This is a genomic window from Collinsella sp. CM84Y_54, assembly GCF_036317945.1.
Lineage (GTDB): Bacteria > Actinomycetota > Coriobacteriia > Coriobacteriales > Coriobacteriaceae > Collinsella.
In genome coordinates, this window is sequence record NZ_JAWQCX010000001.1 from 402,234 (window position 1) to 459,904 (window position 57,671).

Here is a 57,671-nt window from a genome sequence, read left to right on the forward strand (position 1 = left end):
GCATGCGGCTTGAATCTGGTCGTTGGTGAGTGTGCCGTTGAGGGGCTCGTAGGCGTCGTTGCCGATCTTGGTAATGTCAACGGTTTCGGCCAGCGTTGCGAGCTCAAGTTCGGCATATTTGATCACGTGCTTGCGGCTGAGCTTTTCGTTGGAGCGGGCCTTCTCCACAGTGAACTTGCCAGCTTGCTCGTCATAGGAGCTCGAGGCCTCAAAGGTGCCGGAACGACCTTCGTTAAAGGCATCGATGGCGGCGCCCAGGTCCTCTTCGAACTGCTTTTGATCAAAGGCATTTGAGAGCATGGACAGGTCGACGTCTTGATCGAGGTTGACCTCATTGTTGGCGACGGTGGTCTTGGCTTTGCCGCTTAACGACTCGACAAGGCGGGCCGGCCACATAAAGGCTTCATTATGGCTGATAATCTCTTTTGCGGCAGTTTCGCCGTCGACGATGGGCTCATCGGATTTGGGCTGGTAGGTCCAGCTAAAGTCGTCGCCCGACACGGTGAGCTTGTAGTGCTTCCATGCCGAGTTAACCTTAGTGGCGGCTGACGAAGCGTTTGAGAACGAGATGTCCACGCCGGCAATCGTGGTGTTGGGGTATGCGACCTGCGAGAACGCCACGACGCCTACGATGTAGACAATGGCGACGAGGCCCAAGACCACAAAGAGGGTCGTCTTTCCGCCGAGCTTATTGCTGCCGCCCGATTTTTGGGTGTTGTTGCGATTGGCGCGTGAGTGCGAGGTCGCCTGCCTGCGCGTGTTGCTGTTTACATCGTGCGGTTGGCGTCGTTGATGCTGCTGATGCTGCTGACCCGGGCGCTGGGAGGCGTTTGACGCACCGCGCTGCCTGCTGTGGTTCGGTGCAATCGGATGCGGCGACTGGACACCACCTGCATGCCTGCTGGGCTGTTGCGGATCGGGAATCAGTTGGCTGCGGTCGATTTGCGACATCGTATATATTTCCTTCGAGTTTCGCCTTGCGGCTCATCGTGTTTTGTCTGGGCTTGAATTATAGCGATTACGCAGTTGCTTGTGTTACGAAAACGGTGGCGATAAGGAACAGGTGGGACATATGTCCCACCTATCGTTCGCTTTTGCTCGCTATCCGCATATTCCGCATTTTTCGCACGCCGAGAGTGCTGCCGGAGCCTGTGCGATGCCGCCCTTGGCCGTCTCGCGCAACGTGGCAGGCAGAGCGTGGCCCACCGAGAGCATTACGTGTGCCATCTGGTCAAACGGTACCAGGCTCTTGATGCCGGCGAGGGCGAGTTGCGCCGAGCTAAAGGCCGCGGCCACGCCGATGGCGTTGCGGTTTTGGCAGGGAACCTCGACAAGGCCGCCGACGGGGTCGCAAACGAGGCCCAGCAGGTTGCTCAGCGCGATGGAGCTGGCATCGAGCGCCTGCTCCGGCGTGCCTCCCAGCATCTGGACCAGTGCGGCGGCGGCCATGGCGGCAGCGCTTCCAACCTCGGCCTGGCATCCTCCCTCGGCACCGGCGACGCAGGCGCTCGTGGTGAGGTTGAGGCCGATGGCGGCGGCGCAGTAGAGGGCATCCATGACCTGTTCGTCGTCGAGCTGGAGATGATCGGCGAGCGCCAGCACGCAGCCGGGGACGACGCCCGCGGAGCCGGCCGTGGGGGCGGCGACGATCACACCCATGGTAGCGGAGCGCTCGAGCACGGCCATCGCGCGGGCCACGGCATCGGTCTGAACGGGGCCCATCAGGCTTGCGCTCAAATCATTGCGGCGGGTGGCATCGACAAGTTTTGCCTCGCCGCCGATAAGCCCGCCGAGCGATCGCTGCGGATTGGCGATGGGGGCCGTGGTCTCCTCGCGCATGACATCGAGCACGCGGCGCATGGCTGCGATAGCATGGGCCTCGCCGGTTAGGCGCGCCTCGCGCACGGCCATAACGGCGCCAATATTCAGGCCGAGCTCACCGCACGCATCGAGTAGCTGCTCGCCGTCGTCAAAGATCTCCTTGGCCGAGACGCCGGGGGATAGCGACGAGGCCGAGCCCGGGAGCTCGATAAACGTGGCGTAATCGACATTGTCGAGTTTGCGCAGCATGGGGACGACGGTATCGTCGGGAGCGTCGTCGGTCTCAAAGACGGAATAAGCCTGGCCTCCCACCTCGGTGCGGTAGGTGCGGCAGAAGGCGATGTTGACGTGTGCGTAGGCAAGCAGGTTCGTGAGCGCGGCGAGCACGCCGGGGACGTCCTGGTGTGCCACGAAGAGCGTGGAATACATGCCCGAGATGTCGACTCCGACGCCGTTGATGCGGCTGATGCGCATCTTGCCGCCGCCAAGGCTTTCGCCGCGGACCTGTGCCGTGGCTCCCGTGTCATCGATCATGTCGATGTCGACGGTGTTGGGGTGGATGGAGGCGTCGTCGCCCTTGATGTCAAAGTGATAGTCGAGGCCCTGCTCGCGCGCGAGGTCAAAGGCCTGTTTGATGTTCTCGTCGTCGGTATCGAGGCCCAAGATGCCCGCTACGAGCGCGCGATCGGTGCCGTGGCCGCGGTAGGTGTGGGCAAAGGAGTTCCACAGGCCAAAGGTGACCTTGATGATGCAGCCTTCCAACAGGCTGGCGGCAACCTGGGCGCACCGCAGGGCGCCGGCGGTGTGTGACGAACTGGGGCCGACCATGACGGGGCCCAAGATCTCGAATGCCGAGGTCGTAGCTAGTGTTTGCGGCTTGCCTGCCATGGCTGCTCCTTCTATATCTCGTCGTCCCGAGGGGCGGGGCATACTTTGTCCCGCCGTTCCGAGGGCTTTAGTATTTGGTCGCCTGCTCGGACAGTCCTGACTCGCACGGAGAGCACATTAAGTGCCCTCCGGCTCGTGCGGAACTCGCGACCGACCAAATACTAAAGCCCTCGGAACTTAGGATACATGGTAGACGCGCGCGTGCTGCAAAATTCATTAGCTGGAGACCTATCCTGTGTCCCATCTCGACTCATCTTCACTACCGGTTAATAAAAAAGAGGTACCGGTTGTTCCGGTACCTCTTTTTGGTGCGTTTCTATTTGGCTGCGGCTTTTGTCGCTGGCTTACAGACCACAGGCTGCTTTGAGTTCTTCGACTCGGTCGGTCTTCTCCCAGGTGAAGTCGGGGTCTTCCCGGCCGAAGTGACCGTAGGCTGCCGTCTTTTCGTAGATGGGGCGACGCAGGTCCAGGTCGCGGATGATGGCGCCCGGGCGCAGGTCGAAGGTCTTCTCCACGGCCTCGACGATCTTGTCCTCGGCAACATGCGCGGTGCCGAAGGTGTCGACCATGATAGACAGCGGCTTGGACACGCCGATGGCGTAGGCCAGCTCGACCTCGCAGCGGTCGGCCAGGCCGGCTGCCACCACGTTCTTGGCGACCCAGCGCGCGGCGTATGCGGCGGAGCGGTCGACCTTGGTGCAGTCCTTGCCGCTAAAGGCGCCGCCGCCGTGACGGCCGTAGCCGCCGTAGGTGTCGACGATGATCTTGCGGCCGGTGAGGCCCGTGTCGCCCATGGGGCCGCCCACGACAAAGCGACCGGTTGGGTTCACATAGATGTCGGCGTTGTCCCACGGCATGTTCTCGGCAGCCATGACGGGGGCGATGACGTGCTCGATGAGGTCGTCCTTGATCTTGCCCATGTCCTCGATCTCGGCGGCGTGCTGCGTGGAGATGACGATGGTCGTGACCTCGACGGGCTTGCCGTCCTCGTAGCGCACCGTGACCTGGGTCTTGCCGTCGGGGCGCAGGTAGGACAGGGTGCTGTCGTGGCGCACGGCGGCCAGGCGCTCGGCCAGGCGGCTCGCCAGGTAGTGCGGCATGGGCATGAGGGTCTTGGTCTCGTTGGAGGCATAGCCAAACATCATGCCCTGGTCGCCGGCGCCGATCAGGTCGATCGGGTCGGTGGTGGCGCCGGTCTGGGTCTCGAAGGACTCGTCGACGCCCTGAGCGATATCGGGCGACTGCTCGTGGATGAGGCTCATAACGCCGCAGGTATCGCAGTCAAAGCCAAACTTGGCACGGTTGTAGCCAATGCGGCGGATAACGCCGCGGGCAATTTCCTGCACGTCGACGTAGGCCTGGGTGCGGATCTCGCCGGCAACGATGACGGTGCCGGTGGTCACGAGGGTCTCGCAGGCGCAACGGACGTTTTCCACGTTGGCGGGCACGCCGTTGGGCGCAATATAGCCCTGCTCCTGCAGCTCTATTTCTTTAGCGAGGATTGCGTCGAGGACGGCGTCGCTGATCTGGTCGGCGATCTTATCGGGATGACCTTCCGTCACCGACTCCGACGTAAACACAAAGGACCCGTGTTGGGGTGGGATGGAACGAAGTTCTTCTGACATGATTGTCCTTTCAAAAACGCGTCCCGGCGACCGTTGCCATTCCGCCGGGCTCTGTATGCAAGGGCACATCATAGCGCGTAAATCCAACATTCACACCCTTTCCGCACCTACTCATTGGGGACAGACATAAACGACCGGCCATAAACTAAGAACGTCCCCAGCGACTGGTCATTTAAGTCTATTCCCAATGAATGGGTCGGTGCCCTTTGTGCGGAGGTGGGCATTGTTGCTTTATACTGGTGCGGTTAGACATCCATCCTGTAATCGAGGAGATTTCCATGGCATCAGACGTTCGCGTCCGCTTTGCACCCTCACCCACGGGTAAGCTGCACATCGGCGGCGCCCGCACCGCTATCTATAACTGGGCTTTCGCCCGCGCAAACGGCGGCACGTTCATCCTGCGCATCGACGACACCGACCCCACCCGTTCCACCGACGAGAACACGCAGATCATCCTGCGCGCTATGCGTTGGCTGGGCTTGGACTGGGACGAGGGTCCCGAGGTGGGCGGCGACTATGGCCCCTACGCACAGACCGAGCGTCTGGACCTGTACAAGCAGGCCGCTCAGAAGCTCTGGGACGAGGGCAAGGCCTATCCCTGCTTCTGCACCAAGGAGCAGCTCGACGCCGATCGCAAGGCCGCCCAGGAGCGCAAGGACCCCTTCCAGGGCTATCAGCGCCGCTGCCGCGATCTTGATCCCGAGGAGGCACGCCGCCGCATCGAGGCCGGCGAGTCCTACGTCCTGCGCATCAAGGTGCCCGAGGACCGCGGCGACGTCGTCATCCACGACGCCGTCCACGGCGAGGTGACCTTCGACGCCAAGGAGCTCGATGACTTCGTCATCTTCCGCTCCGATGGCACGCCCACGTATAACTTCGCGACCGTCGTCGACGACGCCATGATGAAGATCACCCACGTCATCCGCGGCGACGACCATCTGTCCAACACCCCGCGCCAGGTCATGGTCTACGAGGCCCTCGGCGCGCCTGTGCCCACGTTCGCCCACATCTCCATGATTCTGGGCGCCGACGGCAAAAAGCTCTCCAAGCGCCACGGCGCCACCTCGGTGGAGGAGTACCGCGACGCCGGTTATCTGTCCGACGCCTTTGTCAACTATCTGGCGCTGCTTGGCTGGTCGCTCGACGGCGAGACCACGATCATCCCGCGCGATGTCCTGGCCAGCAAGTTCTCGCTCGACCGCATCTCCAAGAACCCGGCGACCTTCGACCCCAAGAAGCTCGACTGGGTCAATGCCGAGTACATCAACGGCATGTCCGATGCTCAGTTTGCCGACGAGATCATGGTCCCCGAGCTGCACGAGGCGGGTCTCATCGAGGGTAATGTCGAGTACGGTGAGGATTGGATCGATGCGCTTGCCGCCATCGTCAAGCCGCGCACCAAGATGCCGGCCGACGCCGTGACCGTCGCCGCTCCCATCTTTGCCACGGCCGAGACGCTCGAGTATGACGAGAAGTCTGTCAACAAGGGCCTGGCCAAGGAAGGCATGGGTGCCATTCTGGACGCCGCCAAGGCCGCGCTCGAGGGCGTGGACGAGTGGACGGCTGCCAACATCGACGCCGCGCTTGAGCCGCTGCCCGAGCAGATGGACCTCAAGAAGCGCGTGGTGTTCCAAGCTGTGCGCGTCGCCGTCTGCGGCAACATGGTGAGCCCCCCGCTGGGCGAGACCATGGCGCTCGTCGGCCGCGACGACTGCCTGGCGCGCATCGACCGCGCCCGCACGATGGCGCTGTAGCAGCTGCGTAAACGCATGTATCCGAGCCCCGTTCACCCCGAGCGGGGCTCTTGTTTCTGTAGACGTATGGGATAGGAGGTGCTGGGGCCATGGCCGAGCAACTTTCGCTGTTTGGTTCACCGGAACCTAAGGAAGCTCCGAAGTCCGCGGCTCCTGTCGCCGCTCCGGCGCGGCCCGAGCCCGCACCCGAGCCCGTCGCCGCCTATGCGAGCGTTGTCCTCGACATCCCGACCCGTGCGCTGTCCGAACCGTTTGCCTACGGCATTCCGCAGTCACTCGCCAACGATGTCCAGATCGGCTCCACCGTCCTAGTTCATTTTGGCAACCGTGCGGCCGCTGGATACATCGTCGACATCGCGCCCGAGCTGGCCAACCTGCAAGGCAACGACGCTCTCGATCCCGCGCGCATCAGGCCTATCGAGGCTATCCTCAGCAAGCCGCTCTTTACCGCCGAGGCTGCCCGTATTGCGCGCTGGATGAGCCGCGAGTACGTCGCAACGCTTTCTGAGTGCCTGCGCCTTTTCTTGCCCCCGGGTGGAAGCCCGCGCGTGGTCAAGGGCGAGGACGGCATGTGGACCGTTGAGCGCCCCGCCGTTAAACCCATCCAAAACCGCTGGGTCATGCTCACGCCCGAGGGTTTCGACTACACGCCGCCCAAGACCGCGGTCCGTCAGCGTCAGCTCATCGAGGCACTCCAATGCGGCCCGGTCACGACGCGCGACCTTAACCTGCTCTTCAACAGTATGTCGGCGACCATTAAAGCGCTCGAAAAACGAGGCGTCGTGGTGGTGGAAGAGCGCCGTGCGTGGCGTGGCTGCAGCGAGCAGACCACGCTGTCCTCGGCGAGCGGTAAGGCGCCGGTCGCGCTTACGAACGGCCAGCAGCAGGCGCTCGCGCAGATTGAGCGCGCACGCCTGGACGCTCACGGTGATGTGGTGCTCGTCGATGGCGTTACCGGTTCCGGCAAAACCGAGGTCTACCTCTCGGCGATTGAGCGCGTGCTGGCAGCCGGCCGTTCGGCCTGCGTGCTCGTGCCCGAGATCTCGCTGACGGCCCAGACTGTCGGGCGCTTTCGCTCGCGCTTTGGCGAGACGGTCGCTGTGTTCCATTCGCGTCTTTCGGCCGGCGAGCGTCTGGACCAGTGGGATATGGTCGCCAGCGGTGCGGCCCGCGTGGTCGTGGGCGCCCGCTCGGCGCTCTTTTGCCCGCTCAGCGACTTGGGCCTCATCATTATCGACGAGGAGCACGAGACCAGCTACAAGCAGGGTTCCAGCCCGCGCTACCATGCGCGCGAGGTGGCTGCCGAGATGGCGCGCCGCTATCGGTGCCCACTCGTGCTGAGCTCCGCCACGCCTTCTGCCGAGGCTCTCGATCGCTGCCGCCGTGGCACGTATAACGGTGCCACCTGGACGCGCGTCGAGATGCCCGAGCGCCCGGGACACGCCGTGTTGCCCACAGTCCGCATTGCCGACCTGCGCCGCGAGTTCGCACACGGCAGTCGCTCGATGTTTTCAAAACCGTTGATGGAAGGCTTGGAGCGCGTTGTAGAGCGGCGCGAGAAGGCTGTGCTGTTGCATAACCGCCGCGGCTTTGCGCCGTTTTTGATGTGCCGCGAGTGCGGTTGCGTCCCCACCTGTAACCACTGCTCCACCGCGCTTACGTATCACGAGCGCACGCACACGCTGCAGTGCCACACTTGCGGATCGTCCTGGCGCGTGCAGCCCTATCCGGCGCCCACGAGTCGCTGCCCCAAGTGCGGCAGCCGCTACCTGGCAAAAATGGGGCTGGGCACACAGCAGATCGAGGACGCACTGCACCAGATGCTGCCCGACGACGTCGCCATCATTCGCATGGACGCCGATTCCACGCGCGGCAAGGACGCGCACAAAAAGCTGCTCGAGCAGTTCGATGCCGCCGATTGCGCGGTGCTGCTGGGCACCCAGATGATCGCCAAAGGCCTCGACTTTCCCGAGGTCACGCTCGTGGGCGTGGTCAATGCCGACTTCGCCCTCAAGCTGCCCGATTTTAGAGCGGGGGAGCGCGCTTACGATTTGCTGGAGCAGGTCGCCGGCCGCGCCGGCCGCGGCGATCGCCCCGGCGAGGTCATTATCCAGACCTATCTGCCCGAGGACCCGGTCATTCGCGCCGTCGCCGAGCACGATCGTTCAATCTTTACCGACTACGACCTGGAACAGCGTCGCGACGCCCTGTATCCGCCGTTCGTGCGCCTGGCCAACATCTTGGTATGGTCGACGAACGTGGATGACGCGCGGGACTACATCGGTCGCATCGCGAAGCTCCTCAAGCGTCGCTGGCATGCCGCCGCGCCCGACTTTTTGCGGGCGGGGAGTGCCGTGCCTCAGGTGCTTGGTCCGGCTTCGTGTGTAATCGAGAGAGCCAAGGACCGTTACCGCTTCCATCTGCTTGTTAAGTCGCCGGTAGGGTACCATGTCTCTGATGATATCGACACCTGCCTCAAAGAGGTGGGCTCCGTGCGCGGCGTGAGCGTGAGCGTTGACGTCGATGCCTATGATTTGATGTAACAACCCGAAAGGATGGCCATGGAAGCCAACGGAATCGTACTGTCGCCCGACCCTCGTCTGCGCCAGGAGTGCGCCGTCATCGAGGAGATCACCCCGGCGATCGAGGCACTCGCCGAGAAGATGAAGAAGATGATGTTCGAGAACGGCGGCTGCGGCCTGGCTGCCCCACAGATTGGCGAGCTCATCCAGCTCGTCACCATCGACTGCGACTACAGCGACAAGAACGACTACGACCCCTACGTGCTCATCAACCCCGTGATCGTGGAACAGAGCGACCATCTGGTGCCGTTTAGCGAGGGCTGCCTTTCCATCCCCGGCATTAGCTGCGAGATCGAGCGTCCCGATCATGTCGTCGTCGAGGCGTATGACCTGGATGCCAACCTGATTCGCTACGAGGCGTCGGGCGATCTGTTCTGCGTGTGCCTGCAGCACGAGATCGATCACCTGCACGGCAACACCATGTTCGAGCGACTGAAGCCGATGCAGAGGCTCAAGGCCGTCAAGGAGTACCAGGACGCCCTGGCCCGCGGCGCTCGACCGGGCGAGACGGAGTAGGTCCCACCGTCCCCTTCCGCCGCAGGGCTTAGGTTTTGCTCCATGCTCAAACAGTCCTGCTCGCACGAAGAGCACATTAAGTGCTCTTCGGCTCGTGCGGAACTGCGCGTGGAGCAATAACCTAAGCCCTGCGGCGGAAGGGGACTGCGTTTTCGTGCTCCTTTCCGCCCGGGTGCCGTTGGGCCAGGGAGGGGCGTCTTCGCTGATAATTGCTTTGTTGGAAGAGCTGCTTTTATGCGGCTCTTTCTTTGTTTTTGGGTATATTTGTTTCTGTTGAATTGTTATTGCGGCCGGGTGCGCTTGCGACCTGGAACGCTTTTTTGTAGCCGTCTCGGCTCGTTATTGAGAGGAGACTATCTTTTATGCGTATTGTGTTTATGGGTACGCCTGACTTTGCTGTGCCTTCGCTGGCTTCGCTTGTTGAGGCTGGGAACGAGATTGCGCTTGTTGTTACTCGTCCCGATGCTGTTCGTGGGCGTGGTAAAAAGTTGGAGCCGTCTCCTGTTAAGGCTAAGGCGCTTGAGCTGGGGTTGCCGGTCGTTGAAGCAAATCGTATGACGCCTGAGGTTGTTGAGACGCTCCAGGCTGCCCAGGCTGACATTTTCTGTGTGGCTGCCTATGGTTGCATTTTGCCTGATGAGGTGCTGCATATGGCGCCGCTTGGTATTGTGAATGTTCATGCTTCGCTGCTGCCGTGTTGGCGTGGCGCTGCTCCCATTCAGCGTGCCATTCTTGCTGGTGATGAGGTTGCCGGCGTTTCCATTATGCGCATTGGGCATGGCGTGGATACGGGCGCTTATTGCGCGCAGGTGTCTACGTCGGTTGCCGGTAAGCATGCCGAGGCACTGACGATGGAGCTTGGCGAGCTGGGTGGTAAGCTGCTGGCCGATACGTTGCCCTCGCTTGCCGATGATACAGCGGTGTGGACCGAGCAGGATGAGTCGCTCGTCACGCATGCTGCCAAGATTTCTAAGCAGGAGATGCGTCTGGATCCGCAGATGGGGGCGCTCGATTGCGTGCGCCACGTGCTGGCTTCGTCCGACACCGCACCTGCTCGCTGCGTGATTGCCGGCAAGTCCGTGCGTGTGCTCGATGCTGCGCCCGCCGACGTTTCGCTTGCCACCGGCAGCGTTCTTGTTCAGTCTAAGCGTGTCTACCTTGGGCTTTCCGATGGTGCGGTCGAGCTGCTTGAGGTTAAGCCCGATGGCAAGCGTGCCATGGCTGCATCTGCCTGGGCTGCCGGCCTGCAGGGTGCCGATCTGACGTGGGGTGTTTTGTCATGAGCAAGCTTTCTCCCGCGCGCAAGCTTGCGCTCGATGTGTTGATGGAGGCCGACCGTCGCGGCATGTATGCGCGCGACGTGTTGTCTTCCCGTGCTTCCGCCAAGGCCATTGACCAGCGTGATTCCGCGTTTGCCGCTCGCTTGGCGCTCGGTGTTGCCGCGACGCAGGGCATTTTGGACGAGCTGCTCGATCAGTTCCTCGATAAGCCCAAAAAGGTCGCGCCGCGCGTTCGCATGGCGCTTCGCATCTCGGCCTTCGAGATGCTCTATCTGCATACGCCGGGCCGCGTTGCCGTGAGTCAGGGTGTTGAGCTGGTGCGTAGCGGTGCTAAGTCGGCTGCCGGTCTTGCGAATGCCGTGCTGCATAAGGTCGCGGACAACGTCGAGGACTTTGCCGCCGCCGCGGGTGCTGATGAGTCCGAGCGCCGTTTGGTACGCCTGTCTCGCCTGATGGGCATGCCGCGCTGGCTGTGCGCCCGCATTATGGCATCGTTCGATACGCCCGAGGGCGCGCTCAACTTTGCCGGCAATCTGGCACCCGCGCCGCTCGCTCTGCACGAAAATGCCTTTGCAACCAAACCTGATCCGTACCTATCGCAGCTTGTTGCGCCCGTGTTCCCGGGTTGCCATGCGCCGGTCGATGCGCAGACCACGGTTGCATCGGGCGTGTTTGAGCGCGCGGCTGCCGTGGCCTCGGACCTTAACGCCCAGCTCATCGCTACCGCGGCGACCCGTCCCGGGCGTTGCCTGGAGATTGGTGCCGGTCGCGGCACCAAGACCTATGTGATGATGTGCCAGGCCAAGCGTGCCGGCTACGATCGTCAGCACACCGCGCTCGATCTGCACGACCGCAAGTGCGATCAAAATCTCGCGCGTCTGCATAAGGCCGGTATCCAAGGTGTTCGCACGGTCTCGGGCGATGCCTGCGAGCTCGACGAGGTGCTGACGTCGTTTGACGCCCTGCTCGGCAAACCTGTCTTGTTCGATACGGTGTTTATCGATGCCCCATGCTCGGGTACCGGCACCATGCGCCGTCATCCCGAGATTCCGTGGCGCCTGACAGAAAAGGATGTGACGGTTGAGCTGCCTAAACTGCAGCTGACGATGCTTAAGGAAGCCGCCGCGCGCGTGGCTGCCGGCGGTGAGCTTATCTATGCCACCTGCTCGGTCTTTGATGAAGAGAACACGCAGGTCGTGGATGCTTTTTTGGCTTCGCCAGAGGGCGCCAGCTTTACTGTGGCACCGCTCTCCGAAGCGCAGATTCTGCAGCTCCCCGAGTTCGAACAAGCCAAGAAGCTCGTCTCCGTGCGCCTAAACGACCGTGGACTTTTCCAAAGCGTCCCCGTAAACGCCGACTCCTACGACGGCCACTTCTGCGCCAGACTAGTCCGCAAATAACTTCAAAGTTGCGGTGAAATAGGGATTGAAAAGCGCCTTCTGCCCATCAAACAGTCCTTATTTCACCGCAACTCAGAAGGTCATGCGAGCGGAGACCGCAATAGCGGTTAAGAGTGGTAAAAATATCCCCGTCTCATACTTGCTGTTATCAAAAGTAGGGCGGATTACGGGGCTAGATTGGTGATACCCGACCACAGCAAATATGGCCTAAATAAAACCGCAGGTAGATGGCTTGTTGAAATTTGCTATTTACCGGAATGGATAGAGGTTGTCAACTCAGCCCCGTAATCCGGCAGAGTTTTGAAATGATACAAACTTAGCATCAGCCCGAAATCTAATCTATAGAAAAGTTGCGGTGAAATAGGGATTGAATAGCGGCTTCTAGCCGCCAAACAGTCCTTATTTCACCGCAACTCATCAGGAAACTTGGGTGTCGGGACCGCTTGTCGCTAGTGGCTATGCGGGCAGTTGGCGCAACAGCCGCTGGTGGCGCTGGTGCTGGAGCCGCCACTGCGCTGGTCGGTGTTGTAGAAACCGCTGCCGTCGAACTTAATGCCGCTGGCCGAGAATGTTTTGGATGCCGGGGCACCGCAGCTGGGGCATACGACCTCGGGCGTCTCGGACATGGGGTGCTCAACCTCAAACACGTTGCCGCAACTCGTGCACTTGTAATCGTAGCGCGCCATAATACTTCCTTTTCAGCACAAAGCGGGCAGATCGCTCTGCCCGCAAAAATTCAAACAGCTGTAACTGTACCCTATATCGTGGGTTTTATCACGCTTCGCCCCAGAATCTGTGGGTGCTGCGCAGGAGCTTCGCAGTTTTCTCTTCGGCCGCCGCAATGTCGGCCTCTTGCGCCTGCCATGTCCAGTTGCCCGTGGCCACGCCCGGCACGTTCATACGTGCATCGTCGCCCAGGCCCAGTATGTCCTGCAGCGGCATCATAACGAGCGGCGCATCGCTTGCCAGGGCGTTGCCCATGAGCTCGCTTGCCAATGCAGTTCCGCTCGGCTTGTCGCCGCCCGCAAAGGAGCGCGTGCACCAACCGGCAAGCGTCGAGGTGTCGTGCGTCGAGGTGTACAGGATCTTGCCCGGTGTGGGATGAATTCCGCAGCGAACGTCGTAGTCGCTAAACTCCAGTACGTCCATGCCGGGGAAGCCGCAGGTCGAAGCCATCGCGCGAACGCCAGGCGTCAGATAGCCCAGATCCTCGGCGATAAAGTTAAGCGGACCCAGCTCGTCGTAGGCGGTCTGGAACAGGTCCTTGCCCGGGCCAGCCAGCCAGCGGCCGTCGGCACAGGTCTTGCCGGCGGGGATGCTAAAGTAGCTGTGAAAGCCCAGGAAGTGGTCCAGGCGCACGCGGTCGTAGAGTGAAAACGCACGACGCAGGCGATTCATCCACCAGCTATAGCCGTTCTTCTTCATGTGATCCCAGCGGAAGGTAGGGTTTCCCCACACCTGGCCCTCGGGCGCAAAGTTGTCGGGCGGCGCGCCCGAAATCTCAATCGCCTTGCCGGTATCGGACAGCCAGAAGTTCTCGGGCTCGCTCCACGCATCGGCCGAATCGTCCGAGACATACATGGGGATATCGCCGATGACCTCGATGCCCTTCTTGTGCGCATAGTTCATGAGCTCGCACCAGGCAAGGTCAAAGCGATACTGCATGTACGCCTGCAGCTCAGCCTCGTCGTGGAAGCGCTTGTCATCGATCAGGTGCTCGTTGTAGCGCGCGACATCCGCCGGCCAATCGTGGCGCGACTCGCCCTCAAAGTACTTCTTAACGGCCATGTAGACGCAGTACTTCTCGAGCCAGCCGGCATTGCGATGTTTAAACGCGGTGTAGAGCGGGTCGGCATCCTCGCCGCCGCGGGCCTTCCAGGTGACGAAGTCGGCAGCCAGCTCCTCGTGGCTCTCAGGCAGCAGGTCGATATTGCCTGCAAAGGCAGAGGGGCCGGCATAGGGGGAGCGGAAGAAGTCCGTGGGATTGACGGGTAGGACCTGCCAGTAACGCATGCCCATGGCGGCCAGATGGTCGATAAAGCGACGCGTGGGCGCACCGATTGTGCCGGGTTTGCCGTCATCGGTCGGCACCGAGGTGATGTGGCACACGACGCCTGTGCCGTGATCGAGCGGCTCCTGCAGGCGCTTCTCGGCATGGTGATAGATGATCGAAGAGCCCAACGGGTACAGGTCGAGCGTGACGGTACCGTTGTGGATCTCGCACTCGTGGCCGCTGATCACGTCGCTTGCACATTCGCCGAGCGCTGGGATCGTCACGCAGTGCGAATTGCGCAGACTGCGGTTGATGATAACCGTCGCGGCCTCGCCGTCTTTGCCCGTGCGGGTGTAAGCCAAGACTTCGTCGTTGAGAGCAAAGGCCTTGATCTCGCCATCGACCATAAAGGGCAGCGCGCGGCGCACGGCAGACGCGTTCTTAACAATGGCCAGCGTGTCGAAGTCGTGGAGTTGGTCCTTGGTCGGCAGGGTACGGCGGTTGCCCGGATCGGTGAGGCCCTCCAAGCCGTACTCATCGCCGTAATAGATTGAGGGTACGCCCGGGAAGGTCATCTGCATGAGCGTCGCCAACCAAAAACGGCTCTTGGCCAGGCCCATCGAGTTATCGTCCAGGCGCCATTTGCTGCGCTCGCTCTCGGGCAGCTGTGACTCGTCGGGGCCACCGCCGAGCACCGAGATAATGCGCGGACGGTCGTGGCTCGAAAGCAGATTGAGCGCGCAGGCCAGTGCCTCGCGCGGGTAGTTCTCGCGCAGGGTTTCGATATCCTCGGCTGCCTGGTAGGCGTTCTTGTAGCCCATCAAAAAGCCGATAACCATGTCGCGGAAGGGGTAGTCCATGGCGGAGTCGAGCTCCGAGCCTTGCAGATAGCGACGCAGGTGGCCATAGCTGATCTTGTTGGAGGCGTCTTCCCAGACCTCGCCGAGCAGCAGCGCGTCGGGCTTCTCGGCGAGCACGGCCTTTTTGATTTCGGCAAGGAAGTCGTCGGAAAGCTCGTCGGCCACGTCCAGGCGCCAACCATGGGCACCGGCGCGCAGCCATTTGCGGATCACGCCGTCCTTGCTCAGGAGCCGCTCGCGCACCAGTTCGGAGCTCTCGTTGATGGCGGGCATGTTGCCCACGCCCCACCAGCAGTCATACGAACCGTCCTCATGGAAGTAAAACGCATCGCGCCACGGCGAGTCCTCGCTCTGCCAGGCACCCACGCCGGGGTAGTTGCCGTAGCGGTTGAAATAGATCGAGTCGTCACCCGTGTGGTTGAAGACGCCGTCCAGGATGATGGAGATGCCCAGCTTCTCGGCTGCCTGACACAGCTCGGTAAAGTCCTGCTCGGTGCCCAGGATCGGGTCGATCTTGGTGTAGTCGGCCGTGTCGTAGCGGTGGTTGCTCGCGGCTTCAAAGATGGGATTGAGGTAGATGGCCGTAAAGCCCAGCTCGGCGATGCGGGGCAGGTCTTCCTGGATGCCCTTGAGCGAGCCGCCGTAGAAGTCCCAGGTCTTGATGGAGCCGTCCTCGGCGCGCTCGTACACGGGCGGCTCGTTCCAGTCCTCGACCATCCGGCGCTGAATGCCCTTGCGCGGTTTTTCGAGTTGGGCCATTGTGCGCTCGCGCCAATGCTCGTCACGGGCGTAGCGGTCGGGGAAGATTTGGTAGACCATGCCGCGCTCGTACCAGGTGGGGCGGTTCTCGCGGTGCTTGTAGACGGTAATCTGGAAGGACGGCACCTCGGCATAGTCGTAAGTTACGCCCTCGCCGCCGGTGCGGCCCTGGGGCGCGCCCAGGCGAACCTCGGGCTGGCCCTCGATATTGCATATAAAGCTGTACCACACAAGACACGGTTCAGTGCATTTGAGCTCGCCGGTAAAAATGCCATCGCCTTCGTGCTCCATCGGAATCAGGGTCTCGCCGACTTCATCGACCCAGGTACGCAGGGTGAGTGTTGCCTGGTTGGGATCGGCATCCTCCAAAATAACCGAGAGTGCAACGGTAGTTCCTGTGGTCACAGCGCCAAACGGAGTGCGAAACTGCGGTAGGCGGCTGTTGTGAATCAATCTCATAGTACGGTCCAGTTCTATACAGTCATGGCTAGCAGGCCATGGGCTTAACGCACAATATTTAAGTATATCGTTGTACTTTAGTTGTATAAACTACAGCCGCTCACTATCGGCGAACGGTTGTCCTAGAAAATCGTTTTACCTCATCTATAGAACAAGGGGTGTCGCACTGAACGACACCCCTTGTTTATTGAGGATTAGATTGTGGATCGTCCGGATTAGCGGCGCTTGCGGGTGGCCGTTGCCTTGCGGACGGAGGTCTTCTTGGTCGGGGCCTTTTCCGCTGCTGGAGCGGCGGGGGAGGCCGGGGTCTCCTTTGCAGGCTCGGGCTTAGCCTCTGCCTTCGGGGCGGCCTTGACCTCAGCGGCCTTCGGCACCGGCTTGGCCTTTACCTCGGCCTTGGGCTCCTCTTTGGCAGTGGCGGTCTTAGTCTCTGCCTTGGGAGTTGCGGCCTTTGCCGTGGTCTTCTTGGCTGACGTCGCGCGCTTGCGCGTGGTGGTCTTTGCGGCGGGCTTGGCCTCGATGGTTGCCTCCGCCTTGGACTCGGCAGGCGTCTCCTCGGCCTTGGCGGCCGGCTTTGCGGCTGCCTTGGTCGTGGCTGCTTTCGTGGTCGTCTTCGCGGCGGCCTTCGTAGCGGCAGCCTTGGTCGTCGTCGACTTTGCGGCCGTTGCTTTCTTGGCGGTCGCGGTCGACTTCTTGGCAGTGGTCTTGGCCGATGCCTTGACGGCGGCCTCAGCCTTTATCTCGGGAGCAGCCTCGGCCTCGGCGGCCTTCTTGGCAGCGGCGGTCGTGCGCTTGCGCGTCGTCGTTGCCTTGGTGGCAGTCGTCTTTGCTGCGGCGGTCTTGGTGGCAGCGGCCTTGGTTGTCGTAGCCTTCTTGGCCGTCGTCTTGCGCGTCGTGGTCTTCTTGGCGGCAGGCTTTGCAGCCGGCTTAGCCTCAGCCTTCACCTCGGCCTTGGGCTCCTCGGCGGCAGCGGGCTCCTTAACGGGCGCCGCAGGCTCGGCCTCAGCGGCAACCGGCTTCTCCACAGCCGCAGCAGCCTTCACAGCCGCCGGGCGCTCAATCTCCGGGTGCATAAAGAAGTACAGGTCAAGATACTTGTCGGCCGAGCGCGTCCAGCTAAAGTCCTGGCTCATGGCCTGCGTGACCAGCTGGTTCCATGCCTCGCGGTTATCCCAGAACAGGCGTGCCGCGCGGAACACGGCGTCGCCCATCTCGTCGCCGTTAAAGTTGCTAAACGAGAAGCCCGTGCCCTCGCCGGTAAACTCGTTATACGGGATCACCGTGTCCTTCAGGCCACCGGTCTCGCGCACGATGGGCAGGGTGCCGTAGCGCATGGCGATGATCTGCGACAGGCCGCAGGGCTCAAACTTCGAAGGCATCAGGAACATATCGGCGGCGGCGTACATGCGCTGCGACAGCGCCGGGTCAAACTCGATGCGCGCGGCCATGGTGCCGGGGTACTTGTCTTGGAAATAGCGCAGGCCGTCCTCGTAGTCGCGGTCGCCGGTACCCAGCACGGCTACCTGAACGCCGCCGGCGAGGATGCGGTCGAGCGCGTACATGACCAGGTCCATGCCCTTCTGGCGCGTCAGGCGCGTGACCATCACCATAAGCGGGCGGTCGTCGCGAACCTCGAGCCCCAGCTCTTCCTGCAGCTTGGCCTTGCACACGGCCTTGCCGGAACGGTCGTCAACCGTGTAGTTGGCGGCAATGCGCTTGTCGGTTGCCGGGTCAAAGGCCGCCACGTCAATGCCGTTGAGGATGCCCTGCAGCGCGTAGGAGCGCTCGCGCAGTACGCCGTCCAGGCCCTCGCCAAACTCGGGCGTCTGGATCTCGCCCGCGTAGGTGGGGCTCACCGTGGTGATGGCATCGGCATAGTGCAGCGCGCCCAGCATGTAGTTGATGCTGCAGGCGTCGCAGCGTAGCTGCGTAGCAGCCGCCGGAATATGCGCCACACCCAGGATGTCCTCCATCACGGTGTCGCTAAACTGGCCCTGGAACGCCACGTTGTGGATCGAAAACACGGTCTTGACACGGTCGTACAGCGGCAGGCCCTGGTAGAACTCGCGCAGGAACACGGGCGCCAGTGCCGTCTGCCAGTCATTGCAGTGCAGGATGTCGCACTCAAAGCCCTCGGGCAGGTGCTGCAGGCTCTCGGTAATGGCCTTGGAGAAGAACGCGAAGCGCTCGCCGTCGTCAAAGAAGCCGTACGGATAGTCGCGCGCAAAGTAGCGCTCGTTGTCAACAAACATATAGGTGACGCCGTCGTGCTCGAGCTTCTCGAGACCGCAGTACTCATTGCGCCAGCCCAGGCTCACGTAAAAGTCGGAAAAGTGCTCCATCTGTGCCTTGTACTCGTCCTTGATGGTGGCGTACTTGGGCACCATCACGATGACCTCGGCGCCGGCGCGTACAAGCGCCGCAGGCAGCGAGCCCGCCACGTCGCCCAGGCCACCGGTCTTTACAAACGGTGCGCACTCGGCCGAGGCAAACACGATCTGCATCTTTTTGCTGGAATCTGCCATATTGTCTCCCATGTTGCAATTCGAGAATAGCCGCCTGGCGCTAACCGGGCGGCTATTCTACCTGTTACGAGCGATGTTGCGATGCCAACGTTAACGTACGATGGTGGTATCGGAAGTTAACGGAGCTTTTCCCAGCACCAGGATGTTCTCGGGCGTGCCGCGAAGCTCGGTGTTGGTGGGAACCACGTTGTTCTTGTCCAGAATGGCGTTCTCAACGCGGGCGCCGCTCTTGATGATGCAGCTCTGGTTGATGATCGAGTTGGTCACCGAAGCGCCTTCCTCGACCACAACGCCGCGCGACAGGATCGAGTTGCGCACGGTGCCCTTGATGATGCAGCCGGCCGAGATGATCGAGTTGCACGCGTGGCTGCCGGTCGCATAGCGCGAAGGCGGCACGTCGTGAGCCTTGGTCAGGATCGGGCGCTCGGGATCGAAGAGATGGTCGGCCACGGTCTGGTCGAGCAGGTCCATGCTGCGGCGATACAGCGACTTCTCGCTAAACACGCCTACGACCTCGCCCTTGTACTCGTAGCTGCACACGTCGATGTTGCCAAAGTCGCCCTGGAGTGCCTCGAGCAGGTCCAGATAGTCGGCGGCCTGGTAGTGGTCGATGATCTCGAGCAGCGTCTCTCGGTTGACGATGCAGCAGTCCATAGAGGCGTTGTCGCCGTACGCGACGCCAGCGCTCACGCCCGTCAGGCGGCCGTTCTCGTTAATCTCGAGCTTGGTCTCGTCATCGACGTTGCGCGTGGCCTTGCAGTACACCACGGTCATCTGGGCACCGGAGTTCTCGTGCGCGTCGATGATGGTGTTGAGGTCCATGTTAAAGATGATGTTGGTGCCCATCATCACAACATAGGGCTTGTCCGAGCGCTGGAACAGCGTCTTGTTGGAGATAATGTCGCGCAGCAGGAAGCGCATGCCGCCCTTGGTGGTGCCATACGCGTTGCCGGGCACCATGAACAGGCCGCCCTTCTTGCGGTCCAGGCCCCAGTCCTTACCCGAGCCCACGTGGTCGATCAGCGAGCGGTAGTTGCCCGGCATGACGACGCCGACGGTCTTAATGCCGGCATTCATCATGTTGGACAGCGGGAAGTCGATCAGGCGGTAGCGGCCCAAAAACGGAACGGACGCGATGGGGCGGTCCTTGAGCAGCACGCTGCCGTAGGTCGAAGAGTAGTTAGCGGTGATATAACCGATGGCCTTGCGATTGATCATCGGATCATTCCCCCTTCCCGATAACGACGTCATTTCCAACGACGGCCGTATCCTTGGTGGTATCGACAGAGCCGAGCTTCACGCCCTCTTCGACCGTGGAGTTCTCGCCCAAAATAGCTCGGCAGATGTGCGCGCCGCTCTTAACGTGCGCACCCGGCAGCAGCACGGAGTCCTCGACCACGGCGCGCTCCTCGATGATGACATCGGTCGAAAGGATCGAGTGGCGAGCGGTGCCGTAGATCTTGCAGCCGTTGGAGACCAGGCAGTCGTCCAGGCGGCCGTCCGGACCAATGTAGTGCGGCGGACGCGTGGTGATGTTGGACATGATGGGGAAATGCTTGTCGAACAAATCGAACTCGGGGTTATTGCCCAGCAGGTCCATCGAGGTCTCGTGGAAGCTGGCGATGGTGCCGACGTCCTTCCAAAAGCCGTGGAACTCGTAGCTGTACAGGCGCTTGCCCTCGCCGAGCAGCTTGGGGATGATGTCCTTGCCAAAGTCGTGGCTCGAGCGCTGGTCCAGAGCGTCCTCCTCGAGCGCCTCGATCAGCACGTCGGCCGAGAAGATGTAGATGCCCATGGACGCGAGGTTCGAATCGGGCTTATCGGGCTTCTCGGTGAACTTGGTGATGCGGCCGTCCTCGGGGTCGGTGGTCAGGATGCCAAAGCGGCTGGCCTCCTCCCACGGCACGGGCATAACGCTCACCGTGAGGTCGGCGTTGTTCTCAATGTGCGTCTTGAGCATCTTGCGGTAGTCCATGCGATACAGGTGATCGCCCGAAAGAATCAGGACGTACTTGGGGTCGTTGGCCTTGATGTAGTCCAGGTTCTGCGTAATGGCGTCGGCCGTGCCCGCATACCATGCGCCGCCGGTCTGCGTCTCGTACGGCGGCAGGATCGAAACGCCGCCGTCGCGGCTGTCCAGATCCCAAGCCTCGCCGGAGCCCACGTAGGCATGCAGCAGGTAGGGGCGATACTGCGTCAGAACGCCCACCGTGTCGATGCCCGAGTTGGAGCAGTTGGAGAGGGAAAAGTCGATAATGCGGAACTTGCCACCAAAGCTAACCGCCGGCTTAGCGATCTTTTGGGTGAGTGCCCCCAATCGGCTGCCCTGTCCTCCTGCGAGGAGCATCGCGATGCATTCTTTCTTACTCATCGATTTCTCCTTCTGTCATCGATGTTCCTAAACCCATTAGCGACGGGCGCGGCGCAACGTCACGCCCGTCGAGTAATGCCGTGCTGGCATAGGGGAGCTCGCGGCCTTTACGCGTGCCAGATCTCGTCGCGGTACTCGCGAATGGTGCGGTCGCTCGAGAACCAGCCGCTCGAGGCGGTGTTGAGCAGAGCCTTGCGGTTCCAGGTCTCCTGGTCGCCATAGCTGCCGGTGAGCTTCTCCCACGCATCCACGTAGCTGCGGAAGTCTGCCATGACCAGGTCGGGGTCGTTGTTGTTCATGAGCTCGTTGTAGATGCTCTCAAAGTTGCCCGAGAGGCCGGCAAACGTGTTGTCCTTGAGCTCGTCCATCACGCGGCCCAGACGCTCGCGGTCGCCGTTGAGGGTATCCCACGCAAAGTAGCTGTTCGATGCCCAGAGCTGCTCGACTTCGGGAGCGGTCAGGCCAAAGATGGCCTCGTTCTCGCGGCCGGCCAGGTCGGCGATCTCGATGTTGGCGCCGTCGAGGGTGCCCAGCGTAATGGCGCCGTTCATCATGAGCTTCATGTTGGACGTGCCCGAGGCCTCCTTGCCGGCCGTGGAGATCTGCTCCGAGATCTCGGCGGCGGGGTAGATGAGCTGGGCGTTGCTCACGCGGAAGTTGGGAATAAAGCAGACCTTCATGACCTCGTTGACGCGGGCATCGTTGTTGATGACGTCGGCCACGGAGTTAATGAGGCGGATGGTCTCCTTGGCAAAGGTGTAGCTCGAGGCAGCCTTGCCGCTAAAGATGAAGGTCGTCGGCGTCACGTGGAAGTTGGGATCGGCGATGCGACGATTGTAGATGTCCATCACCTTCATGATGTTCATGAGCTGACGCTTGTAGGCATGGAAGCGCTTAACCTGAACATCGAAGACGGTGTTGGGGTCAATGACCAGACCGGTCTCGGCCTTAACGTAGGCGGCCAGGCGCTCCTTGTTGGCGCGCTTGGAGGCACCCACGGCCTTGAGGAACTCGGTGTCGTTCTGGAAGCTTTTAAGCTTTTCCAGCTCAAAGGCGTCCTTGAGCCAGCCATCGCCAATGGCATCGGTGACGAGCTTGGCGTAGGTGGGGTTGGCCTCGGCAAAGAAGCGACGGTGCGAGATGCCGTTGGTCTTGTTGTTGAACTTTTCGGGCGTCAGGGCATAGAAGTCCTTGAGCACGATGTTCTTGATGATGTCGGAGTGGATCTTGGCCACGCCGTTGACGCTGTGGCTGCAGATCACGGACAGGTTGGCCATGCGAATCTCGCCGTCCCACAGAATGGCGGTCTGGCGCAGACGCTCCTGCCAGCCCTCCTGCGTGGTGTCAAACGACTCGTGCCAACGACGGCTGATCTCGTCGATGATCTGGTACACGCGGGGGAGGAGCTTGGAGAACGTGCCGATGGGCCACTTCTCCAGAGCCTCGGGCAGGATGGTGTGGTTGGTGTAGCTCACGACCTGCGTCACGATGTTCCAGGCGTCGTCCCACTCGAGCTTCTTCTCGTCGATGAGGATGCGCATGAGCTCGGGGCCGCACATGGCGGGGTGCGTGTCGTTGGTATGGATGGCAACAAACTGCGGCAGCAGCTCCCAGTTCTCGCCGTGCTCCTTCTCAAAGGTGTCGAGCAGGCTGTAGATGCCGGCCGAGACAAACAGGTACTCCTGCTTCAGGCGCAGCAGACGGCCGTGCTCACCGGCGTCGTTGGGGTAGAGGATGGCGCTTATGGCCTCGGCCTCGGCGCGCTCGGCGTCGGCCTGGGCGTAGTCGCCGCGGTTGAAGGCCTCCAGATCGAAGTGCTCCTCGACCGGCTCGGCGGCCCAGACGCGCAGCTTGTTGACGGTCTCGCCGGCATAGCCCACGACGGGGATGTCGTAAGGGACGGCCAGGATGTCCTGTGTGTCCACCGTGCGGTAGAACGTGCGGCCGTTCTCCTCAAAGCCCTCAACATGGCCACCAAACTTAATGGTCACGGCCTTGTCCTGACGGCGGACCTCCCAGGGATAGCCGTGGGTGAGCCACTCGTCGGTAGCCTCGACCTGGCTGCCGTTGACGATCTCCTGCTTAAACAGGCCGTAGCGGTAGCGCATGCCGTTGCCGTAGCCGGCAATGCCCTCGGCTGCCATGGAATCCAGGAAGCATGCGGCCAGACGGCCCAGGCCACCGTTGCCCAGAGCCGGATCGGGCTCCTGGTTCTCGATGACGGAAAGGTCGAAGCCCATGTCGTCGAGCGCCTCGGCGACCATGTCGCGCACGCCAAAGTTGAGCAGGTAGTTGTCGAGCAAACGGCCGATCAAAAACTCGATCGAGAAGTAGTACACGCGCTTTTTGCCCTCGGCGGTGGCGCGGGCGTCGCTCTTGGTGGCAACGGTGCGGGCCTTCTCGGCCACGAGCTTGGCCAGGGCGTTAAAGCGATCGAGGTCGCTGGCGGCCTCGACGCTCTTGCCGCTGATGCTCATGACGGCATCGCGATAGAGCTCGGTAAACTCCTGCTTGTTGTCGAAGATCTTATTCATACGTTCCTTTCCCCCGGGGATGTTTCTCCCGGAACGGTTATGACTTGTATCCTACGCCTCGGCGAGGCGGGTAATTACAGCTGTAACGGCTTTGTTACGCATCCTTGTCAGACGACTTAACAGAAGCTGCCTTGGCCTTGGTAGCGGCCTTTTTGGCGGCCGGCTTCTTGTTCGCGGTAGCCTTAGCAGCGGGCTTTGCCGCGGTCTTGGTCTTGGCCTTGGTCGTCGTAGCCTTTGCCTTAGCCGGAGCCTTCTTGGCGGCCGCAGGCTTGGGCTTCACCGAGGACGTGCGCTTCTTGGGCGCAGCCTTGGGCTCCTCAACCACCGGCGGCTTGTAGCTGCTGGGGCCGCGGCGCTTAAGCACCACACCTGCCAGGCCGGGCACCTTGATCTCAATAGAGTCCATCTGCCCGTTCCAGGGATAGGGCTCGCTTGAGCAGGTGTAGGGCTCCTCGCCGGCATAGCCGCTGCCGCCAAACTCGGGACGGTCGGAATCGAAGATGACCTCCCAGTCGCCCTCGCGCGGCACGCCCACGCGGAAGCTCTCGTAGCTCGCCGGGTCAAAATTGATCAGGATCACCAGGTCGTCATCGACGTCCTCGCCCTGGCGCACAAAGCTCACGATGGACTGCTTGGAGTTGTCCGCATCGATCCAGGTAAAGCCGTCGTCGGTGTATCCGCGCTCGTACAGGGCGGGCTCGGCAGTGTACAGGTGGTTGAGCGCCTTGATAAACGCCTGATGATGCTTGTGAGTCTCATACTCCTCGGTCAGGAACCACTGGATGGACTCGTAGTAGCGCCACTCGATAAACTGGCCGATCTCGTTGCCCATAAAGTTGAGCTTGGCACCGGGGTGCGTCATCTGGTAGAAGGCCAGCGTGCGCAGGCCGGCAAACTGGCGCCACCAGTCGCCCGGCATGCGGCCGATCAGCGAGCACTTGCCGTGCACGACCTCGTCGTGGCTCAGCGGGCAGATAAAGTTCTCGGTAAAGGCGTACATAATGGAGAACGTGAGCAGGCCGTGGTTGCCGGGGCGCCACGGAAAATCGGTCTGCATGTAGTGCAGGGTGTCGTTCATCCAGCCCATATCCCACTTGTAGTGGAAACCCAGGCCGCCGTCCTGCGGCGGATAGGTCACGAGCGGCCACGCGGTGGACTCCTCGGCCATCATCATCACGTCGGGGTAGTGCGCCTCTACAGCGCAGTTGACCTGGCGGATAAACGCGCTGGCGTCAAGGTCCTCCTCGGTACCGTACTTGTTGAACTTCTTTTGGCCCGGATCGTCGATGCCAAAGTTGAGGTACAGCATGCTGGACACGCCGTCCATCCGAATGCCGTCCACGTGGAAGTTCTCGAGCCAATACAGCACGTTGGAGACCAAGAAGGAGCGGACCTCGCCGCGGGCGAAGTCAAACTTGTGCGTGCCCCAGTTGGGGTGAATCTCGTGCTCAAAAAGCATATGGCCGTTAAAGGTGGCAAGGCCGTGGGAGTCGGCGCAAAAACCGCCGGGTACCCAGTCCATGATCACACCGATGCCCGCCTCGTGGCACGCATCGATAAAGTGCATGAGCTGCTGCGGGTTGCCGTAGCGCGACGTGGCGGCGTAGTAGCCGGTCGTCTGGTAGCCCCAGGAGCCATCGAAAGGGTGCTCCATGAGCGGCATGACCTCGATATGCGTGTAGCCCATGTCGCGCACGTAGTCCACAAGCTCCACCGACAGGTCGTCGTAGGTGTAAAACTCACCGCGCTGCGCGGGGAAGGGGTCCATGGGGCCGGGGTAGTTGCCGTACTCGTCCGGCTCGCCCTGCGGCGCGTCGCCGTGGCGCTTCCACGAGCCAATATGCACCTCATAGATGTTAAGGGGCTGCGACATGTGGTTATGGCTAGCGCGGCGCTTGAGCCACGCGGCGTCGTTCCACTTGTAGCCATCGAGGGTCCACAGCACGCTGGCGGTTCCCGGAGGGCACTCGGCCTTAAAGGCATACGGATCGGCCTTGTAGAGCTTTTCGCCCTCGTTGGTCTCGATAAGGTACTTATAGAGCTGGCCGTGCTCGGCGCCAGGAATAAAGCCTTCCCAGATAGCACTCGTATGCATGGGCACCAGCGGGTTGGCTTGCTCATCCCAGTTGTTAAATTCGCCAATGACGTGGACGCTCTTTACGTCGGGCGCCCAAACGCAAAAGCGCCAGCCGCGCGTACGGTTCTGCGTGTCGGGGTGAGCGCCCATCTTTTCCCAGCTGCGCTCCCACGTGCCGATGCTAAATAGGTAGACATCGTCCTTGGTGAGCTCCGGTGCATGCGGGGCGGCTTTACGGGTAGCGGGCTTTTTGGTTGCTGGCTTTAGCTTTGTATCGCTCACGTTTGATCCCATCATGACGCGGCAGCGTGTTGCCTTGGTGACTAGATGCGAAAGGTCCAAGGCTGCACGAATCGAAGGGACGGCGATAGTTCTATGATTCGTTCCACCTCGCGTGCACGGTGGAACTTTCGGCAGAAACTACGATAACACCTGTACGTTAGTTTTATGGACGAAAGTGGATTTGCGGGCGCGTTTAATCGGTAAGCGCCATGTTTATACCACTGGCAGAATTGCCGTGGTAAAACTCTTGACAGTTTTACCAATTAGGGTTTCAAAACTGTTAGGCTGACGTTTGGTAAAACGTTTTTAGCAGGTTGTTTACCATTTGACATTGAAAGGCTCGTTTATGGACCATATCGCCGCCCCAAGTGTTGCGTTTATTTTCGATTGCGACGGCACACTGGTTAATAGCTCCCCCGTCTGGGGCCATGCGCAGACCGAGTTATTGCGCCGTCATGGCATTGATGTGACGGTCGACGATTTTGCCCAGTTTGAACATCTTTCGCTGGAGGATGAGTGCCAGGCCTATCACGACACGTGGGGCATTGGCGCGAATGGCGAGGAGCTGTATCGCGAGCTGGGCGAGATTTTGATTGATGGGTACTCCAAGGTGCCGCCGCGCGAGGGGCTCCTAGCATTTTTGGAGCTGGCGAAGGCGGCGGGCATTGCCATGTGCGTGGCCACGTCCACGCCGGCCGAGCTGGTGCAGTCCGCCCTTGCGGCTGCTGGCCTTGATCGCTATATGGAGTTTATTACCACGACGGGCGAGGCGGGGCGCTCCAAGCAGTTCCCCGATGTATACGAGCTGGCGCTGCGTCGCTTGGAGGAGCGCCACGGGCACAAGTTTGAGCGTGCATGGGTGTTTGAAGACGCCGTCTTTGGACTTAAGAGCTCTGGCACTGCTGGATTTAAACGTGTGGGTATCTATGACCCGCACGGCCGTATGGAGCGCGACGAGGTGCGTGCCAACTGCGATATCTTTATCGATAGCTATGGGGACCTGGGCCTGTCCCGCGTGCTTGCGTTTGAGGGATAGGCGAGGGCTGTGGCTTGCAAAGTATTAGTGGTCTGCGGCTCGCCGGTGGTGTCGAGCCCCGAGTTGCTTTGCCATCTGGCAGGGGAGTGTGACCACATCGTTGCCGTAGACCGTGGGCTGGACGCCCTGTTGGGAGCCGGGTTGGGCTGCGACGTGTATGTTGGGGATGCCGACACGGTGAGCGACGCTGGTCGTGCGCTGGTCGATGCCGCTGTCGATTTTGAAGTAGAACGCCACGACCCGTACAAGGACTACACTGACCTGGCATTGGCATTAGACGCCATCCGCCTCCGCTGGCCAGCCGCCGAAGTGGTAGCAACCTGCGCCACCGGCGGCCGCCCGGACATGGCACTTTCTGTGTTAGGGCTACTGGCAGGCTATGCGGATGCCCCCGTCTGGATCGAAGAAGACGAAGTGACGGCCAGAATCCTGCACCAGAACGAGACCTGGACCATCGAGGGCGCCGAGGGCAAAACCTTCTCCATCATCGCCATCGCTCCCAACACAGAGATAAGCGAACACGGCCTAGAGTGGGAACTGGACCACAGCCCCCTAGGCCTGTTAGCCGACACCGGCATCTCTAATGTCGTCAGGAAAACGGCCAAGATCAAAGTCCACCAAGGAACGGCGATCGCCTACCTTTACAAGTAAGCTGCCGCCGCGTGAGGGTTTTATCGGGACGGTGGCTGAATTAGCTAATTTCGGCAAAGCCAAAAATAGCTAATTCGGCCCCGTCCCAGGAAAACCCGTAAGAAAAAGTTTCAACAAAAACCTCTTGCATCTCCGAAGATCTTCCCCTATAGTACTGCCTCGTCACGGGGGCGTAGCTCAGCTGGGAGAGCGCTTGACTGGCAGTCAAGAGGTCAGGGGTTCGATCCCCCTCGTCTCCACCATCGTGAATGTAAGGCCACTCAATCGAGTGGCCTTTTTTGCAAAATTTTGCTGTCAGCAGCAGTTGTCGCATTTTTTGCGACAACTGAATCATCGTCGCTTAATTCGGTGGACCTCGCATTGAGAGACGTGATTGTCAACCTCGTCCCATAAACCGTACGCCCACGCCAACACCCGCAAAAAGTTGCGCAATTACCTTCCCGGTTTTGTACAAAGTTTGATCGCCAAACCACACACCCCCATAAACCTGCGGCAATGCGTGCGAGGCGGCGCGATATCCCCCATAACCACGGCAAATAAACAATATGTTGCTCAACACACCCCAAAACGTATGGGCTACCTGCTGTGCTAGGATAATTAACGTTACATGGGTTCAACTGTGTTCACGGCTCCAGCAAGCCGCAAAGCGCAGGGTCGATCAGCATCCGGCCGTAACGGCGGTGTCAGAAAAACCACGAGCTCCAATAGCCTCGTCATGCGTTTCGCATCGAATGACTTTGTTCCTGTCTATGTGCAAGCTGTTCATTCGAATCGATATTTCATGACAAATTGCAGCAGTCCTGCAGCTGTTTGCGTGCGGTCCAGTTTTGTACCCGCTTGACTGGGCCGCACGCAGCCAGCTGGAGTCGCGGTCATTTTTGCGATACACGTCCGCGACTCTAGCCACTGCACTCATACATACCGTTCACGGTGGGGCAGAGCCACGTGCTTGTCTAACTGGGCTCAGGGTTTGAATATGGAGCGCCTTCGCGCACTAAGCGCCCTGGCGAAGCCATACCCAAACCCCGTGAGCCACACGTAAGACAGCAAGTGGGTGGTGCTCGTGTGGTATGTGATCCAGCTCATTAACGGTCGCGAAGACATAATGCGCGAGCGCATTGAGCACGTGCTACCGACGGGTGCCATGCAGGAGCTCTTTTATCCCCAATTTCAAACCGAGATTAAAGTTCACGGCGAATGGGTCAACACGACCAAGCCGCTCTTTCCCGGTTATCTCATCTGCGATACGGCAGATCCCCGCACCGTGCAACAGTATCTGCTGTGCATGGACGACTTTGCCCGGGTGCTATCCCAGGACGGTCAGTTTGTGCCGTTGGCAAAAGAAGAGGTCCAGCTCATCGGCAGTTTTACGCATAGGGGAGACCGCGTAGTGCCCATGAGCGAGGCCCTAAAAGACGGCGACCAGGTCGTAGTGACGGCAGGTCCGCTGCTGGGCCACGAGGGCCTTATCAAAAACATTAACAGACGCAAGAGCACTGCTTATTTGGAGCTCGACCTTTGCGGCCGGCGCGTAACCACTCGCGTTGGCCTCGCGGTGCTTTCAGCCGAGCAGCGCGTAATGCGAAACCTTAAAAAAGCGATCGCCTAATTACGGGCGACTGTTTAACGGGACAGGGAGGATCCCCGGGGATGGGGACGTAGGTTTGAAGGAAATAGTGTCAGATAAAACTGAATATTCTACAGGAGCGCCGGCGGGGGCCGCGCTTGTTGCCCAGGCAATGAGCGGCGACGGCGCGAGCATGCGCTACAAGGCCATGCAAGCCGTCAAGGACTGGGACCGCACGCGCCTGGTCTACCGCACCGTCAAGCGCGCCTTCGACATCGTGTTCAGCGGCTGCGTGCTGGCCGTCATCGCCGTGCCGAGCCTGGTGCTCGCCGCCGCTATCCGCCTGGAGAGCGAGGGCAACCCGTTCTACAGCCAGATCCGCGTGGGCCAGACCCACCGCGACGGCAGCCTGTCCACCTTCCGCATGTGGAAGTTCCGCTCCATGTACAGGGATGCCGACGAGCGCCTCGCCGAGCTCAAGGGGCAGAACGAGATCGCCGGCGCCATGTTCAAGATGAAGGACGACCCCCGCGTCACCAGGATCGGCAAGTTCATCCGCAAGCATTCCATCGACGAGTTCCCGCAGTTCCTCAACGTATTCCTGGGCCAGATGTCCGTCGTCGGCCCGCGTCCGCCGCTGCCCAACGAGGTCGCCGAGTACACCGAGTACGACCTGCAGCGCCTGGCCGTTAAGCCTGGGATCACCGGCTGGTGGCAGGTGACGGAGCGCAACTCAACGGGTTTCGATGGGATGGTTCAGCGCGACCTGGAGTACATCGCCAAGCGCGGTCCCGTTACGGACCTCAAGATCGTCGCTCTCACGGTGATCGAGGTCATCACCGGTAAGGGTGCGTGCTAATGCTCCGGGACTATTCAAAATTCGTTGAGCTCAAGCGTGTTCCCGTAATCGATGTTCCGATCACGGGAACCAATATGTCTGAGTGCGTCGAGTTTCTCACTCGCCATATAGATGAGCTACATGGCGAGTATATTTGCGTATCCAATGCTCACACGTCGGTTATGGCTCATGACGACCCTTCCTATTGGGCCTGCCAAGCGGACTCCCTCATGTCCGTTCCCGACGGCAAGCCTTTATCTGTTGTTGGACGTAAAACAATAGAGTCAATGGGGCGTGTAACTGGACCCGATCTAATGCGAGAGATTTTCAGCATTTCCTTGCAGCAGGGATGGAGCCATTACTTCTACGGTAACGAGCAGAAGAATCTCGACGCTCTCAAGAATTCACTTCAAAAGGAATATCCGGGCCTAGAAATAGCTGGCATGGAGCCTTCGGTTTTCCGACCGCTCTCCGACAGCGAGAAGCGAGACCTTTCGCGACGTATCGCTGATTCGGGTGCAGACTTCGCATGGATTGCGCTGGGTGCGCCTCGCCAGGAAGTCCTCATGCATGAGCTTAAAGGTGGCCCCCAGCCAATAATGATCGGTGTCGGGGGAGCCTTCAATGTCCTCGCCGGAGTGGTGCCGGAGGCACCGATCTGGATGCAGGACTTGAGTCTCGAATGGCTATACAGACTTATTCAAGAGCCGAAACGGCTTTTCAAGCGATACCTCATTACTAACTACTAAGTTTCTCTTTTACCAGTTCACTGGCGCAAAACGCAAGGAAGGCAAGTAGATGAAATCCACGACCGCATTCAAAGACAAGACCCTGATGATCACGGGAGGCACCGGCTCGTTCGGCAACACCGTGCTCAAGCACTTCATGAACACCGACCTGGCCGAGATCCGCATCTTCTCGCGCGACGAGAAGAAGCAGGACGACATGCGCCACCGCCTGCAGGAGAAGTCGCCCGAGCTCGCCTCCAAGGTCCGCTTCTTCATCGGCGACGTCCGCAACGCCCAGAGCGTGCGCGACGCCATGCACGGCGTGGACTACATCTTCCACGCCGCCGCCCTCAAGCAGGTTCCCTCCTGCGAGTTCTTCCCCATGGAGGCCGTCCGCACCAACGTCATCGGCACTGACAACGTGCTCCACGCCGCCATCGAGGAGGGCGTCGACCGCGTCGTGTGCCTGTCCACCGACAAGGCCGCATACCCCATCAACGCCATGGGCAAGTCCAAGGCCATGATGGAGTCCATCATCTACGCCAACGCCCGCAACGGCGCCGGCCGCACCACCATCTGCTGCACCCGCTACGGCAACGTCATGTGCTCGCGCGGCAGCGTCATCCCGCTGTTCATCGACCGCATCCGCAAGGGCGAGCCGCTCACGGTCACCGACCCCAACATGACACGCTTCCTCATGAACCTGGACGAGGCCGTGGACCTGGTGCAGTTCGCCTTCGAGCACGCCAACCCCGGCGACCTGTTCATCCAGAAGGCGCCGGCCTCCACCATCGGCGACCTCGCCGAGGCCGTGCAGGAGGTCTTCGGCCGGGTGGGCACCCAGGTGATCGGCACCCGCCACGGCGAGAAGCTCTTCGAGACCCTCATGACCCGCGAGGAGCGCCTGCGCGCCGAGGACATGGGCGGCTACTACCGCGTGGCCTGCGACTCGCGCGACCTGAACTACGACAAGTTCGTCGTGGACGGCGAGGTGGAGACCCAGGCAGACGAGTCCTACACCTCCCACAACACCGAGAGGCTCGACGTGGAGGGCACCATCGCCAAGATCAAGACCGCCGAGTACGTGCAGCTGGCACTCGAGGGCCGCGAGCACGAGGCGGTGCAGTAGGGTGCGCGTCCTCGTCACCGGCGCGAGGGGCTTCGTGGGCAGGAACCTCTGCTGCGCGCTGAAGAACGTCCGCGACGGCAAAGACCGCCGCGCCAAATACCAGCAACTCCTTCCCCTCGAGGTCATGGATTACGACATCGACTCGACTCCCGGGGAGCTGGAGGACTACTGCTCCCGCGCCGACTTCGTCTTCAACCTGGCCGGCGTCAACCGCCCCGAGGACCAGTCCGAGTTCATGGAGGGCAACTTCGGGTTCGCCTCGACGCTGCTGGACACCTTGGAGCGCCACGGCAACAGTTGCCCCGTGATGCTCTCCAGCTCCGCGCAGGCGAGCCTGTCGGGCCGCTTCGAGGGCTCGGTCTACGGCGAGTCGAAGCTGGCGGGGGAGGGGCTGTTCCGCGAGTACTCGGAGCGCACCGGCGCCCCCGTGCTCATCTACCGCTTCCCCAACCTCTACGGCAAGTGGTGCCGCCCGCGCTACAATTCCGCCGTGGCGACCTTCTGCGACGCCATCGCCAACGGCCGCCCCTACACCGTGAACGACCCCACGGTGGAGCTGGAGCTCCTCTACATCGACGACCTGGTCGGTGAGATGCTGGGCGCCCTGCTGGGGCGTGAGCACCGCTGCGGCTACGAGGGACTCGAGAGGGTAGAGGGCGAGGAGTTCTGCTGCGTCCCCGACACCGACGTGAAGACCCTGGGCGAGATCGTCTACCTGCTGGGCACTTTCCGCGACAGCCGCGAGACTCTCTCGGTGCCCGACCTGACGGAGGGCTCCTTCTCCAAGAAGCTGTGGAGCACGTTCCTGTCCTACTACGAGCCGGGGCACTTCGCCTATAGCCTGAAGCCCAACACCGACGACCGAGGCTCGTTCACCGAGTTCCTGCGCACGCCCGAGCGCGGCCAGGTCTCCGTCAACGTGAGCAAGCCCGGCATCACCAAGGGCAACCACTGGCACATGAGCAAGTGGGAGAGGTTCCTGGTGGTCTCCGGCACCGCGTCGATCAAGCTGAGGAAAGTAGGGGAGGATGCCGAGGGGAACCCGTTCCCCGTCGACGAGTATATAGTTTCTGGGTCTGACATGCGCGCCGTGGAGATGATCCCGGGCTACACGCACTCCATAACCAACCTGTCCGACACCGAGGACCTCGTGACGGTCATGTGGGCCAACGAGCCCTTCGACCCCGAGAACCCCGACACCTACTACGAGGAGGTCTAGCCGCATGGGCTCTTTTTCGCGGTCGCTTCTATGTTTTGGCCGCAGTGTGAAAGCGCTTCCTCGTAAAGCTATAGTTCAGCCCCTCGTTAAACGGTCTTTTGCACGGTGCGGAAAGGGTTTCTCGCTTGGAAAGCGTTGCGATTTGCAAGGCTTGGAGAACATTTCAGTCGGTAATGATGTGTCATTTGGGCCCGATACAAGAATTTGGACAACGGGCGCAGAAGTAATTATTGGTAACGATGTTATGTTTGGCCCACATATAACTCTAATCTCTGGTGATCATCGCACTGATGTCAAAGACAAGCCTATGCGAGCTGTAAGGCCAACTGAAAAATTACCCAGTAATGACCAAGACATTGTTGTTGGTAACGATGTTTGGATTGGGGCAAACGTTACGATTTTAAAAGGTGTGCATATTCCCGATGGAACAGTAATTGCTGCTGGTGCGCTCGTCGTTCGTAGCCCTTATGAAGAAAATTGCATTTTGGGGGGGGGTTCCCGCACGTCTAATCGGGAGACGATTTGATGACTAGGAATAAGACGGAGTTTGGCACCTTAAGTATGTTTGGTGTTGATCCGAGCTGTTTAGGAGGCATTAGTACGCTAACGCGCATGCTTTCTTTTGAGCTAGATAGATGCGAGCAAGTTGATTTTTGCTATTTAATAACGACCAATCAGGGAAATGCCCTTCAAAAGATCCGTTGTTTTGTAAGCGCGCTCTTAAAGGCCCGAAAACGCTTTTCAACCGGCGAAGGAATTGTTCATATACACATGGCTGATAATGCGAGCGTGATCAGGTCGTGCGTTATCATATTCCTAGCTAAAAGATATCGACAGTCTGTCGTACTTCACATTCACTGTGACTTGGCAAAGATTAGATCTCGGTCCTCAAGTCATATGAAAAAGCTGATAGATTGGTCGCTATTAAAATCAGATCGCATCATTGCCCTAGGAACATATCTGAACCCCTTGTTCCAAAAATTGGATTATCCAAGTGAGCGTGTATTAATTCTTCCCAATGCCGTTTCTTGTCCAGATGAGAATTTATACACGCCGGGCCGCACTAGAGTTTTATTTCTGGGAAATATCTCTAAGGACAAGGGCGTCTTGGATTTATTGGATGCGCTCGTTCTGATCGATGACAAGCTTGACCCAGAACTAATTTTCGAGCTGTGCGGTAGGGATCACATCAAGGTTCAAGTTGAAATTGAAAAACGAAATCTTTCTCATCGTGTTAAATATCGCGGCATCGTAGAGCCCAATCGTAAGTTCTTTTCGAAATATCTTCTAAACGTACTGCCTTCTCATCACGAGGCAATGCCATTTTCGCTTCTTGAGGCTTCAGCTTATGGGATCCCTTCTATCGCATCATCAGTCGGGTCAATCTCCGAGATTATCGATAATGGAGACTCAGGTTGGCTAGTAAATGCCCAGGACACTCAAATGCTTGCGAACACGCTCGTGAATGTGCTGTCAAATCCAGAAGCGATATCGGTTGCGGGAAGCCGTATATATAACAAGGTGCGTGAATGCTACTCATTTCAGGCGTATCTTCAAACACTATTCGCTCTATATAGGGAGTTGATAGCTTGATTTCAATGGCAAAGGCCCTAAATGCCGCCGATCAAAATATCGTCTCCGAAACAGGAATGGCGGCTAGACCAATTGTATTGATTGTTGCAACGTATATTGTGACTACTTTACTTCAAGGTGCTCTTGGCTCTATTCCTATTAATAAGATTCTTGGATTCGCTCTTGTAGTTCTACTTATATTTGAATGGGTTTCAACTCGCAGATCACATCTGTCCTATTTGGGCCTGCTCTGCTTCGTTCTTCTGTCACTCCATTCAACTCTTGTTATGATAAGCGCTTCTCAGGAGCTAAACGACTTGGTGTATCTCGCAAGCACAATGTTGATGATCTCCCTTATATGTTCGCCTAGGTTTCGAACATCTATTTTAGAAGCATTGCTCCAATATCGAACTTATATATCTGTTGTCGTAATCTTTTCATCCATGTTTCTTCTTTTACTACTTGCAACTGGCACTGGTTATGTTGTCGCATGGGGAGAAGCCCCCTACTTTAAGGGGCTATGCAATACAGAACACACTCTTGCGTCTATATGTACTCTTTTGCTTGTCCTTATTATTTTTCTCGTTCGGACTAATGGATCTAAGGCTGTATATTGCGGGTGCTCGCTTATCATCATATATGCGACGCTGGAGACTGGCGCCCGAACGTTTCTTGTGCCAGTTCTTATTTGTTTGCTGCTACTCATTCAAAATCTATTTGCTTACAAATGGACTAAAGCTGCCTTGCTACTCCTTGTTTTATTTTTTGGAGAGGCCGTATTTCTGAAGTCTGGAATGGCTAATAAATTTGAGTTTGCTAGCGGAAATATATACGCAGACTCGCTGCTATCCGCAATTACTAATGGTAGAAACGAAATTTGGCTCACAGATATCCTGGCATGGGCTAATTCTGGTTCAATGGGCATAGCTTTTGGAAACGCTTTTTCAACAATCTATGAGCTCAATAAACGTGCGCTCAGTCTTTATATTTGGGCTCATGACGACTTGGTAATGTTGCTGTATGGATTTGGCCTAACTGGTCTTTGCCTGTATCTTGCATGCTTATGTACTTTGTTTCATTCGTTGTTCGCTTCTTTAAATAAGGGTGCAGCCGTACTCCTCACCGTTTTCATTTTATTTCCGTTGCTATTAAATGGATTTTTTCCTTATCAACATCTTGTCTACGCATTTGTCCTTCTTTATTCAATCTGTTCGCATGAATTAATCCCTAGAAAGGATATCTGATGTCGAATAACAACTATCTGCTGACCTTTCACATGACGTGGAGCTATGGCGCATGTTTGCAAGCATTTGCAACTCTAGAAGCACTTAAGAATGTTGGTTGCAAGGCGGAGATTCTCAATTTCATTAATCCTTATGAGCGAAAAGGAAATGAGACTCCTTTCCAGCTCATCAAGGATGGTGATTTTAAAGCCGGCCTTATAGCAGCGGCCAAAAATATCATTTTCCAGCGTGCAAAGCTGCATGCGCGCGCTTTTAAAAAATTCCATTCGAGGCTCCCTCGAACGGAACGGGTGTATACTTCGTGTGCTCAAATGGCTGATATTGAAGCTGATGCGCTAATCGTCGGCAGCGATCAGGTTTGGAATCCTTTTATTACCGGCGGCATTGAGCCCGCTTTTTTTCTTCAATTCGGCAAAGCAACTCGCCGTCTTTCACTTGCTTCGAGTCTCGGTAGTCATATCTATAACGAGATAGAGCAACAAGAAATTCGAGAGTACCTTACTAAATTCGATGCGATAAGCGTGCGAGAAGCTCATGCAGTAGAGCAAATCGCGCCGTTGACGGAGAAGCCAGTATTTAGGTGTCTCGATCCAACTTTACTTCTTGATCGTGAATATTGGCGTGCTTTTTCCCAAAAGCCCGAAGGATTTAAAGGGAATGAACGATACATTCTGGTTTTCAATCTCGCGAGCAGAACCGATAAAGAAATGGAACTTTGGAAGCGTTTCTCAATAGATTCGGGACTGCCTCTATGGCGACTTAGCAACAATACCTTTAAGGACAAGGTTTTCGAAAGGCTCCTATTGGGTATGACCCCAGAGGAATTTGTTTGGCTTATTGATCACGCTCAATATGTGATTACTGATTCATTTCACGGAACGGCGTTTTCAGTGAATATGGGTAAGCCGTTCGTCGCTATGGAACCTATTCGAGGTAATCGTGCCCGAATTGTTGATTTGTTTAATTTAGTTGGAATGGATAATCGCATGCTGGCTGAAAGTGCATGTGAGCTTCCTAGTATCGATTTAGACTATAGCTATGCTGAATCAGCCCTTTGCGAGGAGCGCTCTCGATGCATGGCGTGGATTAAGGGTGCCTTAAATGACTAGTAATCAGGATATTTCATGCGTGGGTAGAGCATGCACTGGCTGTGCTGCATGTTCCGATGCGTGTCCTGTCGATTCAATCTCTATGGTCCCAGATGCGGAAGGCTTTGTTTATCCCTCGATAAACGGTGCATCGTGTCTTGCCTGTGGTAAATGCCTCAGAGTATGCCCTGCTGTTAATCGCTGCACGTTGCGCCCAATTTCAAATATGTATGCAGCATTTTCTAATGACCATCAGCTGAGAAATGAGAGCAGTTCGGGCGGTGTATTTTCCACGTGCGCACGCTATGTTGTCGATCATGGAGGAATCGTAGTCGGAGCAGCGGTTGATTCAACTGGGCACGTTTATCATCGACTTATAACTAACTCAAATGAAATTTCGTTTCTTCAGAAATCAAAGTACGTTCAAAGCGATTGTCAGGGAATATATTGTCAAATTGAAAAATGTCTTAAATCTGGTAGAAGGGTCTTATTCTCAGGATGTCCTTGTCAGGTTGCTGGCTTGATTTCATATTTGGGAAAAGCATATGACAATCTGATTACGATGGATTTGATTTGTCATGGAGTACCTTCTCCGAGGGTATGGGAAGACCATGTCGAGTCAATTACTGGTGGAAAACCAGCTCAAAGCATTACATTCAGAAGGAAAGACGTCTCTGCGAGAACGACTTTTTCAGTTGATATTAATGCGCCCGGTTTGCGATATAAAGGACGAGATGAATTTGACGATCCGTATATGGCGCTGTTTGTTACGGGGTCAGCAAATAGGGAAAGCTGCTATACGTGTAAATACGCCAGTTCTGAACGCGTTGGTGATGTGACCATTGGCGACTGCGCGTCATCGAATTGCTACCCAAAGTTCTATCCCTGGGTTCAGCTTTCTTCAATTTCCTTAAACACTGAAAAGGCTAGAAATTTCTGGTCAGAGGTAGAGAGCCTCTTTACCTTCGTTCCTATTGATTATCAACGGGAAATTCAATTGAATGCACAGCTTTCACATCCAGTAGTTCGACCTGGTTTGAGAGACAACGTATACAGGCGGATACATGAGACGGGCATCGCGTCAGTTGCTGCCGATGTCACACCTTCTCGTACAATTAAAAAGAAACTCAAAAGACTCGTTAAGTATTTAGTTCCCAACGTAGTACGTGGACGTCTCATTAAATTGAAAGCAATAGTTCATGATCGATAATTCCAAGAAGCAACTTCTTAAAAATACGTTATTTTTGTATACTCTAACGTTTTCATCTCAAGTTCTCGCTCTGATCACAATTCCATATCAAACACGCGTGCTTACACCGGAAACTTATGGTGTCGTTGGCGTCGCCATTTCTGTTATGACGTTTATGTCGCTTGTGCTAGATTTTGGAATTCTTTTATCTGCAACATCAAAAGTCGCACAGCATGCTGAAGATACTGTATTTCTTTCACATCTTTATGGCAATGTGTTCGCTCTAAAAGGCATTTCAACTATTATCTGTGGATGTTGTTTGGCGGTAGCATGCTGCTCGTCTCCATACCATAGCCGATATTTCCTACTCTACGCTCTCTATTATTTAGCTTATGTCGCTGCTGCGATGCTGCCTGATTATTTGTACCGAGGGCTTGAGCGCATGAAAGTCATAACCTTCAGGACTGTAGCGATACGCGCTTTTGCAACTGCGTGCACATTTATATTTCTCCACTCAGACAGTGACGTTTTAGCGCTTCCGATTTGTCTGTTAGTTGGAAATGTTACGGCGCTAGCGGTATGTCTTAGGTATGATCGTAGAGTCTTTGGCATACATCTTCACCGCCCCACGGTTGTCGAGGTGCGGTTACTTGCGAAGGACTCTTTACCGTTTTTCTTTTCACGCATTTCTTCCACGGTATACTCAACAGCAAATCCAATTGTTCTCAATATGTTCTACGCAGGCTTGCCAGTTGTTGGATTCTATTCTGCCTCAGAAAAATTCTTGTCCGTTTCTAAGTCAATCGTTTCCCCTATTGCGGATAGCCTATATCCGTATATGGTTAAAAACAAAGATTTCAGGCTTGTTAAGAAAATATTGCTTACTACAACTCCTTTTATTGTTGTAGGGGCTGCAGTGCTGTATATCTATGCGAATCAAATTTGCGAATTTGTTTTTGGACCAAGCTATGTAGAGGCCGGCATGATAGTGCGCTGTCTACTTCCAGCAATAATGGTGATATTCCCGTCGTACGTTATTTGTTTTCCCGTGCTTGTCCCCCTAGGCCTTTCATCAAGGGCAAATTTTTCAAATTTTATTGGTCTCTGCGTTCAGCTGCTTGCACTTATCATTCTTGTTGTAACTGATTATTTTAATGTCTATACAATGTGCCTCGCGACAAGTGCTGCCGAGGTGTCGGTATTTATCTACCGCTTATCCGTAATCACAAGATATCAAAAAACCGCTAAAAGCATGAATTCGCGTTAAATATCAGCTATAACAAATTGTAAAGAATGGGGCTCTCATGTTGAGTAACGATAATTCTAAAGTTAATTTTTCTAACGACGGCCGTCTGAAGCTGCTGATCATCGTGGGCACACGCCCCGAGGTCATCCGCCTGTCCGAGGTCATCAAGAAGTGCCGCCGCCACTTCGACTGCCTGTTGGCGCACACCGGGCAGAACTACGACTACACCTTGAACGGCATCTTCTTCCGCGACCTGGAGCTCGCCGACCCCGACGTCTACCTGGACGCCGTGGGCGCGGACCTCGGCGAGACCGTCGGCAACATCATCGCCGCGAGCTACAGGCTCATGGTCCAGGTCCAGCCCGACGCGCTGCTGATCCTGGGCGACACCAACAGCTGCCTGTCCGCCATCGCGGCAAAGCGCCTGCACATCCCCATCTTCCACATGGAGGCCGGCAACCGCTGCAAGGACGAGTGCCTGCCCGAGGAGACCAACCGCCGCATCGTCGACGTGATCTCCGACGTCAACCTGGCCTACTCCGAGCACGCCCGCCGCTACCTGAAGGACACCGGCTGCGCCCCGGAGCGCACCTACGTCACCGGCTCGCCCATGGCAGAGGTCCTGCGCGCCAACCTGGGCAAGATCGAGGCCTCCGATATCCTCTCCGAGCTCGGCCTGGAGCCGAAGCGCTACATGCTGCTCTCCGCCCACCGCGAGGAGAACATCGACACCGAGGCCAACTTCACGAGCCTGTTCACCGCGATCAACGCGCTGGCCGATAAATACGACATGCCGATCCTGTACTCCTGCCACCCGCGCTCCCGCAAGCGCCTGGAGGCCACCGGCTTCGAGCTCGACCCGCGCGTGCGCATGCACGAGCCCATGGGCTTCCACGACTACAACTGCCTGCAGATGAACGCCTTCGCCGTGGTGTCAGACTCCGGCACCCTGCCCGAGGAGTCCAGCTTCTTCGCGTCTATCGGCCGCCCGTTCCCGGCGGTGTGCATCCGTACCTCCACCGAACGCCCCGAGGCGCTGGACAAGGCCTGCTTCACGCTCGCCGGCATCTCTGAGAAGGGCCTGCTGCAGGCAGTCCACACCGCCGTCGAGCTCGACGCGGAGGGTTCGCTTCCCGAAGCGCCCGTTCCCGACTACGCCGACGAGACCGTGTCCACCAAGGTGGTCAAGATCATCCAGAGCTACACCGGCGTCGTGGACAAGATGGTGTGGAGGAAGGGCCTGTAATGATCGTGGGTGACGTTACGACGACCGACGCTCTCGTGGACGAAGCACTAGAGTTGGCGGAGGGCCTGAATAGGCCCCTTTGTTACGTCCAGCTCAAGGGCTTCTACAACGGCTCGACCGGCTCCATTTTGCGCGGCTTGCACGTGCGGCTCGCGGCCCGAGGGGTCGACTCCTATTGTTTCTGGGGGCGTCGCCACGAGTCGATCGATAGCCACATGCAGTGCTGCGCGACCAAGCCTGAGGACGCCTCGATGCAGACGCTCTCGACGGCATACCTCCTCGGTGCCGAGGTCATCGAGAAGCACTTCACGCTGGACAAGTCGCTTCCTGGAAACGATCGCTACCACTCCGGCGACGTCGAGGACTTCAAACGCGCCATTGAGAACTTCCGATTCATGACAGGATCCTGGGCTCCTCGGAGAAGACGGTCCTCGCTTGCGAGGAGACGCCCCGCCGTGAGGCGAGGCGCTCGCTTGTGCTGACGCGTGGCATGAAGGCCGGCGAGGTGATCGCCAAGGAGGACCTGATGCCCAAGCGCCCCGGCACGGGAATCGCTCCGACTTATGCCGATGTGGTTATTGGCCGCGCGGTAAAGGACGATCTTGCTGAAGACACTATCTTGACTTGGGAAATGATTTAGTTTTGACCCCGCAGCCTTAATGGATTGCGGGGTCTTTTTTGAGAGGCCGATTCTATGTCCAAGAAGACCGACTCGCGTTCTTCCAACGCACTTGCTTCCCTTGCTTTTCTTGAGGCGGCAATTGACTCTGGAACGGATGCAAACAAAACCGACCGATTGGGTCTTTTCATGCCATTTGTAGAAGACTCTGTTCTCCAACTCTACGGTATGAAATTCAAAATTACCGATGTGGTCGATAAGATAGTCAGTCGATGCGGTATCGGTTTACCTTCTCCTGTTGTCGAGGGCCTTCTCCGTCGGTTGGCTAAAAGTGGCTATATCAAAAGAGCTAATGGATTTTATGAGCACACATCCAAACCTATGGAAACTGCTGATGTCAGTTCTGCGTTACATAAAATAAATGGCGATCTGACCAAGCTCATCAATGACATGGGCCGATATGCACGTAAACAAGAAAAGAAGAAGTATTCCAACAGTAAGTGCAGGAAAGACCTAATCGCTTATTTTGAGGACCATCTGGACTCCCTCTCGACAAGGGAGCTCGTGGTTAATGAAGCCGAGTGTAAAGCAACAAAATGGGTGGGAAGGTATTTATTGTGGGCAAAGCAAAATAACGAAACTAGTTTTAACGCCGCCGTTAAACTCGTTCGAGGGCATATTGTCTATGAGGCGGCGTTTCTTCCTGGTTTTGCATCAAATACGCAGTCGCTTGAAGGAACTGTTTTGTACCTCGACAGCCCAACGGTTTGCAGGGCCTTGGGATATGGAACCGAAGAAGAGGAAAGGCTCGTAAACGAGGCCATATCGATGCTTCAACGCGCTGGTGCCGAGCTCCGAGTGTTTGATTTAACAATTGAAGAGATGACAAGAGTCCTGTCCGGCGTCGTCGATAGATGGGACGACCTTAGTCGCTTTGACAGGCCAAGCTCATATGATATGAACCTGAGAAGAAGAGGCTACAGCAAGGCTGATGTCGTCAGAATATCAAGCGACCCATCATATGTCGTTGAAACTGAGCTGCATTTTCAAGTTGACGAGACTCCTTCTCGTAAGTTCCTTTATGTGTATGATGAGGAAACATTGATTAAGTACCTGCAGCGTCCGGAAGGTTGCGATGCTGAGCTTGCAATTATGCACGACGTCAATTGCATCGCGGCAATTCTTACTCTAAGAGAGAAATTGACGGCAAAATCGTTTAAAACGGCGAGATATTTTTTCGTAACGACCTCCATGATGACGGTGAGACAGTCGACCAAATGGTGGAATAAGACTGAAAGTCCGACTATACTTCCACCTATTTTTTCTTTAACGAAAATGGCTAACCTGGCATGGCTGTATAGCGATCCATCCAGTGCAAAAAGGTATGGTGAAAAGGCTCTTTTGTCTGCATGTGCCGCAGCTGCAATTCCTTCGGACCATGTATGGAAGTCATTTGCGGAAAAGCTACTCAAATACAACAAAGAAGGAAAGATATCCCGCGAGGATGCTGTTCACTATTTATACAGTATGGACACGAGAAAGGTGCTGGCAGTAAAAGAGGACGCTCGTGACGACGACCATATCGGCACCTTTGACTTTGATGACATTATCGATGAAGCTGAAGTGGTATATAGGAGTAATATTCGGGACCAAGAAATTGATTCAATCCGCGGAGAAAACGCGAGACTTTCTAAGGAACTGTCTGAAATTAGAACCGTCAATGAAGAGCTCCAGGGTCAAAGCAAAATCTTGTCGGTCGAGCTGGACAGGAAGAGCAAACGCGTTAGGACTATTGCCAAAAAGGCTGCAACGATAGCCGTTGTGCTATGCGTGGCTTTCTTTACGCTCCTACTCGTTTATCTTGTGCATGTCCAATGCAAGCTCGGTATCGATGCAGTTCCTGGAATAGCAGTAACAATTATTTTTGAAAGTGTTTCTGTTATAGGCGCCTTACCTTCGAAGAGGCAAAAGCTTGCAGAATGGATTGAGAAAAAGCTATTCCGGAGCTAAACATCCCGCCTCTGTCAGACTTGAATTGGCGCACTGAGAGTTCAATAACTCTAGAGTGGCTGGAGAGCCGCGAGGCATTCATTGGTGTTTGATGGTGCGACAATCATGTTGGTAAACTTCGCCCGTGCCCGACAAAGGCACCCGGCCCAACAAGGCGGTGATACCGCGGATGATTTTCTCGATATGTCCGCGGTGCACGGTCTCATGTAGCGAATAAAAGAATAACAAGGTCCAGACAACCTCTTCCGGTGGTTGATTATCATTTTGCCGGGCTGAATTTAAACTTAAAACTCGATTACGAGCATCTGGTGTGCTTATAATCTGGACGCGTTTTTCATGATCGTTCGAGGCGGTTATTTTTATTTGCTTCGCGAAAAAACCGTTTGACGAAAAACAAATCTAACAGTTTAGATTACGGGTGATGTCGCACCACCCCTAGCTGCGGTAAGTCGCGTCGGCCATCAGGATATGGCGCACCATCCTTGCAGTCGGGTTCCATCTGTCCCGGGTCTGGTTGACGCCCTAAACCATTTCTTGGACACCCTTGCTAATGTCAATACAGTATTTATCATGGGCAATTCGTGCGACAAAGTCGATATGCCGTACTACCGCGACGTTCTAGCTCCACGCTACCGCGATGCCAAATGGGTCTTTTGCGAGCACGAGTCCAACGAGGATAAAGAATATGATATCGATGTTTTTTGTTGTGACCTCGCTATCTCAAACTATCGCATCACCAGTTACGCGGAGTTTGATAAGAGGCATGATTAGTCGAGAGCTAAATTCCAGAGTGCCGAGACCGCATCCGGCTTAAGTGAGAAAGATGGGGCGTATCGTTTACACTTAAAGATCCTCATACCCTAGAACAATTGTATGAGGTTCTAGAAGCGAACTGGATGCTCACTGGTTAAAATTACTAGGGGGCAGGTGATTATCGAATGCTATTCTCAGGAATTATTGAAAAGGAGCTTTCCGATCGCATTCACCTTACTTACTTTGATGTCATCGAAAATGACGACTTTGACGAATGCTTAAATCAATGCCTACCGTCTATTTGGTTTGGCCCGAAAGACACGCGTTCTATAGGCATCACAAAAGCGAAAATCGCAAAGTACTTTTCCACAAAACTAAAGAATCGGTCGTTGATTTGCGGTTCGTGCGCTGAAATCTTCTTACATGCTTACTTGGGATATAACGGATATCAACAGGCATGCCTTGGATCGAACCTCGAAGAGGGTTCGATCAAAAAAGGATTTGACGGATTTTACTTGAAAGATAATGAATACTGGCTGATGGAAAGCAAATCATCTATCTATGGAAAAATACCTCATCATCAAAAGGCTGAAGAAGCTTATCAAGACCTCTGTAACAAGTTAAATGATTTTGAAGGAAACGACCCGTGGGAAAATGCTCTAAATCACGCTGTAGTGGCGGGCGTCGAGGGTTCCATCCAGAATCAGATCAGAATGTTGGCGGATGATTTTACCTTAGAGCGTGTCCATGATCCCAGTGAGTTTAACATGATCCCTTGTGGCACTGTGTTTATCGGCAGCGTTCTGACTATCGATGAAGTCGAGAAGTTGTCAAATGCTCTCTCGCTGTATTTCGAAAATAAGGATTATTTAGCCCTCCACATAGTTTGTGTCTCACATTCTGCATTGGTTGGCTTTCTTCGATATTTGAACTTGGAGTACGCAGATGAGTGACACTGGCTCCATTACAAGATTAAAAAATAACAGCCCCTTTAAGTCGGCTGTCGATAAACTGCTTTTAGGCAAGGAGCTTACGAATAGAGAGTCCACGCTCCTTCTTTCTGCCGCTATTGCCTTGTTAAGGTATGCACTAAAAGATAAGAATCGAACACGAAGTCTCGAGTTTGCGTATTGGATTATTCTTAACTATTCATTGAGCACGGGAAATCTCAAGCCTCTGTACGATATTTCATTTGAATTGGGCCTCTACCCATTGTCCAAATCAATTGTTGACCTTGATGAAAGGCGCTTTGATACTCTGAAGGACTTTATTGCTCTAGATGAAATCAAAGAGGACTTTACCGAAGGTGTAACTCTTACCCTCGAACAAAAGTTGTCTGACAGTTCTTTCTCTTCTTACTCGGGAGAAGGGTTTGCCTATATTGCACCGACCTCGTTTGGTAAGACTGAGCGCTTGGTTGATGCTGTACTTGACGATAAGAGCGGATCCCGACCTTGTGTAATTGTGCCGACAAAATCACTTCTCGCCCAAACACGCGATGATGTATTTAAGCGCCATCCTAGAACAAAAGTAATTACTCATGACGAAATGTACCAGCGTGAGAATTCGTTCATCGCAATCCTTACTCAAGAGAGAGCGATACGTTTATTAGAGGCGAATCCTACTCTATCCTTTTCTAGTGTGTTTGTAGATGAGGCGCACAATGCTTTTGAAGTCGACGATCGCGCTTTATTGATTTCACGCCTCATTCGTGAGTCCAAATTCCGCGATCCCTCGACAAGGTTCTACTACTTTAGTCCTGTTATCGACGATATTAACCTTCTGTCTGCTATCTCGGGCTTCAAGGTTGAGGGATGCAAGGTTAATAAAAGCATGAAAGAGCCTCGTTATTATCTACTCGACAAAGGGGGAGCCTTGCATGCATATAACAGGTTCTTTAATAGCTTTTGCCAGGCTACTTCCTTCAATGACACTTGGGATTGCCTGAAGAATAAGGCGACTGCTAAAAATCTAGTATTCTTGTCTTCCCCTAAAAAGGTCCGCGAAGCGGCCTTGGATTTAGCGAGTAGTTTGCCAGATGACCCAGTCGCGCCCGAACTAGCTAGGGTCATTTCTGCCTTGACCGAACACGTGAGCCCTTTATATGACGAAATACTGTGTTTGCAACACGGCGTTGTATACCTGCATGGGCAGATGCCGGACGGAATCAAAAACTATCTACTTAACCGTGCTGCGAAGTTGGATTCCATTCGATTCATATTTGCAAACGAAGTCATCATGGAAGGTATTAATCTTCCATTTGACTCTGTATTTATCCTCGAGCTGCGCACAAAAAGGCGTTCAGCATTAATTAACTTAATCGGTCGTGCGTCACGGCTAAATTACGTTTTCGGCGATAGGCCTCATCTCAAAAGGCTTAGCCCACAAGTAATCTTTGCGGAATCAAAATGGACGAGATCGAAGCCGACCATGACAAACGCTATCGCAGAATTGCACAGCGTTGGGTTTAAGGACCGTGGGGACAATCTACGAATAAAAAAATCCAAAGGCGAGTCACTAAGCGATAAAGAAAATAAGCGTCTTGATTTCGAAGACAGCTTGATCCAAAGCTCAAATCGGCCGAATGATGATCTCGAAATACTTTTAGATCGTTCCGGTCTTCGATCTATGTATGAAAATTGGGATGATGCAAAATTTGAGATAGTTAAGAGACTAAATACGCTTGAAGCATCCCCTGGGAATAGCGTCCTCGAATTAATATGTACCTATTTTATTGATGGCGGTTTTGTTTTCTCTGATCCATATTTAAGAGTTGGAAATTTGCGTAAACAGCTGTCTTTTTACCAAAGCTATCTTGAGAGCAAGTCAACGAAATCGCTTAGTCAACGTCTTGCTGCCGACATTCCATTTTGGAAAAAGAAGGCTGAGACCACGCGCGATTATCTTTATGTTGGACGCAGCTTCGGTGAGATCAATTTTCAAGGTCTTGTCGATGGCAAATGTAGTTATGTTGATATTAGACATAAAAATAATGCTGAGTTGCCCGCACTTTTCTTGGCAAAATAAAAGACTGAGGACGATTATCTCGGGTTTACTTTGTCTAGATTCGTTCGTGTTCTGTATAAGACGGGTCATATTAATCAGGAGCAGTACCACATGTTCTTATACGGGACGTCCGACAAGGAAAGCGTTGAGTTAATTCAAGCTGGAGTCCCATTGTCGCTAATAACAATGCTAAAAGAACGCAATTTGCTTAATGAAATTGGGTTTGACCAATATGGAAATATCAATATTGGCGTTGAGCTTAAACATTTTTCGAACAAAGTGGACGATTACACAAAATTTGAAATTGACCAATTCAATATTGAGTAACTATCGATTAAATTGAAGGGCCAACACCTACCTTGTCCTCCGCGTGATCCACTTCAACGAGCTCGACACCTACATGCGAGGTCCGCGGCCTCAACACCCGCGACGTCATCGACGGCGTGTGCCTGGAGCCGCGCATCGGCAGCCACTACAACAACCCCAGCTTCGGCTACGGCGGCTACTGCCTGCCCAAGGACACCAAGCAGCTGCTGGCGAACTACAAGGACGTGCCGCAGAACCTGATCGAGGCCATCGTGGACGCCAACCGCACCCGCAAGGACTTCGTGGCAGACGAGGTGTTGCAGATGGTGTGGGACCGCGTCTACGCTGGCAAGGAGAAGCCGGTCGTGGGCGTGTGCCGCCTGACGATGAAGTCCAACTCCGACAACTTCCGCGCGAGCTCCATCCAGGGCGTCATGAAGCGCGTGAAGGCCAAGGGCGTGCCCGTGGTGGTCTACGAGCCCACGCTGGACGCGCCGGAGTTCTTCGGCTCCGAGGTCACGCACGATCTGGAGGCCTTCAAGGCCGGCTGCGACGTGATCGCCGCCAACCGCTGGAGCGACGAGCTCGCGGACGTGGCGGACAAGGTCTACACGAGGGATCTGTTTAAGAGGGACTAGGGGAGAGGCTGCCTGCGTTGGGCGGGCTCAGTCTACAGTAAGATCATTCCACACGAGGACGGGGGTGTATCGGCTAGCGCTGATACACCCCCGTCCTTTGTTTAATCGTAAAAATTCAATAACGGGTACCGTGGACGAGAGTTCAGCATCGGCTGGCATAAGGCAAAATTATAACTGTTGGACACGGTCACCCAACTAATACCTGACTTAGTACTGCAACACGAAGAATGGTCGATTGGAGAACATGGCGATGCAAGCCAAAGAAATAACTGAAGCAATTAAAGGTTACATGGAATGTGACGATATCGGCCTTCAAGCGTTGGTTTTGCATGGTGAATGGGGTTCAGGTAAGACTTATTACTGCGAGCACGATCTTAAAGCCGCGCTAGATGAAATAGGCATAAGGATATGTCGCGTGTCGCTATTTGGTGTGTCTAATTATGACGAAATCTTCAATAGGATTATGGCTTCTTGGTTTCATTTTTCTGATAAAGCTAAGAAGCGCTCCAAAGCTGTCACAAACGTTTTAAAGAAATATGCACTTGAGATCGGTAGGTCAATATCTAGCAAACAGCTTGCTAAGCTTGGAGTTCAAGTCTCCATTAAACCTGACTTATTACTGTCTTTAATAGATATGAAAAAAGTTCTTGTGATTTTGGACGATTGTGAACGCAGTGGATTCGCTCAGGACGATCGTGCGTTTCTTGGGTTCGTTAACAATATGGTCGAAAATCATGGCTGGCATGTGATGCTCGTCAGAAATCAACCGCTGTCTTTTGAGGACGATTGCTCTGTTGAAAAGGCGGTTATTAGTCAAATCGAGTATCAGCCAGATCTTCAAGAGCTGTATCGGGTTATATTAAAGGATAAGTTGATCATACCCGAACAGATTGACTTCAAAGTTAAGGATGCGGTTATTGACGGAATTAGGGGTTCCTTTGTCAACGCAAGGGCTTTATCACGATCAGTTCCGTCTATTAACTATGCATTAAGCACGTCAGTTCTTGTTGATGAATCTGTCGATTTTTGCGGAAAAGTAAAAGCATTCTCAGATTTTGTTGGTTATGCAGTTCAAGCATCAGCAGGAATAGCTCCTAAGGAGCCAAAAGGTGCGAAGAGCTCAATGAGCATTTTCGACAATTCTGAACTCGAAGCATACGACTACTATCTAACTATATCTAAGGCCCTTGCGCCCTTAACAGAAGGAAAGGATGTAAACCCAGAAACTGTTAAGAGCTCCTTCAGGAAATTCATACTGATGAAAAATCCTGATTCCGCTGCAGACGTCGAGGCCCGAAATATTGATTACCAATGGAGTACTTTGCACTTGTTGGAAGACGATCAGGTTGAATTACTGGCTAGCCGACTTGATGAATTGTTATCTAAGGGGCTCTATTCACATAATTGGTTCTATAAGGTTATAAGGATATCGCTTGATCTCATAAAACTTGGGTTTTTGGATGATGGTATTCGAGAGAAACTCCTCGATTCGCTTCGACTCGCCGTCAAGCGTGATCCTAAGTGCAACGTCGCCGTATTGAGGCAAAAGCAAGAAATGGAAAAGGATATATATGGCACAGAAGCTAATCTAATAATGGACAAACTTATAGCCGTTGTTGAACAAGATGAAATAGAGCGAGCGTTTAATCGCGACAATCTTAAGTTTTCTATAGTTGATATGAACACAGGAAAAACTATCTCTACGTTTTTTGAAGAAGCCATAAAGTCCGAGTATCAAAATAGAATACTGGATGTACCAGCTGGAACTGTGGCAACAGCCATCTATGAAGGAGCCGCCGACTCGCAAATGTCGCTGTATTCATTCTTTCATACTGGCATGAAGAATTATGCAGAAAAGCAAAGCATGAATGAGGCCATCGAATGGCTTAAAAATATAGACACCCAACTAGTCGAAATGGGATCTAAATCACGTACGGGCACACTGAGGACCAATTGGATTCACAATGACATAAAACAAGCAATAGAATCGTTGAGCAAAAGGGCGCAGGATACATCGACTGATTCCGATGTCGATATGTGATTGCTTTTAGTTGCTCAATGGCTTGCTGACGGCATGCGCTTGTTCGACGTATTCGAATCCTCCTTTCACCGACTGGCAAAACGATTTACATCTAATTTCGGGGTTTGATCGCTGGTTTCTTTATCGTACGTTGCTTGATTTCGCTACACTAATAGCTGCTGCTACCAGGCAATTTTGCTGATGCAGTCTTCATTGGCTCTTGCGAAGATCGGAGCGGTTATGTTTGCCACCGCGTTCCACACCAGCCGACACTACATCCTGCTTACTGCCATTGCCTGCCTATGCGTTTTGCTGGGCGGGCCTTCTTATGCCGCGGGCGCGGAGAGCCTGTTCATTGCGGGCGCCACGTACTACGAGCCGGGCGCGTCGGGCCCCGGATGGGCCTGGACCGATGCCTGCCACCTTGAGCTTAACGGCTACACGGGCGAGGCCATCGGTGCCGACGGCAACCTGGTGGTGACGCTGACCGGGCAGAACACTGTTGTCGAGACGAGCGCGCCCGACGTGGACATCTCGCGTTGCGGCATGGAAGTGTGGGGCGATCTGACGCTCCGCGGCACCGGGTCGCTGGTGGCCACGGGCTCGCAGTGCGGGATCTACGTGTCGGGGACGCTCGCGGTGGAAGGCTGCAAGGTTGACGCGCGGGCCGACGGCGCCGGCATCGCGGACGCGCGGGTGGCCGGCGTGATCGCGGAAGGTCTTGCCGTTCGCGGCGGTGGGAGCGTTGTCGCCGCGGGCGCGGGCTCCGGGGCGGGCGTGCGCGCCTATGGTGTGTGTCTGCTGGGCGGGGCTGCTGGCGGTGGCGAGGCCGGGCAGCTTACCGTCGATGCGTCCTGGCTTGATGTGTCGGGCGCCGACGGCGGCGTCGCCTGCCTGGGCGGGTCGCTTTCATCCGCGCGCTTTGTGGCGCCTGCGGGCGGGGCCTTTGGCGCAGGCGGCGTGGTGGATGCCGACGGGTCCGTGGCAGCGCGCGTGACGATCGAGCCCGTGGATGCCACGGCGTCGGCGGGGGAGACCGGTGGCCCCGATGTGCCGGGGGATGGTCCGTCCGTCCCTGGCACCGACCCCGCTACCGGCAAGCCAGCTGCGGATCCGTCGACTAATCCCACACAAAAGCCCGCTGCCACGACTAAGACGGTAACCACGACCACAGTGACCAACACCCCGGCCGCCAAGGCCCCTAGGCCCAAGACCGCCACCGCGACCTCCTCGTCACTCCCCAAAACCAGCGACAGCCATTGGATTGCCGTGTCCGCATTGCTGTTCGTGCTGGGAACAGCGGTTCTCGAAGCTGCACACCGATGCTGATACTCCCGATTTCCGGAAGTGTTGTCATCGCCGCCGAACTTATCAATGCAGCCCTAGCGGGCAAGGGCGTGTCAGATAATTCAGCCTTAGATTATGCAACGGTATCGAAGGTGGTTGCCGAACTTAAGAGTCCAATATCAATGCAATTGGAGTTTCAAGGCAAATATTTGTCCAAAACAAACAAATATTGCTTTTAAAAGCATATAATTCTTATTGTTCTTCCGGTGTGCCTGTGGTAAGCGAACAATATCTAGAAAGATTCCGACGATGATCCTCAATTTTTCTTTTAAGAATTACCTCAGTTTTCGAGATGCTCAGCAATTTTCATTTGAACCGATTTTCAGTAAAAAAGAGTTTGGTCCCGTTCGCGTAGCTGCAGTGTACGGCGCCAATGCTTCTGGTAAATCAAATTTCTTAGACGCCCTGAGTTTTGTCTCTTACTTTGTTCGCACAAGTTACGCAGCGGGCGATTCTCAATCTCATATACCTATCGACCCCTTTTTACTTGACTCGGAATCTCGATCAAGTGACACAGAGTTCTCGATTGAATTTCTTGCTAGCAACTTAAAGTATGATTTTTCATTTGGCATTAATAAAAATGAGGTTACATACGAAAATCTCACCGTATATCGATCGAAGCAGCCGTCGCTCCTTTATGACCGCTCTTCGATAAATGGAAAACAGTCGATTAAATTTGGCAGCACCTTTACGGGCGCTAAAAAACAGCTTTGGGATATCACACGTGATAATTCCCTGTTCTTGTCTGCCGCGGCAGCAGCTGGTAGCGAAGTGATTCAACCGGCTTTTGCCGTTCTTGCCAATGAAATCAAGCTATACGATGCAACGCATTATCTTGCTGAGCTCGCCACTATTAAAAAGCTGTTTATCAACAATGACGTTCGGGCCCAGATGCTATCCCAGCTCATTAAATATGCCGACATCGGCATTGATGGCATGGATGTTCGTCAAGCTGAGGGCGTCCCAGGTTTAAAGGATTCGTTCATCGGACTTGATGACATTCCGGAAGAGGCGCGCAAAAAAATCGCAGAAGACTTTAAATGATCATTCTCTTATGACTTGTTCTTCCACCATGTAGGCTCAGGAGATGGTTTATGGCTGGACTCCGCCCATGAGTCGGAGGGCACAAAAGCTGCGCTGGCGTTTTTCTCGGTAGCCTTACGCTCTTTAAGCAGCGGGGCCACAACGGTAATTGACGAACTTGATTCGAGCCTTCATCCTACGCTTCTGCGCGACTTTGTCTCACTGTTTGCCGATCCCGACACCAATCCAAAGGGTGCGCAGCTAATCTTCTCCACCCATGATGTCACCTTAATGACGCGAACCAGCCCCATGGAAGAGGTGCTCGAACGTGACCAGGTCTGGTTTGTGGAAAAGGACTCTGAAGGTACTTCGCAATTAATTGCCGCGATGGAGTATTCCCCTCGCGCAAATGAGAATCTGGGGCGCAATTACTTAAACGGTGTCTATGTGCCGCTGCCCAACCCAAGTTTTCATCAACTTGTGGCCCAACTCATGAAGGAAGGCGCTGACCAAAATGGCTAAGACAGAAAGGAGAGGGCTTGCTCGCGGACGCAAAAAGCAAACTAGAGCAAAGCGAAAGCGCCACCTGATTGTGTCCAACGGCAGGGTGACCGAAACCGAATACTTCAACTTCCTTATAAATGAAATGGACGTTCGCGGAAGTGTCCGATATAGGCACATAGACGGAGACCCGCTAAAAGTAACGAAGCAGGTGTCTCGTGAGCTCGAGTCTGACAAAAAGGCAGGCAAAACTGGTGAAATTGAAGAACTGAGCTCCACATGGATTGTTGTCGATTCGGATGAGTTCAGGAATTTGGCCAAGGCAGAACGAGAAGCTAAGACAAAAGGGGTTAAGCTCGCGATCTCCAATCCATGCTTTGAAGTATGGCTCATCGATCATGTTTCACCATGCCCGGAAACTTTTACATCGACTTCCCAATGTGAGAAAAGGGCGCGCAACCTTGGTGTATTAAAGACCACCGACCCCAACAGGTCGTCTGTGTCTAAGTTCAAGTCTGTAAATCTAGAAATGATTGATGGCAAAAAGGACCAGGCTTTGGCCAATGCCGCAAAGCACAATACCGATGATAAACGCCGCGCAAGAGAAGCAAATCCGGACAACGTTGCCGCCTATCAGGTATGGACAGATTTGCCTGATCTTATAGATGATGCATTTTGGTCGGGCCAATAGTGTGATTTATCCCGTGCTACGGCCAGTCACACTATTTCCCAAGAACCTGTAAAGGACGCAGTCATGCTTTGGAGCTACGTTCAGCTTGATGATGGCACTCAGCTTGCCTACTCAGAGATACGAGAAGATGGGGCCGTTCGCGTAGCTGTCGAGCGTCCCGTCGACTTTGGGTTTGACCATGCAGAGTGCTTTCTGCCTGCGGTCAAATGGTTTAATGTCGAAGGCTTTTCTGCGGACGATCTGGTTTTCTTAACCAAGTTTGTCAGGTCAAATTCCCCATACATTTTCGAGCTTGCCGAACGCCATAATGTTGGACCGGCGGTTTCGGCGCTGGTCCCCTGATGATTTACTGTTGAGCGGCAATTATCCATGATCTCGTCTACCGACATATCCACTGCGGTCTCCCGCGTGCTGGCTCGCTACGACGTCCGCGAGGCATATCTGTTTGGCTCGTTCGCCCGAGGCGAGCAAGCGCCCGATAGCGATATCGACTTGCGTCTAGCCTGCGGCGCCACGATGACGTTTGGCACGCTATATGAACTATCACTTGAGCTCGAAAAGGAACTTGGGCGAAAGGTTGATATAGTCACCAACCCACCAGAGCACATGCGCCTGGCCTTCAGCAAAAATATCGAACAGGATGAGGTGCGTCTCTATGAAGCGAAGTAAACGTGACAAGGAGCTTACAGATACCATCACGCATCTCATTCCGCACGCCGAGCCCATCACGGAAAGCCTTGAGGCAATCCACGAGAGCGATGCGTTCTTTGCCAGGGGGAATACCGGTCGCTTCGACGGCGCCGCCGACCTAATCGATGCGGCTCTAAAAGCCCCTGAAGTGTGAGAGAAATCAATCACCGAAGAGACGATTGTCTTGGAAGTGTCAGACTGGCGAGGTTCGTACCTCGCCATTTTTATGCGAATTCCGGAAGTGCTGGGAAAAATCGGGGGCCGCCGAGCTCAACACAATTTTTGCCAACAAAACCGCAGGTCGCGGAAGCGCAAAGCCGGGGTCTGGTCGGCATAACTCGGTTTTTCCCTGCACTTCCGAATTCTCAAAACGGAAGTATGCGGCAAATTCCGGAATCCCCGACCACACAGCCCTTTTCGTACAAAGAAACCGCAGGCTGAGGCGTTAGCGTGCTCCGGCGTGATCAGCAAGTCTGAATTTTGCCGCATACTTCCGGACTCTGAGAGTCTTAGAAGCCAGTATTGAATTCAAACTCCGTTCCATACACCCTCTTGCTCTTTGAATACAGGTATCGCTCTAGCGATAGTGTGTTATACTATCGCTAGAGCGATACCTGTTAGGAGACCCGCGTGGAACTGTGGAATGGTTCTCAGAAAATTATTGAGACTCCCCAGTTTGGCCTGGGGAAAGTCCATAACGACTATGGACAGGGATTCTATTGCACAGAGAGCCTCGACCTTGCAAGGGAATGGGCATGCTCTAGGGACGCAGACGGCTTTGCAAATCGATATGAACTCGACATGGCCGATCTCAAGGTACTCGACCTGCTATCGCCGCAATATTCAGTTCTGCATTGGATAGCGTTGCTTGTAGAGCATCGTTCATTCCGAAAGGGCACCGCCGTCGCTGTGGGGGCATGCGAATACCTTCGCGATCATTTTTTACCTGATGCTAACGCTTACGATGTGATTAGAGGGTGGCGTGCGGATGACTCGTACTTCAGCTATGCCAGGGCGTTTGTAAACAATACGATCACCATTGACCAGCTCGGTCGAGCGATGAGGCTCGGCAACCTTGGAGAACAGATTGTGCTCAAAAGCGAGCGCGCGTTTAAGAGCATTCGTTTTGCTGGATTTGAACGTGCGCCACAAGCTCTATATGGCCCAATGGCCAAGGACCGAGATGAGTTGGCAAGGGCGCAGTATCGGGAATTGCTTACCGAAAACCCGTTTGAGGGAATTCGTGTCGTCGATATCGTTCGAGAGGGGATGACAGAAAATGACCCACGCCTACAGTGAGATGTATCTCGAGGATGCCATGAGAACGCTGGGCGAGGCAGTCGATTTCGCCCTCTGCGATCAAGGGCTGAATCCAGCCGAGTTGACGGCGATCCTGTCGAACGCTTTTGAGATGAAACAGTTTGAGCGTGGTATGCCTCGCGTCGTTTGCGGCATGGCGGGCGACGAGCTTGCGCGCGATATTATCGCCCATGCGGGACTGAGTCCCGTCGAATGCAGGGAGACCTATCCGTTCGACCGTTCGCCTCAGTATTGGGCGGGCTGGGTTTTGGCCTATGCACAATGGATGTGCAGCCTTGGCTTTAATGAGCTACTCGAAGTCGCTCCGCTTGATTGGATTATCGGCTCGTACCATCCTCTCCACGAAGCCCCCGAAGACAAATTCGTCCAGATTGTCATTGATAAATGGAACAAAGCCCAGGCAGGCAAAAAGGGCCTCAAAGCGGCACGAAAGGCGGCCGGCCTAACGCAAAAACAGCTCGCCGCCCAATCGGGGGTTAAACTTCGCGCTATACAACTCTACGAACAGAATCAGCTGGATTTGCGTCGCGCCTCGGTCTCTTCGGCATTGGCGCTCGCAAACACCCTAAGCTGCGCCATCGAAGACCTCGTCTGGCAGCCGGTTGCCCTGGAGTACGACTCGCGGGCTATTACGTCCGTAAAGCTATAGAGGAGGCAGTCATGCCTTGGAACTACGTTCAACTAGATGACGGCGCCAATCGCGTTGCTAAAGAAGGTCATTCAACTGCACGCGAGGCAAATTCACCATCACCGATTTTGCTCGACGGCGTCACGTCGATCGATGAAGCTATTCGACTGACCATTGAGAGCATGCCCAACGTGCTCAGGCTCTTGGAGAACTCATGATGGCGGCTACGCAGCGGGGCGCTCATCCGTTCGCGCCGCTCGTGCTTGATGATGCCGGTTCGCTCGAAGCTATTGCCGCGGCTGTGATGCGCCTACACAGCACGCTGATGACGGTCGGGCGCTGCTATACAACCGACGCCGCAGGCGGCCGGGCCGCGCTTGAGCTTGGACGCGTCGAGTCGGTGCTTGCGGGTGCATTCTGTACGATATTCGGCCAATCGCCGGCCGACCGCTTCGCAGACATCTTTGACCAGGTCACCTACGTGGCCGAGCACATGGTCAAGGACCACATCTTTGAGGACGGCAACAAACGCACCAGCCTTGTCTTTGCGTTGTCCGTTCTAAGATTCGCAAGCACTCCGGTCGTGCTGTCCGACAGTCCCGAGCCCAAAGACAACCAGTACTACGTCTGGATCCAAGACCTCGTATCCGGAAACCGCTCTCGCGCCGATCTCGCGGAAGAGCTTAGGCGCAATTACGTTATGTGTCACGACTGCGCTTCGCCCGTATAGAATCAAACCATCCGCACGCTGGTAATTGAATGGATTGGACACCGCATGGAACTCCCAAGCACCCTGTGCAGCAATGTTTACGACTTCGCGTTTTGCCCCGAGCCCTGCTACGATCGCCTGGTCGATCTCGCCGACCCCGAGGACTGGGGTCCCAGCAACCTCATTCTCAAAAACTACCTGTCGTTTTCGTTTAGCCGCGCGGTGTTTTTGACCGAGCGCGACGTAGACCAGACCGCGCCGTCCAACTTGCCGCTGGTGTTCGACGACGACCGCTGCCTATTTAATACCGGCCTGTACACGCGCCGTTACGAGACCATCTACGGCCTGTTTGAGCCCAACACCAAACCCGACGCGCGCCAGCGCTGGTTTTTGAAGGGCTTCTTTAAGGAAAGCGACCCCATGCTGGTCTCGTTTGAGTACCTGCCGTGCCGTGTGCGCTTTGCTGAGGACCCCTCCGAGCTCGTCTTTGACTACCGCCTGCCCATCCGTTCCAACATCGACCACATTCTGGGCGACGAGGAGAACCTGACTCGCATCCCTGCCAGCCTGATGGGGGAGGGCAACTCGCTTCTGCTGCGCCGCGCCTTTGAGGGTGCCGTCGTCGAGGCCGCCCGCCGCGCCGCAGCCAACTACACACTCGCGGTGCCGCAGTTCTACGGCGGCCGGATTCAGCTGCTGCTGCCGCTGTGCCTGACCGGCGACAAGCCCGAGCTGGCGTTGACCATCCAGCGCGAGGACGGCTTTTACTCCGCACGCACCTGCCTCACGCTCGACATGGCCTACAACAACGCGCGACTTATCTGCCGTCCCGAGACTTCGTGGATTAAGCGGTAAATGGCTGTTAAGCTGCGGGTTTGTCGCGTGCCCTGATTGCGGTGGCGCGGTTTGCGTCCACGAATTTAAAATCGAC

46 protein-coding genes, 1 tRNA gene and 1 pseudogene (1 of these 48 only partly in view) are annotated in these 57,671 nt (G+C 55.8%); 38 read left to right on the forward strand and 10 right to left on the reverse strand.

Translation table 11 applies throughout. The features are described from left to right. The 3 genes from V2391_RS01810 to metK form a co-directional block, all read right to left on the reverse strand. Window positions 1–951: the 5' portion of a L,D-transpeptidase gene (locus V2391_RS01810; RefSeq protein WP_329738005.1), read on the reverse strand. 783 nt of this gene lie to the left of the window's left edge; only the first 951 of its 1,734 coding nucleotides appear in the window; its start codon is at window positions 949–951; the stop codon falls past the left edge of the window. Between the two features lie 150 nt (window positions 952–1,101). Further along, complete coding sequence (gene sdaAA, locus V2391_RS01815; protein WP_329738006.1) at window positions 1,102–2,709, reverse strand: L-serine ammonia-lyase, iron-sulfur-dependent, subunit alpha; 1,608 nt, start codon at window positions 2,707–2,709, stop codon at window positions 1,102–1,104. 344 nt (window positions 2,710–3,053) lie between these two features. Then, window positions 3,054–4,334, reverse strand: coding sequence for a methionine adenosyltransferase (gene metK / locus V2391_RS01820; RefSeq protein WP_329738007.1), 1,281 nt, complete (start codon window positions 4,332–4,334; stop codon window positions 3,054–3,056). A gap of 278 nt (window positions 4,335–4,612) precedes the next feature. Here metK and gltX point away from each other — a divergent pair, with 278 nt between their 5' ends. The 5 genes from gltX (at window position 4,613) to V2391_RS01845 (ending at window position 11,866) form a co-directional block, all read left to right on the forward strand. After that, window positions 4,613–6,088 (forward strand): glutamate--tRNA ligase, encoded by a 1,476-nt coding sequence (gene gltX / locus V2391_RS01825; protein ID WP_329738008.1) that lies wholly within the window; start codon window positions 4,613–4,615, stop codon window positions 6,086–6,088. 89 nt (window positions 6,089–6,177) lie between these two features. Beyond that, entirely contained in the window at window positions 6,178–8,631 is a 2,454-nt protein-coding gene (priA, locus tag V2391_RS01830; RefSeq protein ID WP_329738009.1) for a replication restart helicase PriA, read from the forward strand. 18 nt (window positions 8,632–8,649) lie between these two features. Beyond that, the gene (def, locus tag V2391_RS01835; RefSeq protein ID WP_118384748.1) at window positions 8,650–9,186 is read left to right on the forward strand and encodes a peptide deformylase; all 537 of its coding nucleotides are present in this window, start codon (window positions 8,650–8,652) and stop codon (window positions 9,184–9,186) included. A 362-nt stretch (window positions 9,187–9,548) separates the two neighbouring features. Beyond that, a complete protein-coding gene (gene fmt / locus V2391_RS01840) occupies window positions 9,549–10,469 on the forward strand; it encodes a methionyl-tRNA formyltransferase (protein WP_329738010.1) in 921 nt (306 codons plus the stop codon). After that, window positions 10,466–11,866 carry an RsmB/NOP family class I SAM-dependent RNA methyltransferase gene (locus tag V2391_RS01845; protein ID WP_329738011.1) on the forward strand — a complete coding sequence of 467 codons (1,401 nt, stop codon included), beginning with the start codon at window positions 10,466–10,468 and terminating at the stop codon, window positions 11,864–11,866. Before fmt ends, V2391_RS01845 begins: the two co-directional genes overlap by 4 nt. 449 nt (window positions 11,867–12,315) lie before the next feature. Here the strand turns inward: V2391_RS01845 and V2391_RS01850 are convergent, their stop codons facing one another. The 7 genes from V2391_RS01850 to glgB form a co-directional block, all read right to left on the reverse strand. Then, window positions 12,316–12,552, reverse strand: a complete 237-nt coding sequence (locus V2391_RS01850) for an FmdB family zinc ribbon protein (RefSeq protein WP_329738012.1) — start codon at window positions 12,550–12,552, stop codon at window positions 12,316–12,318. 88 nt (window positions 12,553–12,640) lie between these two features. Further along, window positions 12,641–15,937, reverse strand: coding sequence for a 4-alpha-glucanotransferase (locus V2391_RS01855; protein WP_329738013.1), 3,297 nt, complete (start codon window positions 15,935–15,937; stop codon window positions 12,641–12,643). A 215-nt stretch (window positions 15,938–16,152) separates the two neighbouring features. Next, window positions 16,153–18,462 (reverse strand): glycogen synthase GlgA, encoded by a 2,310-nt coding sequence (gene glgA, locus V2391_RS01860; protein ID WP_329738014.1) that lies wholly within the window; start codon window positions 18,460–18,462, stop codon window positions 16,153–16,155. 90 nt (window positions 18,463–18,552) lie between these two features. Next, window positions 18,553–19,680 carry a glucose-1-phosphate adenylyltransferase subunit GlgD gene (glgD, locus tag V2391_RS01865; RefSeq protein ID WP_329738015.1) on the reverse strand — a complete coding sequence of 376 codons (1,128 nt, stop codon included), beginning with the start codon at window positions 19,678–19,680 and terminating at the stop codon, window positions 18,553–18,555. Window positions 19,681–19,684: 4 nt separating this feature from the next. Then, a complete protein-coding gene (locus V2391_RS01870) occupies window positions 19,685–20,833 on the reverse strand; it encodes a glucose-1-phosphate adenylyltransferase (RefSeq protein WP_006233920.1) in 1,149 nt (382 codons plus the stop codon). 107 nt (window positions 20,834–20,940) lie between these two features. Next, the gene (locus V2391_RS01875) at window positions 20,941–23,367 is read right to left on the reverse strand and encodes a glycogen/starch/alpha-glucan phosphorylase (RefSeq protein WP_329738016.1); all 2,427 of its coding nucleotides are present in this window, start codon (window positions 23,365–23,367) and stop codon (window positions 20,941–20,943) included. 94 nt (window positions 23,368–23,461) lie between these two features. Then, window positions 23,462–25,741 (reverse strand): 1,4-alpha-glucan branching protein GlgB, encoded by a 2,280-nt coding sequence (gene glgB, locus V2391_RS01880; RefSeq protein WP_329738232.1) that lies wholly within the window; start codon window positions 25,739–25,741, stop codon window positions 23,462–23,464. 331 nt (window positions 25,742–26,072) lie between these two features. Between glgB and V2391_RS01885 the strand changes: the two genes are divergently transcribed. From V2391_RS01885 to V2391_RS02050, 33 genes and pseudogenes are all read left to right on the forward strand, one after another. Next, a complete protein-coding gene (locus V2391_RS01885; RefSeq protein ID WP_329738017.1) occupies window positions 26,073–26,762 on the forward strand; it encodes an HAD family hydrolase in 690 nt (229 codons plus the stop codon). A 9-nt stretch (window positions 26,763–26,771) separates the two neighbouring features. Then, a complete protein-coding gene (locus V2391_RS01890; RefSeq protein WP_329738018.1) occupies window positions 26,772–27,413 on the forward strand; it encodes a thiamine diphosphokinase in 642 nt (213 codons plus the stop codon). A 166-nt stretch (window positions 27,414–27,579) separates the two neighbouring features. Next, window positions 27,580–27,655: transfer RNA gene (locus V2391_RS01895), tRNA-Ala, on the forward strand. 821 nt (window positions 27,656–28,476) lie between these two features. After that, window positions 28,477–29,022, forward strand: a complete 546-nt coding sequence (locus V2391_RS01900; RefSeq protein WP_329738019.1) for a transcription termination/antitermination NusG family protein — start codon at window positions 28,477–28,479, stop codon at window positions 29,020–29,022. A 67-nt stretch (window positions 29,023–29,089) separates the two neighbouring features. Then, a complete protein-coding gene (locus tag V2391_RS01905; RefSeq protein ID WP_329738020.1) occupies window positions 29,090–29,839 on the forward strand; it encodes a sugar transferase in 750 nt (249 codons plus the stop codon). Between the two features lie 209 nt (window positions 29,840–30,048). Next, window positions 30,049–30,567, forward strand: a complete 519-nt coding sequence (locus V2391_RS01910) for a WecB/TagA/CpsF family glycosyltransferase (protein ID WP_329738021.1) — start codon at window positions 30,049–30,051, stop codon at window positions 30,565–30,567. A 49-nt stretch (window positions 30,568–30,616) separates the two neighbouring features. Next, window positions 30,617–31,675, forward strand: a complete 1,059-nt coding sequence (locus V2391_RS01915) for a polysaccharide biosynthesis protein (RefSeq protein ID WP_329738022.1) — start codon at window positions 30,617–30,619, stop codon at window positions 31,673–31,675. Window position 31,676: 1 nt separating this feature from the next. After that, window positions 31,677–32,894: a polysaccharide biosynthesis C-terminal domain-containing protein gene (locus V2391_RS01920; protein WP_329738023.1), complete on the forward strand. Its 1,218-nt coding sequence runs from the start codon at window positions 31,677–31,679 to the stop codon at window positions 32,892–32,894. 4 nt (window positions 32,895–32,898) lie between these two features. Next, window positions 32,899–33,420, forward strand: a complete 522-nt coding sequence (locus tag V2391_RS01925) for an acyltransferase (protein WP_329738024.1) — start codon at window positions 32,899–32,901, stop codon at window positions 33,418–33,420. Further along, window positions 33,420–34,487 (forward strand): glycosyltransferase family 4 protein, encoded by a 1,068-nt coding sequence (locus tag V2391_RS01930; RefSeq protein ID WP_329738025.1) that lies wholly within the window; start codon window positions 33,420–33,422, stop codon window positions 34,485–34,487. The genes V2391_RS01925 and V2391_RS01930 overlap by 1 nt, the downstream gene beginning before the upstream one ends. Beyond that, window positions 34,484–35,710, forward strand: a complete 1,227-nt coding sequence (locus V2391_RS01935; RefSeq protein WP_329738026.1) for a hypothetical protein — start codon at window positions 34,484–34,486, stop codon at window positions 35,708–35,710. Before V2391_RS01930 ends, V2391_RS01935 begins: the two co-directional genes overlap by 4 nt. Continuing rightward, entirely contained in the window at window positions 35,710–36,819 is a 1,110-nt protein-coding gene (locus V2391_RS01940; protein ID WP_329738027.1) for a polysaccharide pyruvyl transferase family protein, read from the forward strand. Before V2391_RS01935 ends, V2391_RS01940 begins: the two co-directional genes overlap by 1 nt. Further along, window positions 36,812–38,008 carry a Coenzyme F420 hydrogenase/dehydrogenase, beta subunit C-terminal domain gene (locus V2391_RS01945; protein WP_329738028.1) on the forward strand — a complete coding sequence of 399 codons (1,197 nt, stop codon included), beginning with the start codon at window positions 36,812–36,814 and terminating at the stop codon, window positions 38,006–38,008. The genes V2391_RS01940 and V2391_RS01945 overlap by 8 nt, the downstream gene beginning before the upstream one ends. Further along, window positions 37,998–39,254 carry an oligosaccharide flippase family protein gene (locus V2391_RS01950; protein ID WP_329738029.1) on the forward strand — a complete coding sequence of 419 codons (1,257 nt, stop codon included), beginning with the start codon at window positions 37,998–38,000 and terminating at the stop codon, window positions 39,252–39,254. Before V2391_RS01945 ends, V2391_RS01950 begins: the two co-directional genes overlap by 11 nt. A gap of 37 nt (window positions 39,255–39,291) precedes the next feature. Continuing rightward, window positions 39,292–40,479, forward strand: a complete 1,188-nt coding sequence (gene wecB / locus V2391_RS01955) for a non-hydrolyzing UDP-N-acetylglucosamine 2-epimerase (RefSeq protein ID WP_329738030.1) — start codon at window positions 39,292–39,294, stop codon at window positions 40,477–40,479. Then, a complete protein-coding gene (locus V2391_RS01960) occupies window positions 40,479–40,961 on the forward strand; it encodes an N-acetylneuraminate synthase family protein (protein WP_329738031.1) in 483 nt (160 codons plus the stop codon). The genes wecB and V2391_RS01960 overlap by 1 nt, the downstream gene beginning before the upstream one ends. Beyond that, window positions 40,955–41,119: an SAF domain-containing protein gene (locus V2391_RS01965; RefSeq protein ID WP_329738032.1), complete on the forward strand. Its 165-nt coding sequence runs from the start codon at window positions 40,955–40,957 to the stop codon at window positions 41,117–41,119. The genes V2391_RS01960 and V2391_RS01965 overlap by 7 nt, the downstream gene beginning before the upstream one ends. A 54-nt stretch (window positions 41,120–41,173) precedes the next feature. Beyond that, window positions 41,174–43,108 carry a hypothetical protein gene (locus tag V2391_RS01970; RefSeq protein WP_329738033.1) on the forward strand — a complete coding sequence of 645 codons (1,935 nt, stop codon included), beginning with the start codon at window positions 41,174–41,176 and terminating at the stop codon, window positions 43,106–43,108. Between the two features lie 938 nt (window positions 43,109–44,046). Next, complete coding sequence (locus V2391_RS01975; RefSeq protein ID WP_329738034.1) at window positions 44,047–44,814, forward strand: hypothetical protein; 768 nt, start codon at window positions 44,047–44,049, stop codon at window positions 44,812–44,814. Beyond that, a complete protein-coding gene (locus V2391_RS01980) occupies window positions 44,807–46,888 on the forward strand; it encodes a DEAD/DEAH box helicase (protein WP_329738035.1) in 2,082 nt (693 codons plus the stop codon). The genes V2391_RS01975 and V2391_RS01980 overlap by 8 nt, the downstream gene beginning before the upstream one ends. A 422-nt stretch (window positions 46,889–47,310) precedes the next feature. Then, window positions 47,311–47,811 carry a UDP binding domain-containing protein gene (locus V2391_RS01985; protein ID WP_442877993.1) on the forward strand — a complete coding sequence of 167 codons (501 nt, stop codon included), beginning with the start codon at window positions 47,311–47,313 and terminating at the stop codon, window positions 47,809–47,811. A gap of 250 nt (window positions 47,812–48,061) precedes the next feature. Then, complete coding sequence (locus V2391_RS01990) at window positions 48,062–49,852, forward strand: hypothetical protein (RefSeq protein WP_329738036.1); 1,791 nt, start codon at window positions 48,062–48,064, stop codon at window positions 49,850–49,852. Window positions 49,853–50,044: 192 nt separating this feature from the next. Continuing rightward, entirely contained in the window at window positions 50,045–51,160 is a 1,116-nt protein-coding gene (locus V2391_RS01995; protein ID WP_329738037.1) for a hypothetical protein, read from the forward strand. 267 nt (window positions 51,161–51,427) lie between these two features. Further along, window positions 51,428–52,723 (forward strand): annotated as a pseudogene (locus tag V2391_RS09635) (AAA family ATPase). Beyond that, window positions 52,716–53,393, forward strand: coding sequence for an RloB family protein (locus V2391_RS02010; RefSeq protein WP_329738040.1), 678 nt, complete (start codon window positions 52,716–52,718; stop codon window positions 53,391–53,393). The pseudogene V2391_RS09635 and the gene V2391_RS02010 overlap by 8 nt, the downstream one beginning before the upstream one ends. A 63-nt stretch (window positions 53,394–53,456) precedes the next feature. Continuing rightward, entirely contained in the window at window positions 53,457–53,735 is a 279-nt protein-coding gene (locus V2391_RS02015; protein ID WP_329738041.1) for a hypothetical protein, read from the forward strand. A gap of 27 nt (window positions 53,736–53,762) precedes the next feature. Next, on the forward strand, window positions 53,763–54,062 hold the full coding sequence (locus tag V2391_RS02020) for a nucleotidyltransferase family protein (RefSeq protein ID WP_329738042.1): 300 nt from the start codon (window positions 53,763–53,765) through the stop codon (window positions 54,060–54,062). Beyond that, on the forward strand, window positions 54,049–54,237 hold the full coding sequence (locus tag V2391_RS02025; protein ID WP_329738043.1) for a hypothetical protein: 189 nt from the start codon (window positions 54,049–54,051) through the stop codon (window positions 54,235–54,237). The genes V2391_RS02020 and V2391_RS02025 overlap by 14 nt, the downstream gene beginning before the upstream one ends. Before the next feature lie 476 nt (window positions 54,238–54,713). Beyond that, window positions 54,714–55,382: a DUF3990 domain-containing protein gene (locus tag V2391_RS02030; protein ID WP_329738044.1), complete on the forward strand. Its 669-nt coding sequence runs from the start codon at window positions 54,714–54,716 to the stop codon at window positions 55,380–55,382. Beyond that, on the forward strand, window positions 55,363–56,052 hold the full coding sequence (locus tag V2391_RS02035; RefSeq protein WP_329738045.1) for a helix-turn-helix domain-containing protein: 690 nt from the start codon (window positions 55,363–55,365) through the stop codon (window positions 56,050–56,052). The genes V2391_RS02030 and V2391_RS02035 overlap by 20 nt, the downstream gene beginning before the upstream one ends. An 11-nt stretch (window positions 56,053–56,063) precedes the next feature. After that, window positions 56,064–56,249: a hypothetical protein gene (locus tag V2391_RS02040; protein ID WP_329738046.1), complete on the forward strand. Its 186-nt coding sequence runs from the start codon at window positions 56,064–56,066 to the stop codon at window positions 56,247–56,249. Then, entirely contained in the window at window positions 56,249–56,761 is a 513-nt protein-coding gene (locus tag V2391_RS02045; RefSeq protein ID WP_329738047.1) for a Fic family protein, read from the forward strand. Before V2391_RS02040 ends, V2391_RS02045 begins: the two co-directional genes overlap by 1 nt. Window positions 56,762–56,806: 45 nt before the next feature. Then, a complete protein-coding gene (locus V2391_RS02050) occupies window positions 56,807–57,595 on the forward strand; it encodes a DUF3825 domain-containing protein (RefSeq protein WP_329738048.1) in 789 nt (262 codons plus the stop codon). Window positions 57,596–57,671 lie beyond the last annotated feature (76 nt).

Bases quoted from the DNA above. Each gene is read 5' to 3' on its own strand.
- V2391_RS01970 (WP_329738033.1), top strand. From the start codon at position 41,174: ATGTCCAAGAAGACCGACTCGCGTTCTTCCAACGCACTTGCTTCCCTT.
- V2391_RS01950 (WP_329738029.1), top strand. From the start codon at position 37,998: ATGATCGATAATTCCAAGAAGCAACTTCTTAAAAATACGTTATTTTTG.
- V2391_RS01885 (WP_329738017.1), top strand. From the start codon at position 26,073: ATGGACCATATCGCCGCCCCAAGTGTTGCGTTTATTTTCGATTGCGAC.
- V2391_RS02010 (WP_329738040.1), top strand. From the start codon at position 52,716: ATGGCTAAGACAGAAAGGAGAGGGCTTGCTCGCGGACGCAAAAAGCAA.
- V2391_RS01915 (WP_329738022.1), top strand. From the start codon at position 30,617: ATGAAATCCACGACCGCATTCAAAGACAAGACCCTGATGATCACGGGA.
- def (WP_118384748.1), top strand. From the start codon at position 8,650: ATGGAAGCCAACGGAATCGTACTGTCGCCCGACCCTCGTCTGCGCCAG.
- metK (WP_329738007.1), bottom strand. From the start codon at position 4,334: ATGTCAGAAGAACTTCGTTCCATCCCACCCCAACACGGGTCCTTTGTG.
- V2391_RS02015 (WP_329738041.1), top strand. From the start codon at position 53,457: ATGCTTTGGAGCTACGTTCAGCTTGATGATGGCACTCAGCTTGCCTAC.
- V2391_RS01940 (WP_329738027.1), top strand. From the start codon at position 35,710: ATGTCGAATAACAACTATCTGCTGACCTTTCACATGACGTGGAGCTAT.
- V2391_RS01910 (WP_329738021.1), top strand. From the start codon at position 30,049: ATGTCCGTTCCCGACGGCAAGCCTTTATCTGTTGTTGGACGTAAAACA.
- gltX (WP_329738008.1), top strand. From the start codon at position 4,613: ATGGCATCAGACGTTCGCGTCCGCTTTGCACCCTCACCCACGGGTAAG.
- V2391_RS01875 (WP_329738016.1), bottom strand. From the start codon at position 23,367: ATGAATAAGATCTTCGACAACAAGCAGGAGTTTACCGAGCTCTATCGC.
- V2391_RS01855 (WP_329738013.1), bottom strand. From the start codon at position 15,937: ATGAGATTGATTCACAACAGCCGCCTACCGCAGTTTCGCACTCCGTTT.
- V2391_RS01845 (WP_329738011.1), top strand. From the start codon at position 10,466: ATGAGCAAGCTTTCTCCCGCGCGCAAGCTTGCGCTCGATGTGTTGATG.
- V2391_RS01945 (WP_329738028.1), top strand. From the start codon at position 36,812: ATGACTAGTAATCAGGATATTTCATGCGTGGGTAGAGCATGCACTGGC.
- V2391_RS01975 (WP_329738034.1), top strand. From the start codon at position 44,047: ATGCTATTCTCAGGAATTATTGAAAAGGAGCTTTCCGATCGCATTCAC.
- V2391_RS01980 (WP_329738035.1), top strand. From the start codon at position 44,807: ATGAGTGACACTGGCTCCATTACAAGATTAAAAAATAACAGCCCCTTT.
- V2391_RS02050 (WP_329738048.1), top strand. From the start codon at position 56,807: ATGGAACTCCCAAGCACCCTGTGCAGCAATGTTTACGACTTCGCGTTT.
- V2391_RS02035 (WP_329738045.1), top strand. From the start codon at position 55,363: ATGACCCACGCCTACAGTGAGATGTATCTCGAGGATGCCATGAGAACG.
- V2391_RS01990 (WP_329738036.1), top strand. From the start codon at position 48,062: ATGCAAGCCAAAGAAATAACTGAAGCAATTAAAGGTTACATGGAATGT.
- V2391_RS01930 (WP_329738025.1), top strand. From the start codon at position 33,420: ATGACTAGGAATAAGACGGAGTTTGGCACCTTAAGTATGTTTGGTGTT.
- glgD (WP_329738015.1), bottom strand. From the start codon at position 19,680: ATGATCAATCGCAAGGCCATCGGTTATATCACCGCTAACTACTCTTCG.
- V2391_RS01960 (WP_329738031.1), top strand. From the start codon at position 40,479: ATGATCGTGGGTGACGTTACGACGACCGACGCTCTCGTGGACGAAGCA.
- V2391_RS02045 (WP_329738047.1), top strand. From the start codon at position 56,249: ATGGCGGCTACGCAGCGGGGCGCTCATCCGTTCGCGCCGCTCGTGCTT.
- V2391_RS02040 (WP_329738046.1), top strand. From the start codon at position 56,064: ATGCCTTGGAACTACGTTCAACTAGATGACGGCGCCAATCGCGTTGCT.
- V2391_RS01925 (WP_329738024.1), top strand. From the start codon at position 32,899: ATGGGCTCTTTTTCGCGGTCGCTTCTATGTTTTGGCCGCAGTGTGAAA.
- priA (WP_329738009.1), top strand. From the start codon at position 6,178: ATGGCCGAGCAACTTTCGCTGTTTGGTTCACCGGAACCTAAGGAAGCT.
- V2391_RS01850 (WP_329738012.1), bottom strand. From the start codon at position 12,552: ATGGCGCGCTACGATTACAAGTGCACGAGTTGCGGCAACGTGTTTGAG.
- V2391_RS02020 (WP_329738042.1), top strand. From the start codon at position 53,763: ATGATCTCGTCTACCGACATATCCACTGCGGTCTCCCGCGTGCTGGCT.
- glgB (WP_329738232.1), bottom strand. From the start codon at position 25,741: ATGATGGGATCAAACGTGAGCGATACAAAGCTAAAGCCAGCAACCAAA.
- wecB (WP_329738030.1), top strand. From the start codon at position 39,292: ATGTTGAGTAACGATAATTCTAAAGTTAATTTTTCTAACGACGGCCGT.
- V2391_RS01870 (WP_006233920.1), bottom strand. From the start codon at position 20,833: ATGAGTAAGAAAGAATGCATCGCGATGCTCCTCGCAGGAGGACAGGGC.
- sdaAA (WP_329738006.1), bottom strand. From the start codon at position 2,709: ATGGCAGGCAAGCCGCAAACACTAGCTACGACCTCGGCATTCGAGATC.
- V2391_RS02025 (WP_329738043.1), top strand. From the start codon at position 54,049: ATGAAGCGAAGTAAACGTGACAAGGAGCTTACAGATACCATCACGCAT.
- fmt (WP_329738010.1), top strand. From the start codon at position 9,549: ATGCGTATTGTGTTTATGGGTACGCCTGACTTTGCTGTGCCTTCGCTG.
- glgA (WP_329738014.1), bottom strand. From the start codon at position 18,462: ATGGCAGATTCCAGCAAAAAGATGCAGATCGTGTTTGCCTCGGCCGAG.